This is a genomic window from Rhodopirellula bahusiensis (assembly GCF_002727185.1).
Classification (GTDB): domain Bacteria; phylum Planctomycetota; class Planctomycetia; order Pirellulales; family Pirellulaceae; genus Rhodopirellula; species Rhodopirellula bahusiensis.
The window spans coordinates 115,344-173,014 of record NZ_NIZW01000016.1 but is presented as its reverse complement, the minus strand read 5'-3'; the positions used below and the strand labels follow the sequence as shown (position 1 = coordinate 173,014).

Here is a 57,671-nt window from a genome sequence, read left to right as displayed (position 1 = left end):
TTCTGGTTGGTTTCCAGCAGCGGCCACGCCGCGTTGACGTTGCACATCAACTACTCTGGCGACGCTCAATTGGAATCGGCTTTTCAGACCGCAGCAACGACCTGGGAAGGGTGGTTGACTGGTTATCAAGATGGGCTGATCAGCGTTGCCAGCCCCGACAGTTCGGCGATGGCCGGGGCCGTGCTGTCCGATGTTTACGTCAACGCGGTAACGGCACCCAACGATGGGCTGGGGGGAATCCTGGGCAGTGCCGGCCCGACGCAAGTTGCCCGAGATACGTCGAATTTTTGGTTGGCGACGGACGGGCAGATGACGTTCGATGAGGACGATTTGCTGGTTTTGTCTAGCTCGGAATTGGATTCATTGATCTTGCACGAGATGGCACACGCACTCGGGTTCGGGACGTTGTGGGGCCTGAACAATGTGGTCTCTGGATCGGAATTGACGGGCTTGGAGGCAACCGCTGCGTGGCAGTCCGAGTTCGGACAGACTGGTACGCCTGATATTGAGATGGACGGTGGTCCCGGAACCGCAGGCGGACATTGGAATGAGAATCTCGATGGATCAGGCCTGACCGGGATCACGGATTCATTGGGGCGCGACATGCGGGACGAGCTGATGACGGGTTGGCTGAACCCGAACTCGTTCATCAGTGAATTGACCTTGGCCTCCTTCCGAGACATCGGGTTCACGACAGCGAACGCTACCGCGGTGCCCGAGCCGGGAACCGGTGGAGTGCTGTCCGCAGGGCTGGTTGCGGCAATGGGATGGCGGCGACGTCGATCTCAAGCGATGAAGTGATTGAACGTGGTCTTGCTAACGCGGCGGGTTGTGACGGGACGACTCGCTTCTTGCGAAGCATCGGTTGGGTGCCACGTGGGACGTGGCCTACGGGGCGTGCTGGCACTTCGGGGGTGACGGAAAGCTTGTAGCTGGATTCGCCAAGAATTCGGTTCAGTCTGGAATCGAGCTGCCGAGAGCACGGAGGTGTTCTTGGTTGATGGTGAATTTCTGATTGAGTTCGGTTGGTTCTTTGTGAACTCGGTGCTCTCTGTGGCAAGAAGTGATTGGGAACGGCCTTGCTGACGCGGCGGGTTATGACGCTCGCTTGCTGCGCAAGCTTGGGGCGTCACCTGTCACAACCCGATACGTGAGTGAGGCTGCGTGTGGAGTGGCCTTGCTGACGCGGCGGGGTGTGATGGGATGGCTCGCTTCTTGCGAAGCATCGGTTGGGTGCCACGTGGGACGTGGCCTACGCGCGGAGCTGACGCGGCGGGTGATGACTCTCGCTTGCTGGGCAAGCAGCGTTTGGGCGTGTGCAAGTCACCTGTCATAACCCGAAACGTCAGTGAGGCTACGCGCGGAGTGCTCCTTGTTGATTCGGCAAATTGGGGGTGAATAGGGCTGGAGTCTGAATTCAGATGAGTCCGGCTGCGTCGCGAGTTGGAGTGGCCTTGCTGACGCGGCGGGTTATGACACTTGCTTGCTGCGCAAGCGGAGGTCGGGAGTGGGTGAACGCAGCTGTCATCACCCGAGACGTGAGTGAGGCGATCGGAGTTGATTCCGATGACGGTGGATGGAGTGAGTGACGGCCTGGTAGGATCGTTGCTTGGTTCGATCTTGTTTAGGGGGTTTTACAGGGATGGTGGAATGAATCGTTGGTCAATGCCGTTGATTGGTTGGTTGGCGGTTTGTTTCGGCGCGAGCCAGATTTTCTGGAACGCGACGGAAGCATCCGCTGCGGTGGTGACGACTCAGGAGACTGGGGTGGATTTGATCTTCCGCCAAGATTCTTTTGGGAGCAGCCCGATCGATATTCGGTTTGGCGAGGTCGTGACGATCGCCGATTCTGGATTGCTGAACTTTGATTCGGAAGCGGACTACTTTTCACTGTTCGATTACGCTCGCGATACTGTGGGCGATCTCAATTCTCAGTTGAATGTCTTCTACACCGACCAGATCACTTGGTGTGGCGGTGACATCCCAGCGGCGGTGGGTTGTGGGGCGGTCAATGGTTCGGTCTTGATTGTCGAATCGGACTTTGCCGCGGGAGCGTTCGGAGCTGAGTTGATTGCACATGAGATCGGCCACAACCTCAATCTGGGGCATACGAGTGGCGAGGGTTTAATGGGACCGCGGCTGAACAACGACACTACTTTGACGGCGGGCGAAGTGGCAACAATTTTCGAAAGCCGGTTTGTCCAGGCGGAACTCAGTGGTGCAAGGTTCATTCAGGTGACGCCGTATCTGATTCAGGCGTCCGCGGTTCCCGAGCCCGGAGCGGCTGGAATGCTGGTGGCAGGGCTGGCCGCTGGTATGGCGTGGCGGCGACGTTAGCCGTACGCGGTGAATTGATTGGGAGCGGCCTTGCTGACGCGGCGGGTTGGGACCCTTGCTTGCGATGGCTGCAGAGATCGGGCGTGGTGAAGCGACCAGTCATAACCCGATACGTGAGTGAGGCTGTGAAGTTCGTAGCCGGATTCACTTCAGTCTGGAATCGAGCTGCCGAGAGCACGGAGATGTTCTTGGTTGATGGTGAATTTCTGATTGAGTTCGGTTGGTTCTCTGTGAACTCGGTGCTCTCTGTGGCTAAAACGGATGCGGGGTGGCCTTGCTTACGCGGCGGGTTGTGACACTTGCTTGCGATGCAAGCAGAGATCGGGCGTGGAGATGCAACCTGTCACAACCCGAAACGTGAGTGAGGCTGCGTGTGGAGTGGCCTTGCTTACGCGGCGGGTTGTGATGGGGACGGCTCGCTTCTTGCGAAGCATCGGTTGGGTGCCACGTGGGACGTGGCCTACGGGTCTTGCTGGCACTTCGGGGTGTCATGGAAAGCTTGTAGCTGGATTCGCTCGAATTCCGATGCGCAAGTTGGTGGGATCCGAATTCTTGGCGAATCCGGCTACGGTGCGAGGGACCTTGCTGACGCGGCGGGTTATGACGCTCGCTTGCTGCGCGAGCTTCGGGGCGTGGCTAACGGGTAACAGCAAGCCGCGTTCGCGGCTTGGTTGAGCTAGAATGCGGGGGCTTCTTGCCTCTTGATGGGATTGTCTTGCGATGCGTTTTGGCGGTTGGGTTCGGTTTGGCTTGGTGGGTTTGTTGTGCGTGATAGGTGCTGGAAATGCATGGGAAGCTTCTGCGCAAGATGCAGCTGTGGCGGTGAAGGTGACTCCGGAGGTTTCGCTGGATGATGCGGCTTTGCTGACGCGGGTTCGGGACGGGATCATTGCCAAGGCGGCTTCGGCGGAAGCCGGTTCCAAGGAGAACAGTCTGGGGGATGACGGGATCATTGCCGGGAAGATGCAGGACTATCGGGAGACGATTCCGAAGTCGGGGGTGGAGTTTGAGTTGGTCGCGATACCGGGTGGTGAGTTCTTGATGGGCAGCCCGGAAGATGAGGCCGATCGACTGGAGGATGAAGGGCCGCGGAGGAAGGTGAAGGTCTCGTCGTTTTGGATGGGCAAACACGAGGTGACTTGGGATGAGTACGAGCCGTTCATGATGACGGAGGTCCGCCGCGAAAAGCATGGTGGATGGACGGATTTTGACCCGGCAACCCACGATGCGGTCGATGGGGTCAGTCAGCCGACGCCGCCCTACACCGAGATGAGCTTTGGGATGGGGCAATCGGGCTACCCCGCCGTCTGCATGACGCAGCACTCAGCGAACAAATTCTGCCAGTGGCTGAGTGCTCAGACCGGTCACTTCTATCGACTGCCGACGGAAGCCGAATGGGAGTATGCCTGTCGGGCTGGTACGACGTCCGCGTACTCTTTCGGCGATGGCGATTTGGATGAGTACGGTTGGTACTACGACAACAGCAACGACAAGTACCAGAAGGTCGGCACGAAGAAGCCGAACCCGTGGGGGCTGCATGACATGCACGGCAATGTATCGGAGTGGACCGCAGACGCTTACGGGGAGTCTTATCCGGTGCCGGAAGATGGCGGTGTGTTGATCAACCCCTGGACGGTGCCGGAGCGGTTGTATCCGCGAGTGGTTCGTGGTGGCAGTTGGTTCGATGATCCGGATCGGCTGCGGTCAGCGGCGCGGCTTGGTAGCTCAGAAGATTGGAAGCAACAGGATCCGCAGTTGCCGAAGAGCTTGTGGTATCACACCGATGCGTCGTGGGTTGGGTTCCGTGTGGTGCGGCCGGCGGAGATTCCGACGCTGGCGGAGATGGATGCGTATTGGAACAGTGCGAGGGGGAAGCGGTAACATCGCGATGAAGTAGCCGGATTCGCCAAGAATTCGGAGGGACGAGTTGAGTGTTGGGTCCGGTTGGTTGATTGGAAAAGTGAAATTGTAAATTGACAATTTTAAAATGCGGATGAGCGTGGGGAGACGTTGGTTGATTGGCGTTGCCAATCGTTCCAAGTCGGTCGGCGGATTCCGGGTGGTCCTTTGCTGACGCGGCGGGTTGTGTAGGCCAGGTTGGACCTGGCGGGGTGATTGGATGGAGCGCGTTGAAACTTGCGGTGGTGTTTGGACGCCTCGCTTCTGCGAAGCATCGGTTGGGATGCCATGTGGAACATGGCCTACGGGCTACCGGAGTGGCCTTGCTTACGCGGCGGGTTGTGACTTTGCAATTGGTCCGAATTCTTGGCGAATCCGGCTACGGGAGGAGGGATGGTGAGAGAGACGTGTGTCAGACGTCTTCGTAGTCGTCGTCCTCGTATTCTTCTTCGTCGTATTCTTCTTCGTCGTAGACCTCTTCTTCCTCTTCCTCGTCTTCGTACTCCTCTTCGGCTTCGGTTTGCGAGGAGGCTTTGGGGGCAGCGGTGGCGGTGGTTCCGCCGGAGTCGTCGGTGATGCCCTGCATCGCGTTCCACTGTTCCATCGTCAGCAAGACTTCGCGTGACTTGGAACCGTTGTATTGGCCGACGATGCCGTCTTCGGCCATGTAGTCAACCAACCGCGCGGCGCGCCCATAGCCAATCCCGAGGCAACGTTGGATCAGCGACAACGATCCGCGGCCTTCGCGAATCACGACTTCGATTGCGGACTCGTACAACTCGTCTCGCTTGCGAAGTTTGTCGACGTCCATCTCCGATGCGTCGCCCTCTTCATCGTTGATCTTTAGGTTCATCAGCTCGCCGACGAATTGTTGTTCGCCGCCACTGCTGCAGTGGTCGCACACACGATCGATCTCAGCGTCGGACAAGTAAGTCCCCTGCCCTCGAATCAGCGTGCTGGTACCGGGCCACAGAAACAACATGTCACCGTTGCCGAGCAGTTTGTCGGCACCGTTCTCGTCGAGAACAACGCGGCTGTCCGTTTTGCTGGCGACCTGGAAACTCAGACGCGCGGGCAAGTTCGATTTGATCAGACCCGTGATGACGTCGACGGTTGGCTTTTGCGTTGCCAGGATCAAGTGGATTCCGACCGCACGACTCTTTTGAGCCAAACGGATGATGTGCGTTTCGACTTCCTTGCCGGCCGTCATCATCAAGTCAGCCATTTCGTCGGCGATGATGACGATGAAGGGAAGCTTGTCCGGCACGTCCGTGGTTTCGTCGTCCTCATCGACTTCCAAACGACGCAGGACTTCATCGCGGCCCAGGTCATTGAAGCTGTTGATGTGACGTACGCCGGCTTTGGCGAGAAGCGAGTAACGCTCTTCCATCTTTTCAACCGCCCAGCCGAGGATGGCTTCGGCCTTCTTCATGTCCGTGATGACGGGGTGCATCAAGTGAGGCAATCGGCCGTAACCTGACAACTCGACCATCTTGGGGTCGATCATCAGCATGCGGACTTCGTCAGGCCGGCAGCACATCAGGATGCTGCTGATGATCGCGTTCAAACAGACCGATTTACCGGTACCGGTTCGACCTGCGATCAACAGGTGAGGCATCTTGGCCAAGTCGACTGGCATCGGTTCGCCGGAGACATCTTTGCCCAAGAAGACTGGGATGTTCATCTTCGAAATCCGCGAATCGGATTCTTCGATCACATCCCGAAGCCGAACGACTTGTCGGATCTCGTTGGGGACTTCGATGCCGACGGTGTTCTTGCCGGGGATCGGGGCGACGACGCGAACGCTGGGGACTCGAAGTGCGATGGCGAGGTCATCGGCGAGCGCGGTGATTTTGTTCAGCCGCAGACCGCTCTCAAGTTCCAGTTCATACTGCGCGATGACCGGACCAATTTCGACGTTGGTGACGGTGACATTGAAGCCAAAGCTGCGAATGGTTTGTTGCAGCATCGCGCTCTTTTGCAGCGCCTCGGCGTGCTGTTCTTCGTAGTCAAACCCGTCGCTCCCTTCCAACAATTCCAGGCTAGGCAAATGGTACTCCGAGATGCCTTCGGGAGCACCTTCTTGGACGGAGTCATAGAGTTCTTGTTTGGCGTCTTTCTTTTTGGGCATCTTGATGGTCGGCGATGGGCTTTCGTCGTGCGCGGAATCGTTGCGCAGCGTCGTCGGTTCACCTTCGACTTCCAAGTCTCGCGTGGGAGCTTCTTCTTCCTCCTCTTCCCATTCCTCGTACTCGTATTCTTCTTCGAGTTCCTCGGGAGCTTCCTTCGACTTCTTGAGGCTGGTGCCGATTCCGGCCGCAGCAGCCAAACCGGCGGCGCCGAGCTTGGCGACTTTCGCGAGCCCGTTGGCGGGTGCGGCCTCTTCCGCGTCTTCGGTTTCGTCTTCCGCTGCCGCTTCGCGTTCTTTGGGTTTGCGCAGCTTGATCGTTGGTCCGCTCTCGGCTGGTTCCGGCGGATCGATGCGGCCACCGTTTGGATCCAGCGATGCATCGGATTCATCGCCGTCGATCAAGATGGGTCCGTCGAGGTCGCTGAATGGTTGTCGTCGGCGTCGAAGCGTGACGGGCATCGCCTTGGCTGCTTTCGCAAAACCTCGACGTGAAACTTTGGCACCACCGAACAGCACAGTTCGTCCGGCATAGACCAACATGTAGTCCGTCGTCAGCAACAGCCCGACGGACAGCACCGTCAGGGTGAGGATCCAAGAGCCGACGGGGTGAAAGTGTTGCAGCAGGAACGTCGAGGTCATCGCACCGAGGTAGCCGCCGTTTCCGACGACGGGCATGCCGTTCAGTTCGATGTCGGTCATGGCGGCGGCGGTGGTCACGGCGAGCAAGGTGATGCAGCCACCGAGCGAACGCAGGACGGGCGCATTCATGTGACCGCGAATCAACAAGGCGGTCGCGATGCCTCCGCCGGCCGAGATCACCAGGGACGATCCAATGCCAACGGCGCTGAGCAGCATTGAGGAGATCAGTGCGCCGAGCGAACCGCATGCGTTTTGGACGACGTCGTTGGCGGGGTAAACGGCCAGGTCAGGCGTGAAGAATTGGTTGAGCGGCCAGAACGGCGTGGGGACCGGATCGGCGGGGTCGTGCGTCAACACGGAAACCAGCGTCAACGCCGTCAACGCGACCAGCAGGAGTGCTGGGACATCGCGCCGAATGTCCACCGCGCGTGGCGGGGCGGATTCGTCGGCGTCAGCATTGGCTGTCGTCGTTGACATGGCGTTGGGGTGAAAAGGGCCGGAGTGTGAAATGAAGCGAGTTGTGGGGACGCGATTGGGTCTGAGGGCCTTGCTGACGCGGCGGGTTGTGATTGACTTCCGAATTCTTGGCGAATCCGGCTACGCGAGGGGGCAACTTGGGCGCATCTACCCTCTTTCATCGACAGTCTGGCAAGGTGCCCTACAACTCGACCGCGGCGAGCGTCATAATCGCTCGTTTTCCCCATCGCATCACATTTGGATGCCCACGACCTCGTGGGAACGAAAACGGCATGTTTGACGACAAAATCGGCGACCTCGGAGTGACCTTCGACGATGTCCTGTTGCAACCTCGATACAGCGAGGTCGTGCCCAGCGAGGTGGACGTCAGCAGCCAGATGACCCAGAGAATTCGGCTGCAGATCCCGCTGATTTCGTCTCCGATGGACACGGTGACCGAGTCCGAAATGGCGATCGCCCTGGCGAAAGAGGGCGGTTTGGGCATTGTGCACAAGAATCTGTCAGTTCGACGACAGACCGAAGAGGTCCTGAAGGTCAAACGCTCGGCCAACGGGATCATCGTCAACCCGGTGACCCTGAACCCCGCGCAAAAGGTCAGCGCGGCGGCGGAGTTGATGGACCGGGCAAACGTCTCCGGCATCCCGATTGTGCAGGACGATCGCACTTTGGCGGGAATTTTAACGCGGCGTGATCTGAGGTTCTTGGAAGACCCCGACATGCCCATTTCCCAGGTGATGACGCGTGAAAACTTGGTCACGGCGGTTGGGAATGTAACGCTTGCGCAAGCTGAGAAGATTTTAACGGAAAAAAGGGTCGAGAAACTTCTCCTGATTGACGAAGAAAGAAAACTGACGGGGTTAATCACGATTCGCGACATCGACATGATGAAGCGTTACCCGCGGGCCTGCAAAGATCCGCAGGGACGACTTCGGGTCGGAGCCGCGATTGGCGTGGGTGACTATGAACGAGCGGAAAGCTTGATCGGCAAAGGTGTCGACGTGCTGGTGGTCGACTCGGCTCATGGTCACAGCCGGAATGTGATTGAGACCGTTCGAGAGATTAAGAAGAACAAGTCATGGGACATTGATGTCGTAGCGGGGAACGTCGCAACGGCCGAGGGCGCAGCAGATTTGATTGCGGCCGGAGCTGACGCGGTGAAGGTTGGCATCGGTCCGGGATCGATTTGCACCACACGGGTGATCAGTGGCATTGGAGTGCCTCAGGTCACTGCGATTTTAAGTGCGGTGAAGGTCGCTCAAGAGAAGAACATTCCTGTTATCGGTGACGGAGGAATCCGTTTCAGCGGTGACATCACCAAAGCAATCGCCGCTGGGGCGAGCACCGTGATGATCGGCAGTTTGTTTGCCGGTTTAGCGGAGAGTCCTGGCAAGATGATTTTGTACCAAGGTCGTACTTTCAAGGCGTACCGTGGGATGGGATCGATGGGTGCGATGGTGAAGGGAAGCAGTGATCGGTATCGCCAAAAAGGCACCGAGGCGGGCAAGCTTGTCCCCGAAGGTGTCGAAGGACGCGTGCCGTTCAAAGGCCCGCTCAGTGATTACGCCTACCAGTTGGTCGGTGGTTTGCGTGCGGGCATGGGATATGTCGGTACACGGACGATCGAAGAACTCCGCCGGGACGCGAAATTCATTCGCGTGTCGGCCGCTACGGTGAGGGAGAACCACCCGCATGACATTGCGATCACACAAGAAGCGCCCAACTACAGTCCCGATGTTCATTCGGGCGACGCCGGTTGAGGCAAACGTTCCGACGACCATCCGCTTGAGCTCTTTGCCAGGCCGGTTGGTCCGCCGACGATGGTTGGCCGCTTGCATCGCGGCCGGTTTCAGCGTCGGTGCTCTTGCCGCCAGCTCGGCGGTGTTGGCCCAGGACAGCTTTGGGCCGACTCGCGTGAACCCAACCACGCACCCTCTTTCGGCGAACACTTCGCCGGCTCCGGCGCAACCGGCTGGTCAACCAATCCCGCGGATGCGAACCGCGGATCTGATGCAAACTCAACCGAACCAGCCCGCGACTTCGCAAGAGTCACCGATGCGTCGTCCGGGTTGGGATTTGCAATGGCGAAAGAGCCCGCAGATCGCATCGGAAGAAGCCGCTCGGATCAGCAACGCTGCGTTCCAAGAGACTTCGCCAGAGCAACACGAGACATCATTCCAGCAATCGGTCGCCCACGCACAACCGATGCAGCAAGGAGCGAACGCTCCAGCGAACCAAGCTGGCTCCGCAGTGATTGTTGTGTCAGGAACAAGCCGACGCAGCCAAGACGCCGCTGCCAACTCGATCCATCCTGCTGCGTTCCTGCAGCAGCCCGGATCGGGATTTGGTTTGCCTGAGTTCGATGCCGCACCGCCAGCCGACTCGCAACCGATTTCGCCTCCATCGTCGAGCGGATTCGGCATGCCCGATGGCAATGGTGCCGCCAGCGGAACCCGTCCGAACTGGAACGCCAACCCGTTTCGCGATCAGCCGGGAGCCAATCCGGGCAACGCTGGCAACGGACTCAACTCACCCGTTGAGATGGTGCCCCCGGGCTTGGAAGAGTTGCCTTCGCCGGGCTTGGACTCGCCCAATGTGACACCTGATACGTTTGGCCAGCCTGACGCACTGGGGCAGCCGGACTCGGGTTCGTCGATTCGTGATATGTTGCAAGATGAATCCAATTTGCCGCAGCAGCCACCGGAACCAGAAACGCAGCCTTCTCCTTCGGACCGGTTCGAATCCAATCCGTTTGATCGCCGTGATGAAGAAGAACGGGTGAAGGATGAGTTGGACCGGCTCGAGTTGGAAGCTCAAGAAGATGGCCGTTTGCGTCCGCAAGCAGATCGCGACGACGCTGCGATCATGGGCGACGATGATGGTCCGAGCCGCCGGGCCAGCGGGTTGTCATGCGATGACTTCCGGTCTCGCATCGCCGCTCAGACGATCGATCAAGTGTCGTTGGATATCAGCCCACCGTATCGTCCCGATGTGATCGACGAAGACGAATACGTGAAGCTGAAAGAACGCTTTGACGAGCGTCAAGAATCACGGACTTGGCGAAGCATCGATGGTCGTCCGATGGGCACCGGTCGCTTGGTAGATCTGGCTTATGAGAAGGCTGTGATCGTGACCGAGTTTGGTGCTCGCGAGGAGTTGTCGATCAACCGGCTGAGCGAAGCCGACTTGGGATTCATTTCCGAGAACTGGGGATTGCCGACCGAGTGCTTGTTGGAACAAGTCGCTTTCACTCCGCGTCGTTGGAAACCGACGACCGTGGTTTGGGCCGCGTCGAACTTGTGTCACAAACCGTTGTACTTCGAAGAAGTCAACTTGGAACGCTACGGTCACACCGCGGGTCCAGTGCTTCAACCGGTTTTGTCCTCAGCACACTTCTTCGCGAACATCGCTGTGCTGCCGTACAAGATGGGTGTGCACTCGCCGCATGAATGCCAGTATGCATTGGGCTACTACCGTCCTGGCAACTGTGCTCCGTGGATCATCCCACCAGTGCCATTGAGCCTGAAGGGTGCTTGGTACCAAGCCGCCGCGGTGACTGGCACGGCACTGCTGGTTCCTTGATGAAGATTGCGGAGTGGCCTTGCTAACGCGGCGGGTTATGAATGTTGCTTGCTAGGCGAGCACGTGATTCTGGCGACGGTGAGTTGCCCGTCATAACCCGACACATCAGTGAGGCCGAGGCGAGTTTTCTGTAGCCGGATTCGCCAAGAATTCGGTTGGGGCGGTCGGGTTAGCCACAGAGATCACGGAGTACACAGAGGTGGGCTCTGGGCTTCGTAGGTCGACAACGGACTCTTCCTGTACTCGGTGAGCTCGGTGAGCTCTGTGTCCTCGGTGGCAGAAATCTTTCGGTGGATTGATGGTGGGCTTGGACGGCTCGCTTCTTTCGAAGCATCGGTTGGGGTGCCATGTGAGACATGGCCTACGGGGCTTGCTAGCCAATGCGGCGGACGAATCAGCCGCACGGCCTTAGCCGCGGTTCTCTCTGCCACAAAATCGCGGCTAACGCCGGACGGCTGATTTTGGTTTTGGTGATCTCGACGAAATCTGCATCGCGTGAATGTTGCGGGGTGTGATTTGGGAGGGGCCGAATTCTTGCGAATGCGGCTGCTGTGGGATTGGTCTGCGATGCTGCGGGAATTGCAGCCCTTTCAATGAAAGAAAATTCGACTGCGTTTCGGTATAACGAATCGCATGAACACCACGTCGAAAAGCGATTCTGTGCCGGTTCCCGTGGAATCGGTGGCGGACCTGATGGATCGGTTGGGCGACCCTCCAACCGATATTTGGGATCGCTTGGTCGCCGTTGCGGAGTCTGAGCTATCCGCATCGGGATTCGAGGACGCAACCGGCGACTCCGTCCGCTCGCCAGAACACCGTTTCTGGCAATCGCATGGCATCGACCATCGCGGAAAACTCATTTGTCTGGTGGAGGATGATCCTGACATCGGATCGCCGTCGATTGAGATCGAAAGTCCTACGGACTCTGACAGCATCGGGTTGATCGAAGAGGTGCAAGTGAGCGACCAGGCTGAGCTCGCGAGCTCGGGATCAAAACCAAAGAAGACATCCTCCTCTAAGCCAATCATCGTCGCTGCTGTCGCGGCGATTGTCTTGCTGGGCGCTGGCGTCTACTTATGGCCCAGCTCTGATTCGGAGATGACGCAAGTTTCGAACGTTGGCCGTCAAGCAGCTTCTGGATCGAACGCAAACGCGGACGTGTTCGATGCGGGGTTCATCGAGACAACAGATGATTCGTCGCTGGAGTTGAGCACTTTGATGGACGCGGGTCCATTGGAGTCGACCGCAAAGACGGGTGTCGATGCGACTGGTATCGCCTTGAGCTCCGCGGAGATCTTAGGAGCCAACACGCCATCGAATCTTTCGACGGAACAACTTTCAACGTCCGAGACCGGCGGGATGTCGTCGTCTGCTTTTTCTTTGGACGCTTTGATACCCGCACCGGTCGCCATTGAGTCTTCAGGCGATGATGCGGTCGCTGGATCAAGCGTCGACGGTGCGGACGACAGCGATGGATCCAACTCTGCTGCGATGGCTTCATTGGCCGAACCAACTGCTGCGTCGTTTGGTGGTGGAAAAGAAGCGGATGTGATGAGTGAAGGCGACTTCGATGACATGGACTCAAGTGTCGTGCCCGCCGCCACGGAAGAATCCACCGCGACCGACTCAGAGACCTTGTTCGTTTCACTGCCGCCACTTCCGTCGGGCGATTTGTCAGAAGCCGAAAGCGAACCATGGCCGGTAGAGTCTTGGCTGAACGCGAGTTTGGCTTTCGCAAGCGACGATACTGAGTTTGCAATTGCGAATGTGCAATCCCGTGCAGCTTCCATTGTCAGGTCGTCGGACCAGGCCGTGATCGCCAATCTTTCGATCGATGCCGATGAGGATGCAACGCGTTTGGATTGGCTGGCCGTTTCCCAGGAGGCGGACCGGAGGTCGTTGCTGCATGGTCGCGTGGAGCTCGCGTCAGGTCGTCACGTTTACTTGCGACCGAGTCTTCGGGGGGAATCAATCGCCGTTGATTTGGCGGAGCGGGACGTGAAGATAAAGTGGGATCTGTCGGCACCGCCGGAGCCCAAACAGTCTCGGCTGACGATAAACTTGCGAGTGCCGGATGGTGTGGATGTCGGGTGGATCGAACGTATCGAAAACGAGTCGCCACGCAAGGTTCGCGGGATCGCGGTGTTGAGCCAAGAGGATTCCGAATCCGTGGCGGTGGTCGTTCGCCTCGATGTGCAAGCGACCCGAATGATGACGGTTCGAGTTCGGTTTGGTGCTAGGCTGGATCCATCAATGCCATGGCAATGGACCGACCACGCGGATGTCTCGCAAACCCTGGCCGTGGTGACGCGGCAGATGGAGATCGCTGATCTTCGCCACACGGAACTGGACGCAGCTGTCTCGCGAGCCGAGAGTTCACGAGCGCGGCGATTAGCGGCTCGCTTGGAACAGCAGCTGGATCAACTTGAGAGCCAGCAGAAGAATCTGCGAATGTTTGCTGAGCGTTTGGCCGAGCTGGATCAGCTCATTGCCACACTGGCGGGGCAAGCACATCTTGAGGCCGAGCTGTTTGTTTCTTGGCCCGATGACGAGCAGCCGATCTTGCGATTGACGTCAGCCGATGGCTGATTTCTTGGTAGCTGGATTCGCCAAGAATTCGGATGTTTGAGATGTAGGCCAGGTTGTACCTGGCGGGGTGATTGGACGGACATCGCTGAGTCTTGCGGGATCGGCTGGACGCCTCGCTTTGTTCCAAAGCATCGGTTGGGTGCCAGGTAATGACCTGGCCTACGTTGGTGGCTTCGTTGGACTCCGAGGCTCGCGATGGTGAGTGTCCGAATTCTTGGCGAATCCGGCTACGGGAGGTGCGAAACCGGGGACGGGGTGCTCACTCGGATTCGGGGTCTGGAATCCCGAGGGACCTGCCTTCTTCCGAGTCAGCTTCACCGGCGTCTGTCTCTTCTGATTCGGCCGCTTGGTCTTTGTCACGATCGCCTCGTTTGCCGCGTCGCGAACGACGCTCGGTGGGAGGAGGTGTTTCCCCATAGACGCGATCGGTCGTGATCTGAATCGACTCGGCTTTGACTTTCGTTTCGTCTGGCGGTTGATAGAAGCCTCGCACCTGAACTGTGTCGCCCGGCTGAGCCAGCGACAGATTGTTGACGCGAAGTTGCAGTTCCAAGTCCGGCGAAGTCATTGTCTGGACGGGAATATTGCCGGCTCGCAGCGCGACTCCGCCTTGCGGGTTGAGAGCCATCAAGTTGCCAACCACAGTGACCGGGCCGGTCGGAGGACCCGCGTTGCCACGTTGCGGTGGCTTGCTGGGGTGAACGCCGGGTTGATAGTTTTCGCGTTCGCGGCCTTTGAGAAGCTTCGCATTGACGGGTGCGAACAGCTCGAGTTTGCTGACCGGTTCCGTGGGAGTTCCAGCCGGACCAAGGTTGGCTTTGAAGCGAACCAGCATTCCGGGCCGCAAGTAAGCCGGCAAGGCTTTCGCGATGAACGTCAACTGCGAGACCGAGTCGGGGGTCTGCACCATGACCTCGGTGCCATCTTCCCGTTCGATGGTCAGGATCACACCGCGAGATGAAACGAGCTTCCCGCTGAACGAGGTGATCTCGTTGGCGCCACCTGCCGCGGTCTGATTCCCAAAACCTTGCGAGCTGGCAGTCTCGGGAGCAGCGAGAAACATTCCAAGAACGACGGCCAGGCCGCCAACGAATGGTTGAACGGCCGGTCGGGCATTGACGGAGGACTTCGATAGCGACATGGGTTGCCTCAGGCGGGAAGGAGGGAACCCAAATTATAACTATTCGTCGTCGGCACGCATGAAAGGCGTCAGGACCAACGAGTAGTCGCAGAATTCGTCGGCGTTAAAGTACAGGTCCAGTTCTCGGTTCGCCGATTCTTCGCTGTCGCTGGCGTGAACCAGGTTCATTTGGCGGCTGCTGCTGTAGTCGCCACGCAGGGTGCCGGGAGCAGCTTGCAGGCCGTTGGTGGCGCCGAGCATATCGCGGACCACGCGAATGACTTCCAGGCCTTCCAGTGCGATCGCCACGACGGGTGCCGAGGTGATGAACTCTTCCAGCGACGAATAGAACGGTTTTTCGACGTGTTCGGCGTAGTGTTGCTTGGACAATTCAGGTGTCACTTGCAGCAACTTCATCGCAACGATGTGCAATCCCTTGGATTCGAATCGGGACAGGACGTCACCGATCAGGCGGCGTTGGACACAATCAGGTTTGAGCAAGACGAGGGTGCGTTGCATGACAGAAGCACAAATTTCGAAGGGTTGGAAAACAGGATTTTCGCCGAACAACCTCGGCGGAGCAGAAAAATACTCAACGCACCGCTTCGTCGGAACCCGTCACGGCAGCATCGGCTTTTGCAGTTTGTTCCAGCCATCTCAAAAGCAGGCCGCCTGCCAGCGTCGAACCGCCCTCCCCGACCGTCCACCATCCTGGCAATCCGGACATCGAATCAACGATCAACTGAAGCAATCCGAATGCGATTGTTCCCACGGCTGCCCAGCCGATCAGGTCGCGATAACGCGGCAAGTCGGATGACAGGATGCACAGCAGACCACCGACAAACCCGTATAGAAGCGACAAGTTTCGGGCGAGGTAAAAAGTCAGCGGTGACTCGGGGAAGGGATCGATCCCGATTTCCTGGGCGATTTCGATCATCCATTTTTCGGGCATCACCGCGGCGGCAAAAGCCAGCAAAGCGGTCACTCCGATGATCCGCAGGAACCATTTCAGTCGATGGTCAGGAGTCATTGGAGTTGGCCCAAGGAAGCGGCGGAGGTGTTTCGCAGACTCGGATCGCGGCGACCGCGTCGGGTGGGATTTCAACGGCGCGGTGCCGATTCAGATCCACAAACACCCATCGGGTTTGGACTTTGGCCAAGATGGTTTGATCGGACGGACGAGTCACCGTGTAGTGACGCTGGCAGGAATATCGGTTCCAGCTTGGGATCCAAGTCCGGATGATCAACTCGTCGCCACCCAAAGCCGCGGCACGGTAGGTGATATCGTGCCCGCGAACGACCCAGCCAAAACCTGCTTTCAATGCTGCGGCAGCATCCCAGCCTTCGGCGGCGCTGTGGTCGCGAGCGGCCCAAAGCGTCCACTGCAAATAGCGGAGGTTATGGACGTGTTGCTGGGCATCAATTTCATCGGCGGCAACGGTGTGGTGCAGGTCGAAGAAGGCGTAAGGCATTCGTGAAAGTCGCTTGCGATCGGCATACGGATCTAGACGGAAGAATTCGGTCGGCTGAGTCATCCTAGCGTGCTGTCCCGTTTGCTCCATCCGTCCCCGGTTTGGCCAAGATTCGGACTGCTGGCGATGCAAACTGTTGGCTTTGCCGCGGAGGTTGTTTTGCCACAGGGGGCACAGAGTTCACCGAGGGACTGATCGCGATGCATCAGGAACCCCAAACACCTCTGTGTTCTCGGTGACCTCTGTGGCTGATTTCAATTGCACGCGTCCGAATAATGTCCACGATTCACAAAAAACTCAAATCGGAGTCGTCGGTCGCCGACCCACCCCGGTTTCCAGTGCGTAAGAATTAACTTGGTCCGCCGTCCCGACCGCCATTTCCCACCCTTCGACGGCCGAATTCCCGATCTCACGCAGGAGTTTCCAATGCCAGTGTCCTCCAATCTCGCCTCGCTCTCCCGCTTGTTCGCGTCCGTCGCGGCGGCCGGTCTGTTGATTGTCGCGACATCCTGCACCCAGGCTGCTCCGCCCGTGGGAGCGAACTCCGACGATCCCAACGCGAACCCCAACTACAACGGGTTGCCGTTGGATTCTGAAATTGTCGAGGTCAAAACTCGGCCGGGCGAGAAAGTGGCGACCTTGGCCGGGGGCTGTTTTTGGTGCACTGAAGCGGTGTTCGAGCGGATGGAAGGCGTCAACGATGTCGTGTCGGGATACATCGGAGGGAAGGTCAAACGTCCCAACTACGATCAGGTTTGCAGCAAAAAGACCGGCCACGCGGAAGCCGTTCAAGTCTACTACGACCCAACCAAAACGAATTTCGAAGAACTGTTGAAAGTGTTCTTCAAAACCCACGATCCAACAACCTTGAATCGCCAAGGCGCCGACGGCGGCCCGCAGTACCGCAGCAGCATCTTCGTTCACGACGATGAACAACGCGAAAGCGCGAAGAAGGTGATTGAAAAATTGGGTGAAGAATACCGGGATCCGATCGTCACGTTGATCGAGCCAGCCACCAAGTTTTATGTGGCCGAAGAGTTTCACCAGGATTACTACCGCCGGAATCCAAACGCTGGCTATTGCCAAGCGGTGGTCGCGAACAAGGTCCGCAAGTTCAACCGAAACTTTGGCGACAAGATCAAAGAGTCGGCGAAGTAGATCGTGTTGGGTGCGTCGCGCATCAGAATCCTTCCGCTGATGCGTTCCTTCGACGATGCGTTACATTAAGTGCATGCTTGATCCCAGCTCATCGTCGACAGTTGACCTTCTACTTCGCTCTTCTTTTGAAGCGGTGACGCAGTTATCTGAGATCGTTCTTCCGCGGATTCTCTCGCGGCACACCTCTCCCGAAACGAAGTTTAGGGGGAGGTCGAGCGACGCCGTTCAGGCGTACGCTCCTATGGAAATCTCGCTGAACGCTCGCTTTCCGACCCCTCCCGTTCGCAGAGGTCGTGCCGATTTGAAGTGGTGTGTTGCCAAGCGTTTATCATCACCCTCCCCCTGGGAGGGTCGTGCAGTTTTTAGATGCTGTATTGTCGGGCGTTTGTCATTACCCTCCCTCTGGGAGGGTCGAGCGAAGCGAGGGGAGGGTCGAGCATTGGAACCAGCGCATAACCCTCCCCGGCCCGAAGCGGGCCGACCCTCCCAAAGGGAGGGTGAAGTAAAACTACGCGACCCCCGCAACGGGCGGGGTTTGAAAAATGTCACGAGCACTGCACTCAAAAACTGTACGACCTCTTCGCGTGGGAGTGGTGGCAGTCCTTGCCGGCAGCGAGTCCTGCTCATGGCCTTCGCGGTGTTGATCGCAGGAGCGGAAACGTTGCCTGCACAAGTCGTGCAGCTTCCAAGCGTGCGACGGTTTTCCTCCACCAGCAGCATGTTGATTCCCGATCAAGGGACGGGATCGATCGGTGGCGTGTCGTCTTACCAAAGCGGTCGTTCTTCGCGTGGTGGGTTTGCGCCTGGCGGAGCCTTCGGTGGTGTCACTCGCGCCGGCAACGCATCGGTCTCGGTGACGATCATTGATCATGATGAGATCGACCGTCAGCTATTGGGGAACGCCGATCCGCGGCAGTTGGCAAAGCGAACCGCTGAGCAGGAAACAATCGCTGACGTGAAGGCTTTGGTGCAGAACGCGCGGCGACTGCTTCAGAATGGCGATCGTTTGCGAGCACAAGGCACCTACGAGCTAGCACTTCATCGATTGGTTCGTTTGTCAAAACAAAGACCCGTTTCAAGAACGAAGTCCAGTGATGTCGTTGCGACGGAACCGTCCGACCCAAGCTACATGTTGGCTTATGCCAGTCGCGAGTATGTGAAGCATTTCGGTGAGCTGCCAGCGTGGGTGCAGCGGGATGATCGCACTTCGACATCTCGCATCGAAGCGGCTGGGCGCGAGCCCTCCGGTCACGCACCGGGCGGCTTGCGCCGCTCCGCTTATAATCCGGGCAGCGTGCAACGGATTGCGGAGGTGTCGCCGTGATGTCGCGACAGATGGGCGTGCGTTCTTGCCGCGATTTCAGTCGGCGGTTTGGTATCGGACTGCGCGCCGGTGCGGACTTGTTGAAGTTGTTGGAGAGCGAGGCCAAGCACGGTCCGGCCCGGCAACGTGTCGCCATGACCAAAATTCGCGAGGGTGCCAAAGACGGTCATGCGATCAGTGAGATGATGCGGCATCAGAAGCCTTTCTTTCCGCCGTTGCTGGTGGTGATGACGCGGGTCGGTGAGACGACCGGTCGGCTCGAGCGGACCATGCTGGCGCTGTCCGAACATTACGCCCAGCAATACACGCTGCGTCAGAATTTCCTCCGCGCGATCGCTTGGCCGGGGCTCCAGTTTTTGATTGGCATCGGCGTGGTTTCGATTGTCATTTGGATCATGGGAGTTTTGACGGCTCCCACCGGCGGTCAAATGACGGACATGCTGGGGTTTGGGTTGCGCGGTCCGATAGGCGTGTTGATCTTCTGGTCTTACATCGCTGTTTTCGCTGCTGTGCTCGGTGGGATGTATCTGGCCGTTCGCAAGAACGTTGGCGGCATTCAAAACGTCGTGCCGTTGGTATACAAGGTTCCAAAGATTGGTGGTGCCATTCAAACAATTACACTGGCACGTTTTGCTTGGACGTTGTCCCTGTCGTTGGACGCTGGGATCAACCCGATCGATTCGATCAAGCTGTCGTTGGACTCCACCGACAGTTCGTATTATCGAAGCGGGGCCAAGTCGGCCGAAGAGGCGATTCGCGGCGGGGCGACGTTGAGCGAGGCGCTCAACAAAACGCATTTGTTCCCAGAGGAATTCATCACTCAAATCGAGATCGCGGAGCTGTCAGGAACCGACGCGGAGTCGATTGATCATTTGGCCAGGGACTACGACGAACGAGCCAAAGGGGCGATGAAAACGATCGCGGGCGTGGCGACGGGTGTGATCTGGGCGGTCGTTTCGATGTTCTTGATCTTCATGATTTTCCGCATCTTTGGCAAAATCATGGGCTTCTATCAGCAGGGTTTTGAACCGATTTAACGGGAGGCGTCTTCGCATCGCTAGCCACTCGTTTATAGTCGTGAGTTGTTTCGCGACTCAGCAAACACGATCGCTCCATCAAATCAGGATTCAGACAAACCCGTGGTCGACAAAGAACAACCTGCCGAACGAACTCCTTTTTTTGTCGATAAGAACGCACCTCACAATGAAGTCGACTTTGCTCGGATCGAATCCGCCGTGCGAGTGATCTTGGAAGCGGTGGGTGAGGATCCGGATCGCGATGGGTTGCTGGAAACACCGGCTCGCGTGGCGCGGATGTACGCGGAGATGTTCGCCGGCCTGAAATCTGATCCTGGTCGACACCTCGCGAAAGTTTTTGCTGAGGACTACGACGAGATCGTGTTGGTGCGGGACATCAGTTTCTGCAGCATGTGCGAGCACCATTTGTTGCCGTTCACCGGCAAGGCGCACATCGCTTATTTGCCGAGTGGCAAGGTCGTGGGGCTGAGCAAGTTGGCTCGCGTGGTCGAAGAAGTCGCACGGCGTCCGCAGGTCCAAGAACGCTTGACGCACACAGTTGCCAACTTGATCGAGGATCGATTGTCGGCACGCGGTGTTGCGGTGGTGGTGGAGTCGACGCACAGCTGCATGACGATGCGAGGCATTCGCAAACCGGGCAGCTTGTGCCTGACGAGTGCCATGCGTGGCGCTTTCAAGACCGATCCGAAATCACGCGCCGAAGTGCTGGGGCTGATCAACCGAGCCGCGTCGTAGCTGGACTCGTCGGGATCGAGTGTGGTCCCTCGCTGACGCTTCGGGTTGTGATTTGGTAGCCGGATTCGCCAAGAATTCGGATGCGCGAGTTGGTGCGGAGAGATGGCCAACGGCCAAATTCAATTGGTTGCGTTGCGTTTGAGATTGGCCGTTGGCCAATGACGTTGTAGGCCAGGTTGTACCTGGCGGGGTGAATGGACGGGCCGCGTTGAATCTTGCGGGGTGTGGTTGGACGCCTCGCTTTGTTCCAAAGCATCGGCTGGGTGCCAGGTGATAACCTGGCCTACGTTGATGGATTCGCCAGGATGATGGATTCGCCGGAATTCAGAGATCCGAATTCTTGGCGAATTCGGCTACGTTGCGGTTGCTTTTCCGTTCTTTGTTATCAGCGACACGATGATCAGCGTGAGCAGAGCCAATGGGATCGTCACGATTCCAGGTTGGCTGAAGGGCACAGGGCTGCTCAGGGGATCGATGCCATATACCTTTTCGAAGGTGTCGGCGGACAACAGGATCCATCCCAGCGAACTGAACATGCCAACGATGACGCTGGCGACGATGCCTTGCGCGGTCGTGCGTTTCCAGAACAGCAGCATGATCAGCGCGGGCAAGTTCGCACTGGCCGCGATGCTGAACGCCCACCCAACCAAGTAGCTGACGTTGAGGTTGCGGAAAAGAATTCCCAGAACAATCGCGATGGCACCGACGACCACGGCGGCCAATTTCGCGATTCGCACTTGGCTGTTTTCGCTGAACTCCATCCCCATCACACCGTTCAACAAGTCGTGGGCGACAGCTCCACTGCTGGCGAGAATCAAGCCGCTGACCGTTCCCAAAACCGTGGTGAACGCGATCGCGGAAATGATTGCGAACAGCAGACCGCTCATGCCACGAGCGAGCAGCGGCGCGGCCATGTTGCTGTTCGTCACGTCGAGCGTTCCGCTGGTCATCGCACCCAGGCCGAGGTACAGCGTCAGGACGTAGAAGAACCCGATGCTGGTGATGCCAACGATCGTGCTCTTGCGAGCCGCGGCGGCGTCTTTGACAGTGTAATAACGAATCAAAATGTGTGGCAGCGACGCGGTGCCGCAGAACAACGCCAGCATCAGCGACAGAAAGTTGAACTTACCCTTCCAGCTATCACTTCGGATGCCGGCAAACCGTGGGTGCTCACCAGGACGAAGGACCTGTGAGCCGCTGGTGGGTTTCTGGTAGAAGACTTTGGTGGTCGAGCCATCTTCGTTCTTCAGCGTTTCATTTCCCCACAGCACAACCGTGCTGCGATTGAGAACGTCGAAGAACTTCAGCGGTCCGAGCGGCCCGGTTTCGGCTTGGCCGATGTATTCGTTGGGAAGCTTTTTGATTCGCCCGACCGGACGCAAATGACCTTGGCCAGGTTGGTCGCCTTTGGGAAGTCCGCCGATCAATGTCTCGCCGTTCGCCATCGTCGTGATCGACTGGGCTTCCGAGACGATCATCGAACCGCCTTCCTGGATGTCGGCTCGAAACACGTCGTAGCCTTCACCCTCTTCGCGGGTGAATTGAAGGTATTGATCGTTGTCAGCCCAAGTTGACGGCTCGTAGAGTTCCCGGTTCATTGCCTCCGCGATGGCTTGGCGATCGAACTCGCTGACAGACAGGCTGTGTGATGGAAAGGTTGCGTTGTCGACTTTGAACCCTTGTTGCAGCACCATCACGACCAAGATCGCACTGAAAACAACCAGCAACGATCCCTTCAAGAATTGAACCCAAGTCGTCGAGACCATGCCGGCGGTCACAACGATCGTGATCACGACAGCCCCGACCAACAGGACTCCGACCCAGTGGGGGAATCCCAGCAAAGGTTGAATCAGAACCCCGGCGCCGACCATTTGCGGGATGAGATAGAACACGCTGACGATCAACGTGCTGATCCCGGCGGCGGCTTTGATTCCTTTGGAGTCAAACTTGGCATCGAGTGCATCGGCAAAGGTGAATTTGCCAAGTCGTTTCATGGGTTCGGCAATGACAAACAACGCCACGATCCAACCGGCCAAGTAGCCGATCGAATACAGGAAACCATCGTAGCCATAGGCGGCGATCATCCCGCAAATACCCAGGAACGATGCCGCGGACAGGTAGTCTCCCGCGAAAGCAATCCCGTTGATGAACCAAGGGATTTGACCGTGGGCGGCAAAGTAGCCCGCCGACGATTTGGCTTTGCCACCCAGGTAGAAACTCAGGCCGATTGTGAACCCAACGAATGCGAAGAAGACAACGACGGCGGTCATGGAAGGTTCGTAAATCATTCCGATGCCTCCGTCGCTTCGGGCTCGTCAACACTCTTCATGCCGTAGATCAACGCCATGCCGATCGCGACCAAGATCAACGCAAATCCGTACACGATCGCCAAGTTCAATCCGGCGAAAACGATCGTGTCCATCGTTTCGGCTTGGAAGGCGTTCAGCAGCACAAACCCGCCGTAGAGCAGCAGGTAGATCACGAACAGAACCAATCCCAAGCGGGAGGCTTTGTCCGAGGCGGCGGGAGTCGGAGTCGAAACATCGGCGGTGACCGATGGTTCCGATTCAGGGGCGGGGTCGGTGGCGGACAAAACGAAGGACTTTTCAGCGAGGGGCACGAAGCGGCGATCATCGAACGACGCAGTCTATACGAATCGATGAGGGCGTTGTGGTCTGTAGGCCAGGCTGTGCCCGGCGGGGTGATCGGACGGACAGCGTTGAGTCTTGCGGGGGTGTTTGGACGGCTCGCTTTGTTCCAAAGCATCGATTGGGTGCCAGGTGGTGACCTGGCCTACTTGGATGCGGGATAGCTGCTTGGTGCTGTTTGCCACAGAGGGCACAGAGTTCACGGAGATCGTTTGGAACTGATCGATCGAGCGTGACTGAGGCGCCGACTCACCTCTGTGCTCTCGGTGATCTCTGTGGCTAAACTGCGTCGAACGGAGACAGATTCGTGACGAGTTTGCAGTGTGGCCTTGCTGACACGGCGGGTTATGACGGGGCGGATCCGGCTAGGCGATGGATGGCATCGGTAGTCGCAGGCCGTCATAGGCCAAGTGGACATGATCGGGGAGCGATGCTTCCACCGGGCCGTGATCGATGTCGTGGCCCAGGTGAGTCAGGAAGGCTTGGCGAGGTGCAAGTTCCTCGATCATCTCGAGGGCCTCTTCGATGTTGAAGTGGGTCGGGTGCGGCGTGAATCGCAACGCATCCAGGACGAGCGTGTCGAGACCACGCAACCGATCTTTCGATGACTCAGAGATATGGTTGGTGTCCGTGCAATAAGCGAAGTCGCCTAGGCGGAAACCAAGCACCTCGAAGTGTGGCCCATGCTTCAAGGGAACGGGGGCGACGCGAGCGCCGAGAACCTCAAACGGATCGTCGTTGTTGATCGAGAGGATCTCCAGTTGCGGACGTGATCCCGCGTGGGTTTGTTCTCGCTGGGAAAAGGCGTAGTCGTAAGAGGTTCGGATTCGAGCTTCCACATCCGCACGGCAGTACAGCGGCACGGGACGGCCGAGTCGAAACGGAAACAGACGCACATCATCCAGGCCATAGATGTGATCGGCATGCTCGTGAGTGAACACCACCGCATGGACTAGCTTGATCTTTTCACGAAGCAATTGCGTTCGCAAATCAGGCGGCGTGTCGATCAGCAAATTGCCCTCAGGCAACCGAATCAGGATCGAGCAGCGAGTCCGGTTGTTGCGAGGATCAGTGCTTTGGCAGACGTCGCAATCGCATCCAATCGCCGGCACACCAACGCTGGTCCCGGTGCCTAAGAAGATGACTTCCGGGATGGAATTGGCGGTAGAAGCGGCGTTGGTTGAGTCGGCGGTTGCGGTCATGAAACGATGTTATCGCGGTCGGTCACGCTCGGGCAGGTGAGGTTGCTGGAACGCCGCTGGCGAACAAGAGATCAGACGTGTGATCATTGCCCTGTCAACAACAAACGGATCGCCGTGGAAATTCCACGACGATCCGTTGTTCGTTGTGCCCAGAGACTTGGTCGAACGTCTTCGATCAGCTGTTTGCCACTGCTTCGCCATCTTCGACTGCTTCTTCGCCCTCGCTCGCATCTGCTTCGAGCGGTGCGACGAAGCCGCCGGCGGCCAAGACCTTTTGCTTGATCTCGTCGGAGACGTCTGGGTTTTCGATCAAGAAGTTACGAGCCTTCTCCTTGCCTTGTCCCAGATAAGTGTCGCCGTACTTGAACCATGAACCGCTGCGGTTGACGACTTTGTTTTCGGTTCCGAGGTCCAGCAAGTCGCCTTCGAAGCTGATGCCGTTGGAGTGCATCATGTCGAATTCAGCGATCCGGAACGGAGGTGCGACCTTGTTCTTGACGATCTTGGCTTTGACGCGTTGACCGACTTGCTCTTCGCCGTCTTTCAAGCTGCCGATCCGACGGACATCGATTCGGCACGAGCAATAGAATTTGAGGGCGCGACCGCCGGGAGTGGTTTCGGGGCTGCCGAACATCACACCGACCTTCTCGCGAATTTGGTTGATAAAGACGACGGCCGATTTGCTTTTGGCAATCGCACCGGTCAGCTTCCGCATCGACTGGCTCATCAAACGAGCTTGCAAGCCGACGTGGCTGTCGCCGATCTCGCCTTCGAGTTCTGCCTTGGGCACCAGGGCCGCGACGGAGTCGATGATGATGACGTCGACGGCGTTGGATTTGACCAGCATCTCACAGATCTGCATGGCTTCTTCACCGCTGCCCGGTTGGCTGACCAACAGGCTGTCCAATTCCACACCGAGCTTCTTGGCCCAACTTGGGTCAAAGGCATGCTCGGCATCGATGATTGCCGCGATCCCGCCGGACTTTTGGGCTTCGGCACCGATGTGCAGAGCCAACGTCGTCTTACCGGAAGATTCCGGTCCGAAGACTTCGATGATTCGGCCTCGCGGGATGCCCTTTCCACCCAAAGCCATGTCGAGGCTGAGGCTGCCCGTCGAGATGCAATCGATGGTCAGCTTTTGGGAAGCTCCCAGCGGCATGATCGCACCGTCGCCAAACGACTTTTCGATCTGTTGAAGCGTGGTCTTCAGACCGGGTTCCTTTTCCAGAATGGTCTTCATGCCTGGATCCAGCTTGACGCCCTTGGATGCTGCCGGCGTTGCCATGCGTGGTTTCTTTGCCATGTCCTGATTCCTTTATTCCCTGAACAAACTTTTCTTGTTTCCAATTCAAACCCAGCCGATGTACGGACCAACGTTGGTCAGACATGGCGATCCCTGCGAAGCCGCAAGGTGGATCCTATCGAGGAGGCTGTCGGAGACAATGAAAGTCCGACAGGTTTTCCACCGAAACGCGTTCCACCGAATGGTGTGTTGACCGCATTCCACTGGCTCCTCTTCACACCCTTAGTATTCGTCAGAGCGGTGACACGTTTGGTCATGGACGAGCCTTGCCCTTTGCGACCAAAGAAGCCTGCGACCCGAGAGTCTTTGCGGAGCGGAAGAGAAATCCAGAAGCAACGAACCTGCGCGACCGGGTTTCGTTCCGATTTCGATTGGATCGCGGTTGGAACGTTAAGAAGCGAGCTGGCTTGGCGTTTCGCTGTCGGTGTTCCGAAGCGGCTTTTCACGCACCGCAATCCAGGTCGCAAACAGGACCAGGACACTGGCAATTTGAATCGAAGCGATGACCGCGGGATGAGTGTGTCGGAGCCGGTCCATGGAACGTCGCAAAACTGCGGGTTCCCGTTTCTCCTGCAAAAGGATCTGATCCGAGAGGGACACTTGGGCAGGGATCCCCCCTGTCTGGTTGTGTGCGTCGGGCCATTCCGCAACGTTTTCCCATCCGTTCGCGGTGCGGCGCCAGCCAACAGGCGGCACGGCGCGAGGGCCGCTGGAGATCAAAGGCTGGTTCGCTTCGATCGAGTGGTTGGACGATTCGTCCAGCACCGGCACTTTCACTTGTTTGCGATCAGGGGCCTGTTCCGAAGCAGTCGCGTTGGACCGCGACGTGTCGTTGGACGCCTTCATGGAACTGGGGACACCACTGAGGATGTTGACCATTCCCAACAAGATGGCGAGTGCGGCCGTCTTTCGCAGGCGTTTGCAATAGAACGACGCATCAACCTGTGGGGTATTCCCCAGGCGATGAGATTCGAGATGCGAGAAGGATCGGCGATTGCCGAGCGAGCGAAAACGTGCGAGTGCCATGGGAAGGAAGGGATGCACGTGTCGGACCAGACGCCTTGCTACCCGGTGGCTCGCGGTCTAACGCACCGACGGTAAAGGGGTTGCGTCTACGCGTGCGAGTTCAGCCAACAGTGAAGCATGATGCGTGATTGCAACAAAAGTAGCGTGAGGTCCACGCTTGATGGCGTGGCGAGACGTATCAAAACCGCGTCACTACAACCGGTGCGACTGGCAAAGGCTTCCACCGATTGGCACTCATCACGAATCCCGGCCTCTCACGCTCGGCTGCCGACATGCTGCGCCGAATTCTTGGCGTAGTGTTCTATCAGCCAACGGAATCAAGCCCGCGTGATGCACTTCGCGTGGCGAACAACGCACCAATGAACCACGAGACGATATCGATGACCAATGTCGCAGAAAGCACCAACTTGGAAGATGTTTTTCATGTCGACATCCTGCCTGCCTTGCCGCACAGTGCGATCAGCCTGCTGCAGCTGTCTCAAAAGGAATCCGCCGGACCGAATGACTTTGCCAAGCCGATCGAGGCCGATCCAGGGTTGATGGGTCAGGTTCTGCGGTTCGTGAATTCGTCCTACTTCGGATTCAGCCGCGAAATCATGAGCATTCCGCAGGCGATCACGTTGGTCGGCTCGCGAGCGATCGTGAACTTTGCATTGTGGAACGCTGTCTTCAGCGTGATCCCCAATCCGAAGTTTGGTCCCTTTGATTTGAAAGCTCTTTGGCAAGACTCACTGCGTCGCGCCATCTTTGCTCGAAAAGTCGGGCGAGTTTTGAAACTGGAAGCCGCCGAAGATCTATTCGCGGGCGCTTTGCTGCAGGACATGGCGATTCCTTTGTTGTTGAAAGAGTTGCCAACGGAATACGAAGAGCTGGTTGAGAAGCGAGCTTCGGAAGGCAAGCGTTTGAGCGGCTTGGAAAAAGAGATGTTTGGTTGGAACCACGCGGATGCCGCGGCGGTTTTGGCGACCCGTTGGAACCTTCCCGAAGAGTTCGTTGAATTGATCGCACAGCACACCGAGATCGAGCAGTTGCTCGAAATGGGCGACCCAGCCCGCGGTGCAGCGTGCGTGGCACTGGCATCGTTGCTGCCTTCGTGCAGTGAAAAAGATTGGCACGAAAAGGGCAAGTTCGCCCGTGCGAGCCAACGTCTCTCTGGCATGTCCAAAGAAAAATTGTTTGAATGTCTGACAGAAGTCGACGAGCAAACCGCGGAGTTCGCACCGTTGCTGAAGTTGCCGGTGCCAGAACAATCAATCATGTCTTTCTTGGCTGAGAAGTAATCACATTTGGATGTTCCACGAATCGCACGACTCTGGTTTCCAGACGCAGCGTCGTTCGAGATTGAATCGTGGAACCCGGGGCTGAGCGGCGGGCGGGTCTTTCGAATTCGCCCTGCCGCGAACCCGTTGGCTTATGCGTTGAAGGTTTCGGCCGAAGGAGAGCCGATCGCGCGCTGGCATGCTCATGCAAACGCACTGAACATGGCGATGAGGCAACCGGAAGAAGCTTCATTCGAGATCACGCCAGACAACCAAACCGAGTCGGCGATCCTTGCCACTCCGCTTCCGACCGTGGATGGTCGATGGATCGTTTCAGATCGCGGACGTCACTGGCAATGCACTCCTTGGGTCGATGGGACAGCTTGCGGTGACTCCGAAGCCACCGACGGTGAATCCGCCGCGCGAGTCTTGCAGCTGGGCGGAGAAGCAATTGCGAAAACGCATGCGAAGCTGGCCAACCTGCCTGCGCCCGACAATCTTACGGAGCAAGCACCTCGTTGTTTTCGCGATCGGATGCAACGTCTTCGCGAGTTGGGGCCGTGGTTGTCATCGGGAAGTTTGCTGCGGGAGCAATTGCCGGGCTCGGTATCGCAGTGGCGAGCCTTGCTGGTTGGCTGCGTGAGCGTTGATGGAACGACTCAACCAACGAGCATGCAAACCAGCGAAGATCGGCGTGCGTATGAAGAGCTAGCGAACCGATTGATGTCAGCGGCGGAGTTGCTGGTCAAACATGGTGTCGCGATCCACTCAAAGCTGATTGCGGAATTTGCGGAACGTTTTGAGAGTTCACCGAAGGGATGGCGACAGAGCTGGGTGCTTCGTGACGTGCATCGAGAGCACATCCTATTGGACGAGTCTCGTGAAACCGTGGTCGGGATCATCGATCACGACGCGATGGATTGGGATTGTCCGATCGTTGACCTGGCGAGATGGTCGGGCAGTTTCCCTGTGCAACTGGACGAGTGTCTTTCTGCCAGTCGGCTGGAACTTGCGTTGACGGGATACAACCGGATTGCGTCGGCAAAATACGGGGTGGAACTGGCGGATGGTGGCAGAGGTCGCTCATTCCATTTACAGAGCCCGACACCAGAAGAACTCGCTTTGGGCGAGACTCTTGTGCGTCTAAACGCGTGGGTGGGAATGGCAAATTGGGTGGATTGGATTGGATTGAGACGACGCGTCTTTGTCTCGTCGCCGGAACGTCTCTCGAGTCGAATTTCCGGCTTGATCGATTCAGTTTGCCACTTTTGCTAAGCTACGGGACTCATTTTGGTCGAACGATTGGGTTCGGCGTCTTCATGTCTAATTGAATTGTCTCGTCGGAGGTTGCTTTCGATGGATCGCTGTTATCAATCCGGGCTCGCTCGGAAATTGCCCGCTTTGGGTGTTGCACTGCTGGCAGTGGTATTCACCGTCGCGGCGGCAATCCCTGCTCACGCTGACAAGCCCGACGCAACCGGTCTGTTCACCGAGTTTCCGCTTGATGGATTCGGAGCGGTTGGCAACACAGCGTTGCAAACCGACGAGCCCGCCGAGGCCACTGCGACGTACTTGGCCATTGGCGATGGCGAAGTCAAACTGCAGGTGCAGGTGAAACTGCAACCGAAGTGGCACCTCTATTCCACGACCCAGCCCAAAGGCGGACCCAAGCCAACCAAGTTGAGTTTGGTTGATGCGGATTCGGTCAAAGTAACGGGCGTTTGGAAGAGCGACCGTGAACCTCTTCGGAGTGTCTCGGAAGACTTCGGTGGAATCACCGTCGAAGAATTCGAAGACGAAGTCACGTTCACCGCCACCGCCAAAGTCGCGGGTGGGAACGAAGCAATCTCGCAGCTTGGCGAGTTGAAGATTCGCTTGGATGCATTGGCGTGCCTAACCGGTGGCGCATGCATGCCCGTGAACGAAACCTTGACCGCAAAGCTTGTTGGCAAAGTGCCATCGGCAGTCACCAAGCCGACATCGCAAACGATGGCGTCGACAATCTCGAATGACCCGGCAAGTCTGAAGAAACTTCCGGTCGATCCCAAGCAAGCTTTTCGCGACCAAGATTACGTCGTGCGTTGGGAAGCGATCAACTTGACGCCTGAGTTGGAACCCGGCCAAACCGGACTGCTTCGCTTCACCGCGATCCCCGATGCGGGATACCATGTTTACACGTCTTCGGTGAACGACGAGCAATCCAAGACCAACTTCGTGGTCAGCGAAAAATCGGATTTGAAAGTCGGGGCTCCCCAAACGAAATCACGTGCGGTGGATTATGACTTGTTGCCCGGCGTGACCTATCACAAGGGCAACGTGACTTGGACGTTGCCGATTTCGATTCCAGCGGAAGCTTCGGCGGGCCAGCACAAGCTGGTTGGCGGGATCGCTTATCAAGCTTGCACAGACGACAGTTGCCAGCAGCCCAAGGCGATCGAATTTCAAACGGTTGTGAACGTGGCGGGCTCGGCTCCCGCAAGTTCGCAACCCAAACCGATGAACGTCGCTGCGAAGAAACGCATGCTGGTCTTGGATGATGCGGCGACACTCAAATGGGTCGACAGCGATGTATCGCCCGCTCTGAATGCCAGCACAGAGCCAGCTAGCACAGAGCCAGCTAGCACAGAGCCAGCCGCGGCCAAGCCAGAAACAGACGGCACGTCGCGAGTCGCGATGGCCGATGCGTCGACGAGTGGTGCTGCGGCTGCGGGTGCGGCTCATGGCGTCTCCAGCGAGACGGCCGGTGACGAAGCCGTTTCCGATGACAAGGAGAAAGCCGGCACGGCCTTCGGCACGACACTGTTGTTTGCTTTCATCGGCGGGGTGATTCTGAATTTCATGCCCTGTGTTTTGCCGGTTGTCGGTTTGAAGGTGATGAGCTTTGTCCAGCAGGCTGGCGAAGATCGCAAACGAGTCTTCTTCCTCAACTTTGTCTACGCGGTCGGAATTTTGTCCGTGTTCGCGGTCCTGACCGCGCTTGCGGTCGTGTTGTCGTTCAATTGGGGGCAGCAGTTCACGTATTTCCCAGTGCGGCTCGGCCTGACTTTGCTGATGTTCGCGATGGCGCTGAGCTACCTCGGTGTTTGGGAAATTCCCGTCCCCGGAATGGCGGCGGGCAAGACCTCACAAGCTTTGCAGCAACGCGAGGGCTACACCGGTGCATTCTTCAAGGGCGTCTTTGCAACCGTGTTGGCAACGCCCTGCAGTGGACCGTTACTTGGCGGCATCCTGGGACTCACATTTGCGTTGACCAGTCTGCAAACAACAGCGGTCATCATGACGGTGGGTGTCGGTATGGCACTGCCCTATCTGATGATTGGCATTTGGCCGTCCTTGGTGGCTTGGTTGCCAAAGCCTGGCACTTGGATGGAAACGCTAAAGGAGTTTCTCGCGTTTTTGTTCCTCGGAACGGTTGCGTTCTTCTTCAATCAATTCAGTGACGGCGACAAGCTACCCGTGTTCGTAGCCTTGATCGGAGTTTGGTTTGGTTGCTGGATCATCGGCAAGGTTCCCAGTTGGAGCAGCCTGCAATCGCGATTGTATGCGTGGTCGGGCGGCGTGGCCTCAGCCATGATCATCGGGTTCGCCGCGTTCCAATGGTTGGGGCCCGCACCTGAACCAGCCGAAGGTGTGAAGACGATCGCGTGGCAACCTTATGACGAAGCCAAGTTGAATCAGTATCAAGCGGAAGGACGCACGGTCATGATTGACTTCACCGCCAAGTGGTGCGTGAACTGCATCGTGAACTACAACGTCGCTCTTAACACCGAACCGACTCGTCAGTTGATCGAAGAATTGGACGCGGTGCCGATGTTGGCCGATTGGACGGACCAAGATGCTGAGATCGAGGCAAAGCTCAAGGAGCTGCAAAGTCGATCGATTCCGGTGTTGGCAATCTATCCTGGGAAGTCACCTGCCGAGCCAATCGTGCTGCGTGATTTGGTCTCGCAGCAGATGGTGTTGGATGCTTTGGAAGACGCCGGTCCGAGCGTGTCAGGTAGTGCAGCGAACGTCGCCATTCGTGATCGATCGAATGCAAACGCTGACGATCTGAGTATGGCACCCGCCGTGGCTGGAATGGCAACCCGGTGACATCCGAGGCGGATGACACCATCGCCGCGATTGCTTCGCCGATGACTCCCGCACCGCGCGGGATCGTTCGGTTGTCGGGCCACGACTGCGTCGATGTGCTGTGCCGCATGGACGTGTTGAACAAGGACGAAGCCACTGGTCGACGTCCGTTTCGAAGCTCGAAAAAGCTCGCTCTCGGTGATCCGCTTGGTGCGATCGAGGTCGATGTGATGGTTTGGCCCACGCAGCGCAGTTACACGGGCCAGCCATCGGCGGAGTTGCATCTGATCGGATCAGCACCGCTGCTGCAGTCCAGTTTGGACGCGGCAATTCGGGCGGGGGCGAGAGCTGCTCGTCCAGGCGAATTCACCATGCGATCGTTCCTGGCCGGGCGTCTGGATTTGACGCAAGCCGAAGCGGTGCTGGGCGTGATCGAAGCGGAGGATCGCGGCACGCTCGATCAAGCGCTCTCGCAATTGGCCGGCAATCTTTCGCGACCGTTGCAAGCGGCTCGCTCGACTTTGTTGGACCTGTTGGCCGATGTCGAGGCCGGGTTGGACTTTGTCGACGAAGACATCGAATTCATTTCCGACGAAGCACTGGTCCAACGGCTGGGCGAACTTCAGTCGCTGCTGTCACAGACCCGTTCGCAACTCAGCGATCGTGGTGGTGCGTCGCCTACGATTCGCGTTGTCTTGCGAGGGTTGCCTAACGCGGGCAAAAGCAGATTGCTGAACATGCTGTCTCGCACCGAGTCGGCCATCGTCACCGATCAAGCCGGGACGACTCGTGATTTGGTGACCGTTGAATCGAGCTGGGGCGGTCATTCGTTTCAGTTGATCGACACGGCGGGTTTGGAATCTCGCGAAGAGTCTGACCCGGAGGCACCGATCTCTCAGGAAGCTCAGCTGCAAGCGGCGGAAGCGGCACGCGGAGCCGACGTGCATATCTGGTGCATGGATGCGACTCTTGGCGACGGTTTTGAATGGTTGAAACATCCCGACGCGGTCCTGCCGGATTCGAAACGATCGGCGGAGTTGATTTGTGTTGCGACCAAGCGAGATTTAGTGCCGGCAGGCTGGGACGGTGATTCGATGCAGGCTGATTTGGCCGTGAGCAGTGAGTCGGGTGCCGGTGTTGAATCGCTGATCGAACGGTTGGTTGCATTCGCAGAGAGACGTGACGCGGGGGAAACGGGCAGCGTGATCGGCACCGCGGCACGTTGCCAAGACTCGTTGGCTGCCGCGATCGATCATTTGGGCCAAGCGGTTCAGTGGACCGAACAATCGGCGGGGCATGAACTGGTTGCCGCGGAGATGCGTCTTGCTGTTGAGGCGATCGGTGAAGTGACCGGCCAGGTTTACACGGACGATATCCTGGACCGCGTGTTCGGACGATTTTGCATTGGCAAGTAGTTCGCTTGTAGGGGCTGAATAGTATCAGCCGAAGTTCGCTCTCACCGGTTTTCGCGATGCAACCAGGCCTAACGGCCATCGGCTAACGGGTGCAGTTTGGAAAAGTGATTTGACCTGCCGGCCACTGCACGAAGGTCGCCGAATGCCTACGATGCCATGTGAGGTGAGCGAGTACATTCCCTTGAAGTTGAACGGAGAAGAACGATGACCGAGCGAGCTGTGTTAGCGGGTGGTTGTTTCTGGGGTATGCAGGATCTGATTCGCAAGTTGCCTGGCGTTGAGTCGACCCGGGTGGGATACACCGGGGGCGAGGTGCCCAACGCGACGTATCGCTATCATGGCAACCACGCCGAAGGGATTGAGATTGTCTTCGATCCTGAGAAAACGAGTTACCGTCGCTTGCTCGAGTTCTTCTTCCAAATCCACGATCCAACGACGCCGAACCGCCAGGGCAATGATCGCGGTCCGTCGTACCGTTCCGCGATTTACTACGTTGACGAGGCACAGAAGCAAACGGCCATCGACACGATTGCGGACGTGGATGCGTCTGGGCTATGGCCGGGGAAAGTGGTCACCGAGGTCGAGCCGGTGAGCGACTTTTGGGAAGCGGAACCGGAGCACCAGGACTATCTCGAGAAGGTGCCCAATGGATACACGTGTCACTTCGCTCGGCCTGATTGGGTGCTTCCCAAACGAGCGGCCGCGGAGTGACAAGCGATTGATCACTCTTCTTCGTCGGCAGGTGTGGCCGTTGGATCATCGACCGGAGCCAAGATGGCTTCGATTTCGATTTCTTCCCCCTTGCGAATCACCTTGAATGTCTGGGTGGAGCCAACAGGTTGCCGTTCAATCGCTTCGCGAAGATCGATCGGTTTGCTGAATTCTTGGCCCGCGAATTCCGTGATCACATCCAACTGTTTCAAACCTGCTCGATCGGCTGAGCTGTCGCGAATGATCTGATAGACCAGCACGCCCATGCCCTCGGTCAACTGAAACGTTTTTGCCATCTTCGCTGTCAGTTCCACCATCGTGATTCCGATCGTGGAACGACGAACGGTTCCGTGCTGAGCCAATTCGCGAGCGATCCATTTGGCTTGATCGATCGGCACGGCGAAACCGATGCCTTGGTAGCTTCCGTTGCGAGTCGCGATGGCGGTGTTGATCGCGATCACGTTTCCATCCAGGTCAACCAACGGGCCGCCTGAGTTACCCGGGTTGATCGCAGCGTCGGTTTGCAGCAATCGACTGCGGCGGATGCGTTCGAGAGATCGGTTCTTCGCGCTGATGATGCCGGCACTGACTGTTGCATCCAGTTTGAATGGACTGCCGATCGCGAGCACCCAATCGCCGATGTCCAGGGTTTTTGAATCTCCGTACTGGGCGATTTTCAATGGTTCGCTGGACGTGACTTGAAGGACTGCGATGTCGCTGGCGGGATCGCCGTGGACTTTCTCCGCCTTCAATTCGATTTCACCGGGCAGTTGAACAACGACCTTCTTCGCATTCGCGATCACATGATTGTTCGTCATCACCCAGTAGATCGATTGGTCGCTCTCTTCGTCGCGATCAGCTGAGTCAGCGAAAGGATTGATGATTACGCCGGAGCCCAGGCCGCTGAGTTCGAACTCACCGTCTTCGGATTGCTTCGGAGGTGTCGGGCCGACTGGATCGTCAGGTGATTCTTCATCGCTTTCTTCCTCCTCTTCATCCGGCGAATCGCCAGTGAAGGATTGGTTCTGCCCGTAGGAGAACACCGTCACGACGGACGGGTTGGCTTCCCGAGCCGCATCACGGAACGCTCGCGAAAGTGAGCGGGCGCTGTCTTGAGCGGTTTCGTCCGCGTGGACGGCGTGCAGACTGGTGAACAATGCCGCGATGGTTAGCAATGCGAGCAAGGGGAGTTTTGCCAGCGAGCGATTCGGTTGGGTGGTCACCGTTCTGGGGGCCGGGCGGGAAGCGTCAATATTCAAAAGCATTGCGGGAACACTTGGAACCAATGGAGGTGGTTGGGAGGATCTGACATGTTAACGCGCCCGATTCCGTTTCGGACTGGCGGAACGGCCGGTATTGGGAACGCGTTGTGTTAAAATGCGACGTTGACGCTGCGATTGCCGAGGGCGATGGCGTCCGAGGTGCTCTCGATGCGTGTTGTCGCATTGCTTCACGGAATTTTCTGGGTACTCTATTGGGACTTGATGGCGGAATCTGCACCTCTCTTCGGCGAGCCTACTTCCTTGTCTCTCTATCCTGCCATGACCGATGTTCATAGTCACGTGTCTGAAATCGATCCGCCTAGCGATGAAGATGTCCAGCGATTGATCCAGGCAGCCATTTCGGCTCGCGATCACGCTTATGCGCCTCAAAGTCACTTTTACGTCGGGGCCGCACTGCTGACCCATGACGGTCGCATCGTCGAAGGATGCAACGTCGAAAACGCGAGCTATTCGCTGACACAGTGTGCTGAACGCACCGCTGTGTGTACCGCCGTGGCGGGTGGTTACCGGATGTTCCACGCGGTTGCGATCGCCAGCATCGGTGGCGCGATGCCGTGCGGAGCCTGCCGACAAGTGCTGGCGGAATTTGGATCGGACTTGTTCGTCTACACGATCGATGTGATCGATGGTGACCAACAAATGCGCCGTCTGTCTGATTTGTTGCCTGACGCGTTTTCGACGTCAAACATTCCAAAGCGATAAACGCGGACGCTCCTGTAATTTCGCTGACGATGGTGTTTGGGCGACAAAGTGTCCAAGTGAACGCTCAGGTCAATTCAGTGACTTTGCCATCGCTGTCGGCAAATGATTCGGCGGGCACATCCAGTTGCTGAAGCATGGTGACGAACAGGTTCGACAGCGGGCGATCTTCGTGTGAGATTTCTTGCTGCCACGGTTCGCGGCCACCGTCCCATGCACCACCCTGCGGGCTGGCACCCGCATTGTTGAGATATTGCCCGTGCTTGAATCCCATGTTCTTGCCGCCGGCCAGAATCAACGGGTAGTTGCGAGACAGGTGGAAGGCACTTGATGCGGAGCCAAACAGCAACAGCGTGTTGTCCAGCATCGATCCGCGTCCGGCTGGCTCTTCGGTCGCTTTGAGCTTGCCGACAAAACGTCCGAATTCCTCATTGAGGAACTGGCAGTAGATCGCGAAGTTTTTCCAACCACCCGGGTTCTTGGTTTCGTGTGAGAGTTGGTGCGAGAGGTTCATACCAACCGCGCGTGCCAAATGGTCGCTGATGCCCACCCCATTTTCACGACCGATTTGATAGGTGGCGACGCGCGTCGAATCGGTTTTGAACGCCAAGTAAATCATCTCGAACATCGTCTGCAGATACTGACGCGGTTCGTCCGGAGTCAGGTTGAGGTTCAAGTGATCGGCGTTCACGGTCGGTAGAGGCGTGTTGAGCCAATGCTTTGCCTTTTCGACTTTGATCTCCGCTTCACGAACGGAGTCGAGGTATTCATCCAAACTGGATTGGTCGCTCGATGAAAGTGTCTTGCGAAGCGACTGAGCATCGGCCAGCAGGTCATCCAGTGCACTTTGGCTGATAGCAAGTCGGCGGGCGGCGTCCTCATCGCTCTTGACGAACAACATGTCAAAGATGCGTTTGGGCCGGTTCTCCGCTGGGATGGCTCGACCGTTTCGATTGAACGAAAGTGTGTGTGTGCCACGTGGTGTCCCGGTGCCGCCATCGGTCGACATGACCAATGAAGAATACCGGGTTCGGTTGCCCACGTGCTCTGCGTAGATCTGGTCGAGCGAAATGTTGTTCTTGTAGGGACCGTTGGATCCTGTGTCGGCGGCGGTCAAGAATTGGTCGGCGTTGGAGTGCCCGTGGACACTTCTTGATTTGGGGTGTGAGAATCCCGACAGGATGCTGATCTCATCTCTCAGCGGCTCCAGCGGTGACAACGCCTTGGTGAATGTGAAGTCGTTTCCGGCGCCGTGTGGGAACCACGACCAGTCTTGATAGGCCGGGTCTTTCGCCAGCGGCATGGGCACGCCATCGGGAAAGTAGAAGCACGCCAATCGTTTGGGATCCGCAGGCGTTTCCGATGCTCGCACGGCGGACATCGCAACGGATTCGAACAGAGGCAATGCCAAGGCCACCCCGGTTCCGCGAAGAAAGCGACGTCGGTCCAAGCCGTTTAGATTCAGTGTCATCAAAAGTTCCTTCAGGACGGTGATCTTGGCGAGAGCAGTTTGCGCGGGTGCAAAAGGGGACGGGGGTCATTTTGATTGGAACAGGTCGCTGGCGACCAGTTGTTGGATCATCGTTCCGAGGCCATCGCCACGTTGGCGGACTTCGGCGGTGATTTGATCGACGTGGACATGATCCGAAAACGTCAGCGGTCGTCCCAGTGCGTAGGTCGCCAGTTTGTGGACCATCGCGCGAACGAATTGGTCTTGGCGATGTTCGAGCAGGTAGCGTTTGAGGCCTTCCACACCGTCGAGTTCTTGTTGATTGAACAAGGTGGCAGATGCGACGACAGGTTTTCCGCTGATCGAATCTCGCCAACGGCCAACCGCGTCGTAGTTTTCAAACGCGATGCCCCAGGGGTCGATCTTCGAATGACAAGACATGCAAGCGGGATGGTTGCGGTGATCTGCCATCCGCTCGATCAACGTCATTTTCGCGATTTCAGGATCGGCCAAGTCAATCTCAGGGACCGCGGGCGGTGGCGGAGGCGGCGGATCGTTCAGGATGCTCTCCAGCAACCACACGCCGCGTTTGAGTGGGTGTGAGTCGGTGCCGTCCGAGTTCATCGCGAGCAGGCCGGCCTGTGTGAGCAAACCACCTCGTCGTGGATCTGAGTTCAGCGACACTCGGCGAAAGTGATTGCCATGGACGTTCGGGATTTGATAGTGCCGAGCCAATCGTTCGTTGACCATCGCGAAATCGGCGTGGATGAATTGCAGGACGCTTTCGTTTTCGTGTAGCAGTTCGTGAAAGAACGCGATCGGTTCCCGCTGCATGGCTTCTTTGAGCAGCGGGCTGAGTTTGGGCTTGGTTTCTTTGACGTTGAGGAAGTCCAGCAGTTGCAAGTCGAGCCACTGGTGGACGAAGTGTTCGCTGAAGCGTTCCGCCTTTGGATCCGCCAACATGCGATTGACTTGAGCGCTGAGTTGCTCGGCGGATGACAACTGGCCATCTCGCGCCAGTTCAAGCAGTTCCGTATCGGGAACGCTGCACCACAAGAACAACGCCAACCGCGTCGTCAGTTCATTGGACGACAAACGGTCGGCAGTCTCGGCAGAGTTGTTGGTTTCGGCGGAGCGGACGACATATAGGAAGTTGGGCGACGAGAGAATGGAGGCAAGCACTTCCGAGATCGCTTCTTCCATCGATTCGCATTGATCGCGAATTGCGTTGAACAGTTTGAGTTTGCGTTCGAGTTCGGCCTCGGTCGGCGGACGTCGCCAAGCTCGATGCATGAACGCGGCCAAAACTTCTTTCGCGTAAAGCGGTTCGTTGTCGTGATGTTTGCTGGCGATGAAGATTTGTTGGTGCGATTCAGGTGGCCAGTGATCATTGACCGGAGCGACCACTTCAACATGGTCGATTTGAATGGCGGATTTCGAGACCGAGCTGTTGATGAACCGGATGTACTCCGACGGACTGGGCATCGATCCCATTTTCGACACACCGCGGACGGAGTTGCGTGGGTAGATGTCGCCCAGCGGAATGTCCCACTCATAGATTTGCGGTTCATCCGGTGATGCTTCCACCAGTTGGTCGGCGCCGCTGATTCGCATGTCGGCACGGCCTTCGTTGCTGGCTCGCCATCCGAATTCCAGTTGCAAACTGGGTGGATGCGATTCGCCGGATGAGTCCTCTTCAGGCAGCCAAGAGGCACGGACACGAACTCGCATGACGCCTTGGTTGGGGAGTTGGTCACCCAGTTCGACAATCAGTTTTTGATTGCGTCCGCCGGGCAATACGGCGACGTGGTCGAACGTGGGCGGCATGACTCGCGGTGCATCTTCGGACGTCATGGCATAGCGTGCACCGTTGTAAGCCCAATTCGCCGAGACCTTTTGCCCGTTGGTCAGGTTTCGGTAGTGGGTGTTTCGCGGAGTCGTTTGAAAGGTTGCTCGGAGAGCGTCGACTTCTTGTTTTTGCTTGTCGGGATCGTCTTTGAATTTCTCGGCAACCTGATCGAGTTTGGACTGTTGTTGGTGCCTGTCGACTTGGCTGTTCTGCTTCATGCTGATGCTCCAGTGCACTGGAGCGGGGCGGTCGCCCAGCACGATGGCTCGGTCGAGAGCTTGCCGAGCGAGTTGGCGATAGGTGTCCAACTGCTTGACGGTCATGTGCAGCATTTCAGAACTGTTTTGAAAGCCGTCGTCTGAGTGAGCTTCGGGCGGCAAGTCTTTCGCGAATTCGTAGGGTAGGCCGAGGAGATCTTGCAACGCGTGGTTGGTTTCGTAACGCGTCAAACGACGGAACGAGGAATGGCCGCCGGTGGCTCGCCGAAACGTGGACGCGACTTGAATTTCGCCCGACAACCATTCCACGACGGTGCTGCGATCATCGTCGTCCATGTCGACTTCGTCCGGCGGTGGCATCTCGCCATTGCTGAGGACGGCCAGGACTTCCACCCACCAATCGACGTCGTCGCCTTTCAACAGATTGGGGTCGAGCGTGTCGACTCGAATGTTGCCCTCTTCATTCCCGGGACCATGGCAGTCGACGCAGGACTCTTCCAAGATCGGTGCAATGACATCGCGGAAAGTTTGCAGGTCAGCCTTGGGCGTTTTCGTTTTGGCCGGACGGGAAGTGGGCTCGAGGTATTTCGAGTGGCTGGCGCCGGTCCGCTTGATTTCTTCCAACGACCGAGAAGGTGCCGAAGCGGGGGATCGCTCTTCCGCGGCTAGGAAACTTCCCGACAGGCACACCACGCACAGCAATGTGAACTGTGCACGCGCATTCGCATGGAATGGTTGAGCGAACATGGGCGGGGTTTGGGAAGGCGGGAGGGAGGAGCGTCCAGGAAGGCGATCTGTCAACGATGAGACGGATGCCAACTCGGAGTAAAAGCAAAAGGCGGGGACTTTCTACGCTCGATCCGGTGGAGTTTCATTATGCGCGGTGGGGCAAAGCGTTTCAATCGAAACAGCCATGAAGTTGCCAATCAGACGGATGATTGAGGTCGCGAAAAATCCACCAACGTGTCCCGTTGTCCAGTTCCACTCGGAAGTAATCGCGGCGAACCATCGGGCCTTGCCACCATCGTGTTTCGATTCGTTCGGGACCCCAATGTTGATGCACGTGCCACACTCGGCCACGAAAACGAAACTTGGGTGGAAACTGGTTTTCACCGACGGGGTCTTTGCCATGGCCCAACGGTGTGAGCCGCTGAGGTGTTGAATGCAATTGAAGCGGCCGACGTCCGGCATCATGGGCGGTTGGCACTCCGTTGCGAATTCCGCCGCCGTGACGAGCGTTGGATTCGTCGTGCGACTCGGTAGCGGAAGTGCCTTTGGATTTTGGCCGACGCCGCGGTCGGGCGGTTGCGAGTTTGCGACCCTTTGTTTGTGTCAGCGGAAAATCGGTGACGGTGTCCTCAGGCAATGGATCACGATTGAGCCGGACCCCTCGCACGGATTCTTCGCCCAGTCGCCCGCTCAATGAATCGATCAAACGAGCGATGTCGGTTTGACGTGTCCAATCGGTTTGGGTGTCGTTTTCGAAGCCGGGCCCGAAGATGGACGGTTGGGTACTGGCCAGCATCGCGTCTTGCAGCACGTCCAGCCGGAGGTGCGAAACCTTGGATTGGCAGGCATGCGATTCAAACGCGCCGATCATCAGATTGCTGAGGTGATTCAGGTCCAGCGTCGGCGAGAACAGTCCAGATTCCAATGTCACCGACGGCGACTCGGTGAAGTCGAGTTGGCATCGCAAACGCAGCACGCCTCTTCCCAAGGGACGCAAGGACGCGGTGGCGGAATCGATCAAGCGAATGATGCGATCACGAATCAGGTCGACCGCGTCGGTTGGGTATTCCAGTTCAAGTGCGGCGGTGTGTTCGGTGGGAATGTCGATTGCGAGGATGGGTTCGTCGACTTCGCCGAGTGCTTGGGCGATGCGGTTGCACAACCCTTGGCCAATGCGAGTGGCCAATCCGTTGCGTGGCAGTTGCAATAGCGAGCCGATGGTTTCGATGCCCAATCGTTGCAAGGTTTCCACATCCGTTGGGTTCAAACGCAAAGCGGATGGCGGCAACGTTTGCAGTGCTTCGCGGGTGCGATCGGCGGGTGCCAAGAAGAAGTCAAAATGGCTTTTGGCGGGGGCTTTGTTTTGAGTTTGAGACGGCGCGTGGGTTGCCAAAGCCCAGGCTGCGCCGAGCGTGCTGGCGATGGCCAAGCGAGCTTTCAGGTGACGACGTTTGAGAATGGTGGCCGCGGCGGAGAGCAACCCTGGTTCATCGTCGAATAAATGAGTGACGCCTTCGATCTCTGCCACGAGCGCTTCGGGGTCATGGCGAAAGCGTCCAGCCCATTTGAATCGGTCGAGTGTTTCGAGTGCGATCTGCGGGCACAGATGGCTTTGCAGTTCCGTCGCCAGTGAGTGCAACGCACGGCGATCAGCGACGCGATCGTGTTCGTCAATGATCGCCGCTGGGATGGGCGAGACGTTCTGGTTCGCGACGTTTCGGCTGGAGTTGTGTTGATCGGCCAGCGTGCTTGTGATGTCGACGGCTTGTGCGATCGGCATGCCCAAACGCACACCCATGGACGCTGCGCGTGAGCAGTTTGCTGCCACGATTCGTCCGCGACGCGGGTCGGCGTGCCAGAGGATTAGCGGTGCGGTGGCGGTGGCTTGGGGGCTGGGAGGGTGAACGCTGAGTTCAGGCTCGGCCCTCCCCTCGCTTCGCTCGACCGTCCCAGAGGGAGGGTGAAGTGACGAGAGGCGGATGCTTCGCTCGACGCTCCCGGAAAGAGGGCGGAGTGAGGAAGGGGCGACGTTTTGATCGGACTTCTCGGAGGGAGCTTTATCCTGCGGCGCGGCGTTTGGGTTCTCGTGGAGGATTCTCTCGGCGCGTCGACGTTGGACGGGCCAGTTGGGCAGCCAAATGCACAGCAGCCTTTTCATGAGTGTTTGCCGTGGATGTGTCAGTGGTTGCGGTGTCACCAGCCGGGTTCGAGTGGGAAACAGGGTTCGAGCGAGCAGCGAGGAAGGGCCGCGAATCCAAATCGTGCAGCATCGCGTCGGGAGTGACGGCCAAGAAAGCTTGTCGGGCCACGCTGGTTTTGGCTCGGGGCATCGTCACGTGAGTCACCCGGAGATCACGATAGCGACGAAGGTTGATGGGTGGCAAAGCGGAACGTGATCGGGGAAGCGGAACGATTTGTTCGGGCTTCGCTGGAACCGATCGAACGTGCCAGCGAACCGATGCAAACGATGGTTGTCGGCCTGCCGACGCGGTCCGCACGAGCAGGCCTGGTGTTTGCCCGGTTTCAGCGGCGAGCTGCAATCGGCGAGCGTCTCGGTCGTTCAGGTTCCATGGCAACATCGACCACACCGCGGCGACGGAGCCACAACGCAGGGCTTGGTCGAGCGTCCACACCGCGTCACGCCGGTTGGTGACTCGGCACCAAACGATTCGCTCCGCGGGGATGCCACAAGCGACTGCGGCGGGCGCATGAAAATGGCCGCCGGGATCGACGACGATCATGGGCCCGTCGTGGTGAGCGTGGGTCGGCGGATGATCGTGGTTTGGTGAATGACGCTGGGGAGCCGTTCCCAACATCTGGGCCGCGGCGAGCAAGGAAAGCGTGCCTGCTCCGCCGCCTTCGGTTTCTGCGATCCATTCATTGATCGTGCCCCGCCGCATCCCGCCGCCGGGCAACCACGAATCCAACGCCGAGGAACCGGTCGAAAACCGCGGGGTGGAATTGGTGGTGACAAGCGGGTCAGAGATCGCTTCGGTTTGGCGACGCAGTTTTTGCAGCAAGCCTTCGCGGGTGCTGGGTTGCTGCTCGGCCCTCCCCTCGCTTCGCTCGACCCTCCCAGAGGGAGGGTGAAGTAAGGAAGAGGGAACGCTTCGCTTAACGCTCTCGGAGGGAGAGTGAAGGTTGGAAGCACTGGGATTCGCCAGGCCAGAAAACGGCTCGACTCTCTTGGAAGGAGAGGGAGTCTGGGGGGCTGCGTGACGACGCTTGGGGATTGAGGTTACAGTGGAAGGAGCCACTGGTTCTTCCCAAAAAGCAAAGGTTTGCTGTTCGGGAGCCTGCTCCAACACGCTGGTTGACGCGGTCAAAGGGCGTGGAGCGGAGATGTTTTCGGTGGAAGTGCTGTTCGGCATCGTCTTGTTGCCTGCCTCGTTTGGTCAGTCCATTGATCCTAGCAAACATTTGCTAGCAAATCCCTTTTTTCGCGAGAAATCACCCTCGCCGATTTCACATGCTCCAGAAAATCCGCTGGTTTTTGTCGTTGGCGGCCGTCTTGGTCGTCGTCATCGTGGCGTTTCAAAACCAGGACGCGGTGCCACTTACGATTCTGTTTTTCAGTGGTGAATACCCACTGACGTTGCTGCTGCTGGGCTTTTCCGGCGTCAGCTTTGTGTTGGGGTGTTTGATGACCGCTTGGAGAATCCGCAGTCGCCACAAGGCTCAAGCGACCCGGGAATCCGAAGCCAAGAAAGCTTTGGCGTCCGAATCCAAGAAACCAGAAGCTTCTGTGAAAGAGGCGTCGTCCACGAAGAAGAAAGGGATCGCGGGCAACGAATCAGCCGAAGCTTCCATCGGCTTGGATCAGGAAGCGACCTGAACGTTGTCGTCAGCGGCGTCAAAGTCACTGGCCTTTTGTTGCGAGGCGGCGCGGCGTCGAGCAACCAAGTCATGGCGACGCAAAACGGCTTGGGCCAGATCGCCGATTCGCTGGATGGGACGTTCGGTGGAAGCCCGTTGAGCTTCGATCTGTTCTCGACCTTCGCGAATCAGAGCGGCAAGGGCCAGCAGCGTGTTGTCGGACCCATTGGAGGTGTTGTTGGTTTTTGGTGCCGCGGCCGCTGGTGCCGGTGCGATCACGGGGGAGATCGGTGCGATGGCGTCGAAGAGAGAAAGCTGAGTCATTCGAAAAACCTTCGTCAGTGGGGCGGGAGGCCGGAGCGACGTGCGGGTCACGTCTCACTGAAAAGATTGTTCGCAAGGTCCGTGACACGTTTGGTCACGCGGGAACAGCGTCGGATTGTGACGGTTGTTTTGGATTCACTGGCAGGGGGTGATCGATCTCCCCGGTTGTGCGTAAAGTGTTTGCCTTGAGTGACTTGGGGAATTACTGTGGCCGCTGCTTTCTGCCCGTTGTGGCTGCCGGTGCATTGCAATTGCGTGGCGGACACGGCGGTTGATTTCTAATCTTCCCCACACCTTGCCACCCCAGTTTGTTGGCTTGCCGACGGTCTCCACTGCCGTTGATGAGCGATCTGGTGCGTGAGCGCTGCACCTTCGGGCGTTCCCTTGCTCTGGAAACCAACACCTTCGTCCGCCGTTAAGCAAACCACTCGCACCTGGGCCGTTTCATTGGCCGCCGTGGGTTCGATCGCTTTGGCAACGTCGCTGGTTTGCGTCGTGACCGAAACCACTCGCTTGATGTTGGTTTTGTCATCGATCGGCCGCGCCGAGATTGCTTGGATCAACTCAGGCGTCGCGGCAACGTTGTCGGTGGCAACGATCGCATATGCGTTCCCCATTTTCTCGCGAGCCTTTGGTGAGCGGGCGAAACACTGGTTTCCCACGCTGACTCGTCGCAAGTTGCGGTTGTCGGATTTGGCGACCGAGCGACGCGCGCTTCGTGGATGTCTGATCGTGCTCGCAGCATTTCCACTGCAAACGAGTTTGGCTCACTCGGTGATGGTGCGATCCACCCGGGGAGACACCTTTGAGCCGATCGTGTCGGCCTGGTGGTTCCTGTTGCTGGCGATTGTGATGATGGCCGTGGGGGCACTGGTTCACTTCCGATTGCCCCAGATTTACTTGAAATGTCGTTTTGAATCGTTGCTTAACGGGCTTCGACATTACCCACGCGGTGTTGCACTTCGAAGTTTCATCGCCCAGTGGGACAACCCAACCCGCGAGATTTACACGGCGTGTCGAGTCAGTCGCAGAGTCGCGTGGGCCTATCGCGTGGGCATCTTGATCTCCGCCGCGTGCTTCACCGCCGCCGGTTGCTTGCTCGCACGAGTCGAGTTGCCTTGGATGCTTGATGAATTGGGGACCGTGATCGCGATTGCCAGCGTTTTCAGTTTGTGGCCGACCGCGACGCGAATGGTGAACTGGAGCGGTCTGGTTTTGGACCCCATTTGCGGGGACCCAGACGAATTCGACGATTACGAGTGAGACCCACCCTCGTGTGAATTGATGCACACGGGTGAAAACCTGCTGAGTCGGCTACAATTGTCCACGTCATTGCCAAGAGGCGATCAACGAGACGTTTGACGGGACCAGGAGGCAGACGGTTGGAATTCCTCGAAATCGAATGGTGCACGCCGTTGTACCAGGAGGCATTGGATCTAAGGCATCGCGTGCTGCGCGAACCGCTGGGGCTCCGATTGACGGCCGAGGAATTGGACGGCGAATACGCTGATTTGCACTTTGGATTGCGGAATGGAACGGAGAATCTGGCGGCGGTCTTGTCAGCGAAACTTCTGACGTCCAGTGCGGTCAAACTGCGGCAAATGGCGGTTGATCCGGACCAACAAGGCGAAGGTCTCGGTGCAAAGTTGTTGGTCGAAGTCGAGACCGCGTTGGAACAACGGGGGTACACCCAATTTCAGTTGCACGCCCGAGAGACCGCGATTGGCTTCTACGAAAAAGCGGGCTACACCGCGGTGGGAGAAACCTTCACGGAAATTTCTCTGCCGCATCGAAAGATGGTGAAGCCTCATGACGACGCCTGAACCATCCACCGCCGACCTCGTTTCGGATTTGATGAATCGTTGCCGTGTCGCCTCCTTGGCCACGCAAATGTCGGGCGTGGATTCTTCCCCGCGGCCGTACGTGTCGCTCGTCACGGTGGCTCGAGTTGGCGAGACGTCGATCGCGATGTTGCTGAGCGGATTGGCAAAGCACACTCAGAACTTAGCGAAGTGCCCTGCCGTATCGCTCTTGTTGTGCGACCAGACATCACCCGATGCCGACCCAATGGCTGCGGAACGCGTCACCTTGATGGGCCAAGTCGTTCGCTTGCCTCATGAAGATGATATGAATGTTCGCGATGCCTTCTTGCAGAAACACCCCAATTCGCGAATGGTGGCGGGGTTTGGGGATTTCTTTTTTCACCTGATGCACATTGAAGAGTGTCACGTGATCGCGGGATTTGGGCGTATCGAAACGCTCCCGTCTTCTAGTCTTCGGGTTTGACGGACCCGACCTGTTCCTATTTCGCTTCTCCCCGTTTTGATCGATCGTTCATGAATTCACCGTCTTTTCCTTCCGACGATGCAGCGGAGAAGCAACCTGGATCTGAGAACTTGTCCAATTTTCGTGTGGCCAACCCACCTGATAGCGCGCAGCTGACTCAGTTTGTGACCACAATCAAGAACGCGGAACAGCAGGTCGGCGAGAACATCATCGAAGCGTTGAAGCATCCAGGTTGCGTCGCTGTGTTGACCACCGCGGTCTTGGGACCGGATGGTCAGCAACGTGTCTTGTCGATGGCTCTGGACTCTGATCGCATGAGCCAAGTGCAAGAGATCCTCGACTCCTCCGTGGAAGAACGTGAAGACGAAGAACGTTGCTATGGTTTTCATTGCTTGGTCAAAACAAAGGCCGAAAAGGGACAACCGGGCACCGACCAGGCAGGCATCGAACAGAAAAGCATGGACCAGGCAAGCACAGACAAGGCGGAACAAACTCGAACGAATTGATTGAATCCGGCGTCTTTTACGAAGCCCTGGTTCAACCGGAACTCCTTTGCATTTCACTTGTCCTCTCATCTTGAGTGATTCGTTTTGTATTCTCCTGCTCAACAAGTGACGCCTGAAACGGAAACGTTGACAGCGTCCCAAAGTCCCAAGTCCAATTTGCCGGACGAGCTGCAGCTCCCTTGGCGTCATCTTCAAGAGGTTTCCACGCGATTGCGTCAGGTCATCCGCGGGAAAGATGATGTGATCGAGGCCGTCTTGATCGCACTCTTGGCGGAAGGATCCGTGTTGCTCGAAGACGTCCCTGGCGTGGGCAAGACGACGCTCGCGAAATCTGTTTCGCGACTGATCGATCTGGAATATCAACGTATTCAGTGCACCCCTGACTTGTTGCCGGCGGACATCTTAGGTGGCCCGATCTACTTGCAGTCCAAAGGCGAGTTTGAGTTTCGACCCGGACCGGTGTTTTGCAATCTGTTGGTGGCGGATGAAGTCAACCGAGCTTCACCGCGAACGCAAAGTGCGTTGTTGGAAGCGATGGCGGAATCTCAGGTCACGATCGATGGTGACCGCTATGACTTGAAGCATCCATTCATGGTGATTGCGACGCAGAACCCAGCCGGATTCGAAGGCACTTTCCCGTTGCCGGAATCACAGCTTGACCGGTTTTTGTTTCGTTTGTCGATGGATTACCCCGACACGGATAGCGAAATCGATTTGTTGCTGGAGCAATCCGAAGCTGAACCAGTCGAAGGTCTGCAGCCAGTCATGCAGGCCGAAGAGCTGACGCACTTGCAAACCTGGGTGCGTCAAATTCAAACGGATCGAAAGGTCGCGGCCTATGTCGTCGCCTTGGCCACCGCGACGCGACAAGATTCTCGATTGCGTGTGGGATGCAGTCCACGGGGCAGCAAAATGTTGATGCGTGCATCCCAGGCTCGCGCTGTGTTGATGGGCCGTGACTTTGTCTTACCCGATGATGTGCAGCAATTGGCAACGGCGGTCTTGGCTCACCGAGTGAGCACGCGTCACGGAACCGCGACATCGAACGAGAGTCGTCAAATCGTTGCGTCCATCGTGGATCAAGTCCCCGTCCCGGTTTGAAAGGTGACCAATGAAACGGGAAGCCTCTGCATCGCGGAAAACGCATTGGTCGCGAAGACGCTTGTTGTTGAAAGCCCTTCGATGGTGCAATCCCATCGTTTGGTGGTTGGCGCTGCGCCGGAGCATGACCGGTGGATCGGTGACCTTGCTGCTAATGGGAATCGTGTCGCTGAACATTGTCTGGGGCTATCCATGGATGGGAACGTTCGCCGCCTGTTTCGCAATGTTCGTGGTTGGTTGGGTGATCAACCGAATCATGTCACCTCGTTTGAAGGTGACGTTGGATGTTCCATTGGCGGTTCGAGCGGGTGAGAGCTTTGTGGCTCGCGTCTCACTGATTCACCAAGGTCGCTTGCCCGCAATGAGCTTGTGTGTGGGATTGGATCCGAGCCGCCGAAAAAATGGTCGGCGAGACATTGAGATGCCCTTGGATGCGTCGGCGATGCAGTGGATTCCTGAGATCGCCTCGGGTGCGACGGCAACGTTGGAGCAATCGTTGACGTTTCTCAGGCGGGGTGTGCATGAGATGCCGCCTGCGCGAGTCGAATCGTTGTTTCCCTTTCATTTGTTTCGGTCGACGCAGTGGATCGACAGTGGCGAGTCGATGGTGATCACACCGAGGAGGCTCGATTGGGACAGCGAGACGGCATGGCAAGTCATACATACAAGTCTGAGAGGACTGGCGGTCGGTTTGTCTCAAGGTGATCACCAGCACTACGTCGGCAGTCGCGAATATCGAGCCGGGATGCCGGTTCGCCGTTGGGACTTTGCCTCGTGGGCTCGATTGGGCAAACCCATCCTGCGTGAGTTCAATTCAGCGGCCAAACAAACCGTGACTGTATTCATCGACACGACTCCCGTTGAGTCGGAGGCGAGTGTTGTGTCGGTTTCGCGTTGGCGTCGCTATACGGACGATGAAGACGCGTCGTTGGAACGTTTGTTGTCGATCGCTTCGGCGGGATTGGAAACTTTGGTGGGAGCCAACGTGCAAGTGCGTTTGATCGTTCCTTGGCGGGCGCCTTCGGTGATTCAAAGTCAGGAACGCAATGGGGACTTGCGGTCGGTGTTGTGCGAAGGAGCTTCCGACCCGATGCCCTTGTTGATGGCACTCGCCGAAGCCGAACCGGTGGATGCGTCCACTGCTCAGGATGTCCTGCACGCGATGCCGCAGGCCGGTGGCACTTTTCATGGGGTCGTTTTTTCTCGTCGCGATCGCGATGCAGCTGACCTCTCTCATCTGCCCGATTTGATGTGGCTGGATATCAACGAAGAACCGCGGGACGTATTTGGTGGAATGGCCGTTTCTAGCAATGAAAAGAAATCGGCGGAGGTGCTTTCATGACATCTTTGACGCACGAAGAGCCGAAGGAATGGCGAGATTGGTTTGCGGATGATCGAGTGGTGCTGGGTGCATTGACGCTTGCACTGGCGTGGTTCTTGGGCAGCACGTTCGTGACTTCGCCGGCCTGTCTTTTCGTCGCCACGATCACTCTCATAGTTGTGGTCTCGATTCGCCTTCGTTGGCCGGAGCCGGTCGTTTCGATCGCGAATTGGAAAATTCGCATGGCTCGCGGTGTCGTGCTCTTTGGTTCGCTCTTGGGCTCGGTTCTGATTGTCTTCGCATGGCGTTTTTATCCTGCCTTGCAAGGAACGCCCAACGTGCTGTTGGTGGCGGTGGATTCGATCGGTCACGCGGCCTTCATGTTGATGTGCGTGTTGTGGATGCACTGGCCTCGAAGAGGTCACGTCATGATGTTGGTGCTAGGGATGCTCGTGATGTTGATGTCCGTCGCGGGTGGCGGACTCAGCACAACCGTCACCGCACAAACGGCATTGGGTTTGATGGTGTGCATCGGGTTCGTGCTGGCCACACGGGCGATGAACCACGAAAAGCTGAAGAGTCAGTCTGTCGCGGGCCTTCCGTCGTACGAAGACACACCGAAGCGGATTGGTGGTGGGCTGTATCGGTTCATGGCGCTATTCGCCATGCTGATCGCGGCCTCCGCGACGACCCACGCCACGATTTGGTTTTTGCCGGATGTTCAAGCCGGGGTGATGGCTCAACTCAATGATCGATTGGAGGCGACCACCAGCCGAGGTTGGGGCGGAACCGACCGTTACGTCAGCGGGTCGCGACTGGGCAACGTTCGTGAGTCCATTCTCAGCGATCCTGCGGCGGTTGCGTTGAGAGGTTTTGCAAAGACCGAGCCCGGGTACCTTCGCGGGAATGTCTACGATTCCTATAGCAACGGACGTTGGAGAACGTCTCGCAAGTGGATCTTCCAGTCGCCTCCCGGCAGCGGTGTCCGGCGGATCGCGGAAGCTCGCTTTTTGCGACCCAGTGGTGTTGCAACCATGCCGCTTCAGAATCCGGACGATCACGTTCGCCAACGCTATTCGATGCGATTCGGGTCGTTGGACGACGAGGTTGATACCTCCATTGAATTGATGAACTGGAACGGTGTCGAAGGCAACGACCTGGGTGGCGGGCGGTTTGTTGGAACGGTTGAAATTCATGGCGAGCCAACCAAAGGCCAGAAAGTGTTCTTGCCCGCGTCAGCTCGCTGGGTTGAATTGGCGGGCGATGGTGTTGGTATCACGCCGCACGGCTTGCTCGGCTACGGCGTCGAAGTTCGCTGGCCCTGGGTGGTCGGAGTCCAAGAAAACCCGCCGGCGGAAAACTTGAGCGAAGAAGATCGGGAAGCCTTGGTTCGTGTGGAATCTGAGATCCATTCTGAGATCGAAGCTCTGACGGAAAGTTTGATGAATGGTGCGAAAACGGATGCCGAACGCGCCGAGCGAGTCGCTCTTTATTTTCAAAATAACTACGAATACTCGCTCGATCCGGTGACCGTTTCGAGAAAAATCGATCCGCTGACCTACTTCATTCAAAATCGACATCCGGCTCACTGCGAGTTGTTTGCCAGTGCGACGGCATTGATGTTGCGAACCGTTGATATCCCGACACGCTATGTGACGGGATACATCATGGATGAGCTCAATGATGCGGGCGACACGTTCTTGGCTCGCAACCGGGACGCTCACGCTTGGGTGGAGTACTACGACAAAGAGGTTTCTCGATGGTTGCCGGTGGAGTCGACTCCGGGGCGGTCTTATCTCTCCATGCAACACGAAGAGGTTTTGCTGGCGAGTGCTGGAGGTGGCGGAAGCAGCGAGCAAGCCGAGGATATCACGACGAGTTGGTTTGCGCCGATTCTAAGTTGGTGGGCTTCGGTGAGAACGACTGACACGTTGGTGACGTTGTTCCGGTGGTTGCAAGTTCCGTTGTTGATTTTTTTGGTGACGGTGCTGTGGCGACGCAACCGAAAGAAAACCGATGATCAACGCAGCGTTCTGTTGGCAGCGGAACGGCGGCGGATGGATCGACGCATTCGACGACTCGGTTGGGTGCGACGTCCCAGCGAAACGCTTCATGCGTTTGCCGGCCGGCTCGAGTCAGAAGCGATCGCCAGCCAATTTCACGAGGAGTTGTTGAGAGCTGCGAATTGGTACCGTGATCATGCGGTTCAGTGCTACCGCGGGGACCCCGTGACGGCGTCACTCACTCGGAAGAACGTCGCAGTCGTTCAAACGTGAACAGGCCGGATGAGTGTCCATCGCTGAAGCCGATGTTGTAGGCATAGGTTCCCACGGGCCGCATCGATTCAATCGTGAGCGGACGAGCTTCTGCAGCACTCAAGACTGGCAACCCGAGTGGCTGAGGCGATTTCTTGCCGCTCGCGGATTCGGCATTTTTGTCCGTGAGCGTCACCGCTTCATGCCCGCCGGTCTCGCCGCGTTTTTCACGGCAAGTCGCACAAGGACAAGCGTCTCGCAATTCGCGAGCGGTCCAGGAGGTCGACTCGCCGTCACTCCAGACGATCCGGATGCCGCGTTCGCCTTCCCGTTCAATCGCGGAGGGAGAATACGCGATTGGGTCTTGTATGTTGCGTTCAGGAGCACTCATTTCGCGTTGACCTCTTCCTGAGACTTCTCGGAGCTCTTCGCCGCGAGTGCGGCTTGGCCTGCATTCAACGTTTCAATGATCTTGTCCACGTCATAAGTGCATCCGCCCCAAGACCCACCGCCAACCTGCTGTAGAGCCGCCCACAATCGAGTGTCATCGGGGATGTTTTCATCGCGATCCAATCCTTCTGCAATCGAGCGTGTTCGCAAAGCTTCGACAGGATCGATTCCGTCGACCGTGGCGACCAGGTCAACTTGTCCATCCAGCGTGTTGCGGTCGATGATGAGCTCGACCGTGTCGCCATCACGCACTCGTCCGATCGGACCACCGGCGAGAGCCTCGGGGCCAACGTGTCCGACGCAGGCGCCCGTGCTGACGCCCGAGAAGCGTGCATCGGTGACAAGAGCGACATGCTTGCCAAAGGACAGATACTTCAGTGCCGATGTGATTTGGTAAGTCTCCTCCATGCCGCATCCGATTGGACCGCGACCGATCAAGACAATCACGTCGCCGGCTTCGATCGGTTTTTCGGATTGCCCCTTCACCGCGGCGATGGCGTCGCTTTCTTTTGAAAAAACTCGAGCCCGTCCGCGTTTGCGATAGACTCCGTCATCATCGATCACCGTTGGATCGATCGAAGTGGCTTTGATAACCGAGCCTTCGGGACAAAGGTTTCCGGATGGGAAACAAACCGTGCTTGTCAGCCCACGCTCTTTCGCAATCGCGGGTGGCAAGATGACTTCATCGGGATCGACTCCGTCCGCCGCTCGCAAACGCTCACGACACACTTCGCGGCGTTCTGAATTTTGCCACTGATCGAGTAGCTCATTCCAAGTCAAACCGGTCACGGTTTTTTCGTCCGCGTTCCACAGCCCTGCTTCGCGTAGGTGCCAAGCGACCTCCGGAACACCGCCGGCCAAGAACAATCGAACGGTTGGATGCCCAACCGGGCCGTTGGGCAAACAGTCGACAAATCGCGGGACTGATTGATTGATCCGGCGGAAGTCCTCTGCGGTCGGGCGACGTCTTCCCGCCGCTGCGGCCACGGCTGGAATGTGCAGCAAAAGGTTTGTGCTGCCACCCACTGCCGCGTGCATCAGCATCGCGTTTTCAAATGCTTTGTCGGTCAGGACATCATGCAGCGACAATCCCGAAGTATGCATCGCCGCGGCGGTTGCGGCCGCATCGCGAGCCAGCCGAGTCCAGATTGGTTGTCCGCTGGGAGCCAGAGCCGCGTGTGGAACCGTCATGCCGAGGGCTTCCGCGATCACTTGACTGGTCGCCGCCGTGCCCAGGAACTGGCATCCTCCGCCGGGTGTTCCGCAAGCCTTGCAGCCGGCCACGGAAGCTTCTTCCAGACTCATCTCACCACGGCTGTAGCGTGCTCCGATGGTTTGAACTTTGCCGGCGTCCTCACCAACGGTCGGCGGCAAAGTCACGCCTCCGGGAACCAGCACATTGGCCAGGTGCCCGGTTCCAGCGAGGGCCATCATCATGGCGGGCAAGCCTTTGTCGCACGTCGCGATTCCGATCACGCCTTTGCGACGCGGAAGCGATCGAATCAACCGGCGCATCACGATTGCGGCGTCGTTGCGATACGGCAGCGAGTCAAACATGCCGTGCGTGCCTTGCGTACGACCATCGCACGGGTCGCTGACAAACGCGGCGAAGGGAACTCCGCCGTCACGTTCGATTTGTTCCGCGGCGGCTTGGCCAAGCAGGCCGACTTCCCAGTGCCCGGTGTGATAACCGAGAGCCTGTGGCGTGCCGTCCGGGTTGCGCACCCCGCCTTGGGTGCTGAGGATCAAGTACTGATCGCCGAGGACTCGACGTGGGTCGAATCCCATTCCGACACTTTGGGTCAGTCCGAACAGGTCACCGCTGGTCCAAGATCGAAGGATCTCATCGGAAAGCGGAAGTTTGCCATCGGGACCATCCGCTTTGGTTGCCAGCGTCTCGGGGGCATCCAAAGCGGCAAAGTAATCAGAAGGGTCAATCACTACGTCGGCCACCGGTGAGAATCAAAAGGTAATACGCCAGCGTCATGATCGATTGCAATGTCGCGGCAACATAAGTCAATGCGGCAGCATTCAGAACCTTTGCAACATATTGTTCTTCCTGCGCCGTGATCAAACCATACTCGACCAAGTGCTCTCGAGCACGACTGGACGCGTTGAATTCCACCGGCAAATTGACGACTTGGAAAAACACGACGGCCGAAAACAGGATCACGCCGATCCACATCAACGGTGGAAGCGACAACAACACACCGACCATCAGCAACGTCGCACCGATTCCGCTGCCGAAATTCGCGGCGGGAACTGCCAGGTTGCGAACCACCAACGGAGCGTAATGCTTGGCATCTTGAAAGGCATGGCCAGCCTCGTGGCATGCCACACCAAGTGCTGCCATCGAACGCCCTGAGTAGACGTCTTCACTGAGACGCAGCACTTTGGATCGAGGGTCATAATGGTCCGACAGTTGACCAGCGATTCGTTCGATGCCAACCGACTGCAAACCGCCGTGGTCGAGCATACGTCGGGCGGCTTCGGCGCCTGACATGCGTGCGGGCACCTGCGCCATCGCTGCGAACGACGATTTCACCTTCCACTGAGCATACAAGCCCAACAGAAACGGAGGCAAAACGAAAAGGAAGTAGATACCCATCGAAGGATTGTTCCCTGAAACATCGATAGCAAACGCGTTCGGCCGCTTGGTCTGTTTTTGATGAACAGACCGCGAAACGCCGAGAATCAGCCGTTTTGACAGCCGGAAACGTTTGTTCGCGACATCAAAAAGCCAATTGGGCAGACACTCGCTGCACCATGACCTTTAGTACGCAATTGCCGCACCAACGTTCGCGGCAATCCATTGTTTCAGATTGTCACGCGTACAACTGATAAAGCATCAGATAGACCAGGACGCCCGTGACAGACACGTACATCCAGATCGGGTAGGCGATCCGAACCAGCTTTTTGTGGGCCACGATACGACCGTTTTTGGCCAAGTAGATTGCTCGCAGAGCCAAAAACGGCACCGCGATGGCCAACAGGATGTGAGGGATCAAAATCGACAAATAGGTGTAGCGGGCCGCATCGGGAGCGTCCTTGGGAAATCGTCGATTGAACTCACCCGTCGATTGATACAACGCGAATTTGTGGAGCAAGTAGCACAGCAGGAACAGCATGCTGACGCCAAAGGCACGCAGCATCATCTGCTTGTGAATCTTGGCTCGGCCATTTTTGATGTAGTACAGGCCGAGACCGAGAAAGATTGTGGCGATCAAATTCAAGGCGGCGTTGAGGTGCGGCAAGTTGGCCGCCAGGGTATCCCACATGAATCAAGACTTCTTCGAGGAGGCTTCTTCTTGGAGCATCGATTCGATGCTCTCTTTCAATTTCTCCAGTTGACGTTTTTCAGGCCAGTTGTAGAAGCCCTCAATTTTCCCGTCCGGATCCACCAGCACAAACCGCTCGGTGTGAAATTGCTTGTTGACCGGTTGTTGAAAGATTTCTGCACCGATGCGACGGATGTAATTCAACTCACCGGTCAGGAACAACCACTGGTCCTGATCGGCTCCAAACCGTGCGGCGTACTCGCGAAGGACTTCGGGCGTGTCCGTTTCTGGGTCGACCGAGATTGCTACAAAGCGAACGCCACGACCTTCAAATTCGTCCTGCAATTCTTTTAGCTTTTGGTTCTGAGAGACACAGATGCTGGGGCACGTGCTGAAGAAAAAACTGACGACGTAGGGGGCACCCTTCAAGTCGTCGGTGGAAACCATTTCGCCACTGCGTTCGAGCAGTTCGAACTCACTGAGCCATTCGACATCTTCAGGTGGTTTGGAGGGCGTGTCGTTGGCAACGTCTTCCGGTCGAAGCGTTGCATTGTCGACCACGGCGTTGTCGTTTCCGTAAACCACTTCGTCCGCGCCTGGACCGTCGGTTCGAACCGCTGAATTGCGGAACTGGCGAACGACCAGTCCCAAGACGACTCCAGCGACGAGAATCAGTGCGATGTGAGTGAATGTCTTCATGGCGAATAGCCCTGACGGAGTTGTTATTTCGTTGAGCTCCGATTCACGCTTTGAAGCGGTTGAATCAGAATTTCATATTGTAGTGCCGACCGGAGTTTTGCTTAACCGTCGATTTTCGATTGCTAGAACGGATGGACAGTTAGTCGCATCAAAGTTCCACGCCTGCAATTGGCTAATCGAAATCGCCAAATTGGGGGCATGTAGCAAACTGGTGGGCTACCCTTCCAAGGATGGATGACGCAAGTCATTTTGTCGCAGTTCGAGACAAAATCCCAGACAGGTGAAATTGCCTGGGTTCCACCGAAGTACGCCTGCCCCGAAGACTCATGAATTCCACACCCCGACTGTCCCATTGTTTGCCCGTTCGCTTCTTGGTCTGCATCCTAATCGTTTGCTGCTGCGCCAACATCAGTTTGGCTCAGCGACCCGATTCGGGATCACCCAACGCGGAGTCTTCCGAGGAGGGCCGTCGTGATCGGGGGCAACGCGGCGGCGACCGCAGGGGGCGAGGCGGCGGTGAAGGTGAGTCCGCACGCGGTCAACGCGGCGGTGGTGGAGAACGTTCCGGCGGTCGCTCACGCACTGAGACCCCACCGGTGTTGGACTCCGAATTCATCAAAACAAAACTGCCGAGCGGCACCGAGTACATCAGCGACGTTGTCTTCAAAGAAGTCGACGGTCTGGATTTGAAGCTGGATTTGTTGCTGCCCAAGAACGAAGCCAAGTCACCTCTGCCGACAGCGATCTGGATTCACGGAGGCGCTTGGATGCGTGGCAACAAAGCCCGTGACCTTCACCGATTTGATCAGCTGACGTCGCGAATTCTGTCGGAAGGAATGGCGTTCGTTTCGATCGAGTATCGCTTGTCCGGCCAAGCTGCTTTCCCAGGTCCCGTTGTGGATTGCAGCGATGCAATCGCGTTTCTGAACCGCAACCGTGAAAAGTATGGGTTGGACACGGACCGAATGATCATTTTAGGAACCTCCGCGGGTGGTCACTTGGCATCGTTGATTGGAACGAGCCTGACCAGCGACGCGTCGGATTTCGTCACTGATGAATCCCAGCCAATGGGCAAGATACTCGGTGTCGTCGATTTCTATGGTCCAATCGATTTGGTGATGTTGCAAACCAAACGAGGAGAGATCGACTTTGAGAATGACATGTCACCTGAGGCACGCTTTCTCGGGCATTCGCCATTGATGCGTCCGGATCTCGCACAGGCTGCGTCGCCGATCACCTACGTTACCAAGAACTCACCGCCCTTTCTGATCTTTC

General features: G+C 57.4%; 50 protein-coding genes and 3 pseudogenes (2 of these 53 cut by a window edge). 25 read left to right on the top strand and 28 right to left on the bottom strand.

Annotated features, from left to right (window positions below; translation table 11 throughout):
* The 3 genes from CEE69_RS20365 to CEE69_RS20345 all read left to right on the top strand — a co-directional run.
* Positions 1-801, top strand: the 3' portion of a protein-coding gene (locus CEE69_RS20365) for a leishmanolysin-related zinc metalloendopeptidase (protein ID WP_099262439.1). Its footprint begins 45 nt before the window's first position; the window shows 801 of its 846 coding nt (coding positions 46-846); the start codon falls outside the window, past its left edge; it ends in the stop codon at positions 799-801.
* 849 nt (positions 802-1,650) lie between these two features.
* Positions 1,651-2,337, top strand: coding sequence for a PEP-CTERM sorting domain-containing protein (locus CEE69_RS20360; RefSeq protein ID WP_099262438.1), 687 nt, complete (start codon positions 1,651-1,653; stop codon positions 2,335-2,337).
* Positions 2,338-3,057: 720 nt separating this feature from the next.
* The gene (locus CEE69_RS20345) at positions 3,058-4,218 is read left to right on the top strand and encodes a formylglycine-generating enzyme family protein (protein WP_099262435.1); all 1,161 of its coding nucleotides are present in this window, start codon (positions 3,058-3,060) and stop codon (positions 4,216-4,218) included.
* Positions 4,219-4,319: 101 nt separating this feature from the next.
* Here CEE69_RS20345 and CEE69_RS33705 read toward each other — a convergent pair whose 3' ends face one another.
* Together CEE69_RS33705 and CEE69_RS20340 are read right to left on the bottom strand one after the other, a co-directional pair.
* Positions 4,320-4,511 carry a DUF1589 domain-containing protein gene (locus CEE69_RS33705; protein ID WP_158231051.1) on the bottom strand — a complete coding sequence of 64 codons (192 nt, stop codon included), beginning with the start codon at positions 4,509-4,511 and terminating at the stop codon, positions 4,320-4,322.
* A gap of 137 nt (positions 4,512-4,648) precedes the next feature.
* Positions 4,649-7,483, bottom strand: a complete 2,835-nt coding sequence (locus CEE69_RS20340) for an FtsK/SpoIIIE family DNA translocase (RefSeq protein WP_099262434.1) — start codon at positions 7,481-7,483, stop codon at positions 4,649-4,651.
* Between the two features lie 272 nt (positions 7,484-7,755).
* Here CEE69_RS20340 and guaB point away from each other — a divergent pair, with 272 nt between their 5' ends.
* The 3 genes from guaB to CEE69_RS20325 all read left to right on the top strand — a co-directional run bounded on the left by guaB (position 7,756) and on the right by CEE69_RS20325 (position 13,651).
* Positions 7,756-9,240 (top strand): IMP dehydrogenase, encoded by a 1,485-nt coding sequence (gene guaB / locus CEE69_RS20335; protein ID WP_008657610.1) that lies wholly within the window; start codon positions 7,756-7,758, stop codon positions 9,238-9,240.
* A complete protein-coding gene (locus CEE69_RS20330; RefSeq protein WP_099262433.1) occupies positions 9,215-11,062 on the top strand; it encodes a hypothetical protein in 1,848 nt (615 codons plus the stop codon). The genes guaB and CEE69_RS20330 overlap by 26 nt, the downstream gene beginning before the upstream one ends.
* A gap of 633 nt (positions 11,063-11,695) precedes the next feature.
* Positions 11,696-13,651 carry a hypothetical protein gene (locus tag CEE69_RS20325; protein ID WP_099262432.1) on the top strand — a complete coding sequence of 652 codons (1,956 nt, stop codon included), beginning with the start codon at positions 11,696-11,698 and terminating at the stop codon, positions 13,649-13,651.
* Here the strand turns inward: CEE69_RS20325 and CEE69_RS33700 are convergent.
* From CEE69_RS33700 to CEE69_RS20300, 6 genes and pseudogenes are all read right to left on the bottom strand, one after another.
* Positions 13,637-13,783 (bottom strand): DUF1589 domain-containing protein, encoded by a 147-nt coding sequence (locus CEE69_RS33700; RefSeq protein ID WP_390179987.1) that lies wholly within the window; start codon positions 13,781-13,783, stop codon positions 13,637-13,639. The genes CEE69_RS20325 and CEE69_RS33700 overlap by 15 nt on opposite strands.
* A pseudogene (locus CEE69_RS33555) lies at positions 13,720-13,863 on the bottom strand (DUF1589 domain-containing protein); the annotation flags it as partial. The gene CEE69_RS33700 and the pseudogene CEE69_RS33555, both read right to left, overlap by 64 nt.
* Before the next feature lie 47 nt (positions 13,864-13,910).
* Positions 13,911-14,792, bottom strand: a complete 882-nt coding sequence (locus tag CEE69_RS20315; RefSeq protein ID WP_099262431.1) for a hypothetical protein — start codon at positions 14,790-14,792, stop codon at positions 13,911-13,913.
* 39 nt (positions 14,793-14,831) lie between these two features.
* Positions 14,832-15,290 (bottom strand): nucleoside-diphosphate kinase, encoded by a 459-nt coding sequence (gene ndk, locus CEE69_RS20310; RefSeq protein WP_099262430.1) that lies wholly within the window; start codon positions 15,288-15,290, stop codon positions 14,832-14,834.
* 73 nt (positions 15,291-15,363) lie between these two features.
* Complete coding sequence (locus CEE69_RS20305; protein ID WP_099262429.1) at positions 15,364-15,801, bottom strand: hypothetical protein; 438 nt, start codon at positions 15,799-15,801, stop codon at positions 15,364-15,366.
* Positions 15,791-16,243 carry an acyl-CoA thioesterase gene (locus CEE69_RS20300; protein ID WP_099262468.1) on the bottom strand — a complete coding sequence of 151 codons (453 nt, stop codon included), beginning with the start codon at positions 16,241-16,243 and terminating at the stop codon, positions 15,791-15,793. Before CEE69_RS20300 ends, CEE69_RS20305 begins: the two co-directional genes overlap by 11 nt.
* Before the next feature lie 426 nt (positions 16,244-16,669).
* Between CEE69_RS20300 and msrA (CEE69_RS20295) the strand changes: the two genes are divergently transcribed.
* From msrA (CEE69_RS20295) to folE, 4 genes are all read left to right on the top strand, one after another.
* Positions 16,670-17,401 carry a peptide-methionine (S)-S-oxide reductase MsrA gene (gene msrA, locus CEE69_RS20295; RefSeq protein WP_099262467.1) on the top strand — a complete coding sequence of 244 codons (732 nt, stop codon included), beginning with the start codon at positions 16,670-16,672 and terminating at the stop codon, positions 17,399-17,401.
* A gap of 625 nt (positions 17,402-18,026) precedes the next feature.
* Complete coding sequence (locus CEE69_RS20290; RefSeq protein ID WP_099262466.1) at positions 18,027-18,725, top strand: hypothetical protein; 699 nt, start codon at positions 18,027-18,029, stop codon at positions 18,723-18,725.
* Positions 18,725-19,762 carry a type II secretion system F family protein gene (locus CEE69_RS20285; protein WP_099262428.1) on the top strand — a complete coding sequence of 346 codons (1,038 nt, stop codon included), beginning with the start codon at positions 18,725-18,727 and terminating at the stop codon, positions 19,760-19,762. Before CEE69_RS20290 ends, CEE69_RS20285 begins: the two co-directional genes overlap by 1 nt.
* 45 nt (positions 19,763-19,807) lie before the next feature.
* Positions 19,808-20,497 carry a GTP cyclohydrolase I FolE gene (folE, locus tag CEE69_RS20280; protein WP_099262427.1) on the top strand — a complete coding sequence of 230 codons (690 nt, stop codon included), beginning with the start codon at positions 19,808-19,810 and terminating at the stop codon, positions 20,495-20,497.
* Here the strand turns inward: folE and CEE69_RS20275 are convergent.
* The 9 genes and pseudogenes from CEE69_RS20275 to CEE69_RS20240 all read right to left on the bottom strand — a co-directional run.
* Positions 20,478-20,681: pseudogene (locus CEE69_RS20275) on the bottom strand (hypothetical protein); the annotation flags it as partial. The gene folE and the pseudogene CEE69_RS20275 sit on opposite strands and share 20 nt — an antisense overlap.
* Positions 20,617-20,772 (bottom strand): hypothetical protein, encoded by a 156-nt coding sequence (locus CEE69_RS33550; protein WP_390179988.1) that lies wholly within the window; start codon positions 20,770-20,772, stop codon positions 20,617-20,619. The gene CEE69_RS33550 and the pseudogene CEE69_RS20275, both read right to left, overlap by 65 nt.
* 78 nt (positions 20,773-20,850) lie before the next feature.
* Positions 20,851-22,785, bottom strand: a complete 1,935-nt coding sequence (locus CEE69_RS20270) for a sodium/solute symporter (RefSeq protein ID WP_099262426.1) — start codon at positions 22,783-22,785, stop codon at positions 20,851-20,853.
* Positions 22,782-23,117, bottom strand: coding sequence for a DUF485 domain-containing protein (locus CEE69_RS20265; RefSeq protein ID WP_233215457.1), 336 nt, complete (start codon positions 23,115-23,117; stop codon positions 22,782-22,784). The genes CEE69_RS20270 and CEE69_RS20265 overlap by 4 nt, the downstream gene beginning before the upstream one ends.
* Positions 23,118-23,127: 10 nt before the next feature.
* Positions 23,128-23,277, bottom strand: coding sequence for a DUF1589 domain-containing protein (locus tag CEE69_RS33280; RefSeq protein WP_233215467.1), 150 nt, complete (start codon positions 23,275-23,277; stop codon positions 23,128-23,130).
* Positions 23,232-23,330, bottom strand: a pseudogene (locus tag CEE69_RS33275) (DUF1589 domain-containing protein); the annotation flags it as partial. The pseudogene CEE69_RS33275 and the gene CEE69_RS33280, both read right to left, overlap by 46 nt.
* Before the next feature lie 180 nt (positions 23,331-23,510).
* Complete coding sequence (locus CEE69_RS20255; protein WP_099262424.1) at positions 23,511-24,347, bottom strand: MBL fold metallo-hydrolase; 837 nt, start codon at positions 24,345-24,347, stop codon at positions 23,511-23,513.
* A 175-nt stretch (positions 24,348-24,522) separates the two neighbouring features.
* Positions 24,523-25,650: a recombinase RecA gene (gene recA / locus CEE69_RS20245; RefSeq protein ID WP_099262422.1), complete on the bottom strand. Its 1,128-nt coding sequence runs from the start codon at positions 25,648-25,650 to the stop codon at positions 24,523-24,525.
* Between the two features lie 390 nt (positions 25,651-26,040).
* The gene (locus CEE69_RS20240) at positions 26,041-26,676 is read right to left on the bottom strand and encodes a hypothetical protein (protein WP_099262421.1); all 636 of its coding nucleotides are present in this window, start codon (positions 26,674-26,676) and stop codon (positions 26,041-26,043) included.
* Between the two features lie 380 nt (positions 26,677-27,056).
* On the opposite strand from CEE69_RS20240, the gene CEE69_RS20235 reads away from it, so the two are divergent.
* The 5 genes from CEE69_RS20235 to msrA (CEE69_RS20215) all read left to right on the top strand — a co-directional run bounded on the left by CEE69_RS20235 (position 27,057) and on the right by msrA (CEE69_RS20215) (position 34,132).
* On the top strand, positions 27,057-27,956 hold the full coding sequence (locus CEE69_RS20235; RefSeq protein ID WP_233215456.1) for an HDOD domain-containing protein: 900 nt from the start codon (positions 27,057-27,059) through the stop codon (positions 27,954-27,956).
* Between the two features lie 207 nt (positions 27,957-28,163).
* On the top strand, positions 28,164-29,210 hold the full coding sequence (locus CEE69_RS20230) for a phosphotransferase (RefSeq protein ID WP_233215455.1): 1,047 nt from the start codon (positions 28,164-28,166) through the stop codon (positions 29,208-29,210).
* A 72-nt stretch (positions 29,211-29,282) separates the two neighbouring features.
* A complete protein-coding gene (locus tag CEE69_RS20225) occupies positions 29,283-32,027 on the top strand; it encodes a protein-disulfide reductase DsbD family protein (RefSeq protein WP_099262419.1) in 2,745 nt (914 codons plus the stop codon).
* The gene (locus CEE69_RS20220; protein ID WP_099262418.1) at positions 32,024-33,421 is read left to right on the top strand and encodes a tRNA modification GTPase; all 1,398 of its coding nucleotides are present in this window, start codon (positions 32,024-32,026) and stop codon (positions 33,419-33,421) included. Before CEE69_RS20225 ends, CEE69_RS20220 begins: the two co-directional genes overlap by 4 nt.
* A gap of 204 nt (positions 33,422-33,625) precedes the next feature.
* Entirely contained in the window at positions 33,626-34,132 is a 507-nt protein-coding gene (msrA, locus tag CEE69_RS20215) for a peptide-methionine (S)-S-oxide reductase MsrA (protein WP_099262417.1), read from the top strand.
* A gap of 11 nt (positions 34,133-34,143) precedes the next feature.
* Here msrA (CEE69_RS20215) and CEE69_RS20210 read toward each other — a convergent pair whose 3' ends face one another.
* Positions 34,144-35,355 carry a S1C family serine protease gene (locus CEE69_RS20210; RefSeq protein ID WP_233215453.1) on the bottom strand — a complete coding sequence of 404 codons (1,212 nt, stop codon included), beginning with the start codon at positions 35,353-35,355 and terminating at the stop codon, positions 34,144-34,146.
* A 318-nt stretch (positions 35,356-35,673) separates the two neighbouring features.
* Between CEE69_RS20210 and CEE69_RS20205 the strand changes: the two genes are divergently transcribed.
* Positions 35,674-36,117 carry a cytidine deaminase gene (locus CEE69_RS20205; protein ID WP_099262463.1) on the top strand — a complete coding sequence of 148 codons (444 nt, stop codon included), beginning with the start codon at positions 35,674-35,676 and terminating at the stop codon, positions 36,115-36,117.
* A gap of 64 nt (positions 36,118-36,181) precedes the next feature.
* On the opposite strand, the gene CEE69_RS20200 is transcribed toward CEE69_RS20205, so the two are convergent.
* The 4 genes from CEE69_RS20200 to CEE69_RS20185 form a co-directional block, all read right to left on the bottom strand.
* On the bottom strand, positions 36,182-37,585 hold the full coding sequence (locus tag CEE69_RS20200) for a DUF1552 domain-containing protein (protein ID WP_099262415.1): 1,404 nt from the start codon (positions 37,583-37,585) through the stop codon (positions 36,182-36,184).
* A 66-nt stretch (positions 37,586-37,651) separates the two neighbouring features.
* A complete protein-coding gene (locus tag CEE69_RS20195; RefSeq protein WP_099262414.1) occupies positions 37,652-40,378 on the bottom strand; it encodes a DUF1592 domain-containing protein in 2,727 nt (908 codons plus the stop codon).
* 151 nt (positions 40,379-40,529) lie between these two features.
* Entirely contained in the window at positions 40,530-42,158 is a 1,629-nt protein-coding gene (locus CEE69_RS20190) for a Y-family DNA polymerase (protein ID WP_099262413.1), read from the bottom strand.
* 259 nt (positions 42,159-42,417) lie between these two features.
* The gene (locus tag CEE69_RS20185; RefSeq protein ID WP_099262412.1) at positions 42,418-43,380 is read right to left on the bottom strand and encodes an ImuA family protein; all 963 of its coding nucleotides are present in this window, start codon (positions 43,378-43,380) and stop codon (positions 42,418-42,420) included.
* Positions 43,381-43,829: 449 nt separating this feature from the next.
* Between CEE69_RS20185 and CEE69_RS20180 the strand changes: the two genes are divergently transcribed.
* Entirely contained in the window at positions 43,830-44,195 is a 366-nt protein-coding gene (locus CEE69_RS20180) for a LapA family protein (protein WP_099262411.1), read from the top strand.
* Here CEE69_RS20180 and CEE69_RS20175 read toward each other — a convergent pair.
* Entirely contained in the window at positions 44,180-44,500 is a 321-nt protein-coding gene (locus tag CEE69_RS20175) for a hypothetical protein (protein WP_099262462.1), read from the bottom strand. The genes CEE69_RS20180 and CEE69_RS20175 overlap by 16 nt on opposite strands.
* Before the next feature lie 357 nt (positions 44,501-44,857).
* Between CEE69_RS20175 and CEE69_RS20165 the strand changes: the two genes are divergently transcribed.
* The 7 genes from CEE69_RS20165 to CEE69_RS20135 all read left to right on the top strand — a co-directional run bounded on the left by CEE69_RS20165 (position 44,858) and on the right by CEE69_RS20135 (position 51,990).
* Complete coding sequence (locus CEE69_RS20165) at positions 44,858-45,763, top strand: hypothetical protein (protein WP_233215450.1); 906 nt, start codon at positions 44,858-44,860, stop codon at positions 45,761-45,763.
* Positions 45,764-45,882: 119 nt separating this feature from the next.
* Positions 45,883-46,323, top strand: coding sequence for a GNAT family N-acetyltransferase (locus CEE69_RS20160; protein ID WP_099262409.1), 441 nt, complete (start codon positions 45,883-45,885; stop codon positions 46,321-46,323).
* The gene (locus CEE69_RS20155) at positions 46,310-46,786 is read left to right on the top strand and encodes a PNPOx family protein (RefSeq protein WP_099262408.1); all 477 of its coding nucleotides are present in this window, start codon (positions 46,310-46,312) and stop codon (positions 46,784-46,786) included. Before CEE69_RS20160 ends, CEE69_RS20155 begins: the two co-directional genes overlap by 14 nt.
* A gap of 50 nt (positions 46,787-46,836) precedes the next feature.
* Positions 46,837-47,292 carry a hypothetical protein gene (locus CEE69_RS20150; protein WP_233215449.1) on the top strand — a complete coding sequence of 152 codons (456 nt, stop codon included), beginning with the start codon at positions 46,837-46,839 and terminating at the stop codon, positions 47,290-47,292.
* A 105-nt stretch (positions 47,293-47,397) separates the two neighbouring features.
* Positions 47,398-48,393 carry an AAA family ATPase gene (locus CEE69_RS20145; protein ID WP_099262461.1) on the top strand — a complete coding sequence of 332 codons (996 nt, stop codon included), beginning with the start codon at positions 47,398-47,400 and terminating at the stop codon, positions 48,391-48,393.
* A gap of 10 nt (positions 48,394-48,403) precedes the next feature.
* Complete coding sequence (locus CEE69_RS20140; RefSeq protein WP_099262407.1) at positions 48,404-49,735, top strand: DUF58 domain-containing protein; 1,332 nt, start codon at positions 48,404-48,406, stop codon at positions 49,733-49,735.
* Entirely contained in the window at positions 49,732-51,990 is a 2,259-nt protein-coding gene (locus CEE69_RS20135; protein ID WP_099262406.1) for a transglutaminase family protein, read from the top strand. Before CEE69_RS20140 ends, CEE69_RS20135 begins: the two co-directional genes overlap by 4 nt.
* On the opposite strand, the gene CEE69_RS20130 is transcribed toward CEE69_RS20135, so the two are convergent.
* The 5 genes from CEE69_RS20130 to CEE69_RS20105 all read right to left on the bottom strand — a co-directional run bounded on the left by CEE69_RS20130 (position 51,956) and on the right by CEE69_RS20105 (position 56,396).
* Positions 51,956-52,360 (bottom strand): DUF971 domain-containing protein, encoded by a 405-nt coding sequence (locus CEE69_RS20130; protein WP_099262405.1) that lies wholly within the window; start codon positions 52,358-52,360, stop codon positions 51,956-51,958. The genes CEE69_RS20135 and CEE69_RS20130 overlap by 35 nt on opposite strands.
* Complete coding sequence (locus CEE69_RS20125; protein WP_099262404.1) at positions 52,357-54,372, bottom strand: YjhG/YagF family D-xylonate dehydratase; 2,016 nt, start codon at positions 54,370-54,372, stop codon at positions 52,357-52,359. The genes CEE69_RS20130 and CEE69_RS20125 overlap by 4 nt, the downstream gene beginning before the upstream one ends.
* On the bottom strand, positions 54,353-55,027 hold the full coding sequence (locus CEE69_RS20120) for a zinc metallopeptidase (RefSeq protein WP_099262460.1): 675 nt from the start codon (positions 55,025-55,027) through the stop codon (positions 54,353-54,355). The genes CEE69_RS20125 and CEE69_RS20120 overlap by 20 nt, the downstream gene beginning before the upstream one ends.
* A 217-nt stretch (positions 55,028-55,244) precedes the next feature.
* The gene (locus CEE69_RS20110) at positions 55,245-55,697 is read right to left on the bottom strand and encodes a DUF420 domain-containing protein (protein ID WP_099262403.1); all 453 of its coding nucleotides are present in this window, start codon (positions 55,695-55,697) and stop codon (positions 55,245-55,247) included.
* A gap of 3 nt (positions 55,698-55,700) precedes the next feature.
* Positions 55,701-56,396: an SCO family protein gene (locus CEE69_RS20105; RefSeq protein WP_099262402.1), complete on the bottom strand. Its 696-nt coding sequence runs from the start codon at positions 56,394-56,396 to the stop codon at positions 55,701-55,703.
* Between the two features lie 326 nt (positions 56,397-56,722).
* Between CEE69_RS20105 and CEE69_RS20100 the strand changes: the two genes are divergently transcribed.
* Positions 56,723-57,671, top strand: the 5' portion of a protein-coding gene (locus tag CEE69_RS20100; RefSeq protein WP_233215448.1) for an alpha/beta hydrolase. Its footprint extends 182 nt past the window's final position; only the first 949 of its 1,131 coding nucleotides appear in the window; its start codon is at positions 56,723-56,725; its stop codon lies beyond the right edge, outside the window.

Bases quoted from the DNA above. Each gene is read 5' to 3' on its own strand.
- CEE69_RS20205 (WP_099262463.1), top strand. From the start codon at position 35,674: ATGACCGATGTTCATAGTCACGTGTCTGAAATCGATCCGCCTAGCGAT.
- CEE69_RS20300 (WP_099262468.1), bottom strand. From the start codon at position 16,243: ATGCCTTACGCCTTCTTCGACCTGCACCACACCGTTGCCGCCGATGAA.
- msrA (WP_099262417.1), top strand. From the start codon at position 33,626: ATGACCGAGCGAGCTGTGTTAGCGGGTGGTTGTTTCTGGGGTATGCAG.
- CEE69_RS20360 (WP_099262438.1), top strand. From the start codon at position 1,651: ATGAATCGTTGGTCAATGCCGTTGATTGGTTGGTTGGCGGTTTGTTTC.
- CEE69_RS20230 (WP_233215455.1), top strand. From the start codon at position 28,164: ATGAGGCAACCGGAAGAAGCTTCATTCGAGATCACGCCAGACAACCAA.
- CEE69_RS20200 (WP_099262415.1), bottom strand. From the start codon at position 37,585: ATGACACTGAATCTAAACGGCTTGGACCGACGTCGCTTTCTTCGCGGA.
- CEE69_RS20270 (WP_099262426.1), bottom strand. From the start codon at position 22,785: ATGATTTACGAACCTTCCATGACCGCCGTCGTTGTCTTCTTCGCATTC.
- CEE69_RS20195 (WP_099262414.1), bottom strand. From the start codon at position 40,378: ATGTTCGCTCAACCATTCCATGCGAATGCGCGTGCACAGTTCACATTG.
- CEE69_RS20330 (WP_099262433.1), top strand. From the start codon at position 9,215: ATGTTCATTCGGGCGACGCCGGTTGAGGCAAACGTTCCGACGACCATC.
- CEE69_RS20175 (WP_099262462.1), bottom strand. From the start codon at position 44,500: ATGACTCAGCTTTCTCTCTTCGACGCCATCGCACCGATCTCCCCCGTG.
- CEE69_RS20240 (WP_099262421.1), bottom strand. From the start codon at position 26,676: ATGGCACTCGCACGTTTTCGCTCGCTCGGCAATCGCCGATCCTTCTCG.
- guaB (WP_008657610.1), top strand. From the start codon at position 7,756: ATGTTTGACGACAAAATCGGCGACCTCGGAGTGACCTTCGACGATGTC.
- ndk (WP_099262430.1), bottom strand. From the start codon at position 15,290: ATGCAACGCACCCTCGTCTTGCTCAAACCTGATTGTGTCCAACGCCGC.
- CEE69_RS33700 (WP_390179987.1), bottom strand. From the start codon at position 13,783: ATGCTTTGGAACAAAGCGAGGCGTCCAGCCGATCCCGCAAGACTCAGC.
- CEE69_RS20130 (WP_099262405.1), bottom strand. From the start codon at position 52,360: ATGAGTGCTCCTGAACGCAACATACAAGACCCAATCGCGTATTCTCCC.
- CEE69_RS20105 (WP_099262402.1), bottom strand. From the start codon at position 56,396: ATGAAGACATTCACTCACATCGCACTGATTCTCGTCGCTGGAGTCGTC.
- CEE69_RS20110 (WP_099262403.1), bottom strand. From the start codon at position 55,697: ATGTGGGATACCCTGGCGGCCAACTTGCCGCACCTCAACGCCGCCTTG.
- CEE69_RS20325 (WP_099262432.1), top strand. From the start codon at position 11,696: ATGAACACCACGTCGAAAAGCGATTCTGTGCCGGTTCCCGTGGAATCG.
- CEE69_RS20140 (WP_099262407.1), top strand. From the start codon at position 48,404: ATGAAACGGGAAGCCTCTGCATCGCGGAAAACGCATTGGTCGCGAAGA.
- CEE69_RS20120 (WP_099262460.1), bottom strand. From the start codon at position 55,027: ATGGGTATCTACTTCCTTTTCGTTTTGCCTCCGTTTCTGTTGGGCTTG.
- CEE69_RS20305 (WP_099262429.1), bottom strand. From the start codon at position 15,801: ATGACTCCTGACCATCGACTGAAATGGTTCCTGCGGATCATCGGAGTG.
- CEE69_RS20235 (WP_233215456.1), top strand. From the start codon at position 27,057: ATGACCAATGTCGCAGAAAGCACCAACTTGGAAGATGTTTTTCATGTC.
- CEE69_RS20180 (WP_099262411.1), top strand. From the start codon at position 43,830: ATGCTCCAGAAAATCCGCTGGTTTTTGTCGTTGGCGGCCGTCTTGGTC.
- CEE69_RS20155 (WP_099262408.1), top strand. From the start codon at position 46,310: ATGACGACGCCTGAACCATCCACCGCCGACCTCGTTTCGGATTTGATG.
- CEE69_RS20190 (WP_099262413.1), bottom strand. From the start codon at position 42,158: ATGGGTGTGCGTTTGGGCATGCCGATCGCACAAGCCGTCGACATCACA.
- CEE69_RS20315 (WP_099262431.1), bottom strand. From the start codon at position 14,792: ATGTCGCTATCGAAGTCCTCCGTCAATGCCCGACCGGCCGTTCAACCA.
- CEE69_RS20285 (WP_099262428.1), top strand. From the start codon at position 18,725: ATGTCGCGACAGATGGGCGTGCGTTCTTGCCGCGATTTCAGTCGGCGG.
- msrA (WP_099262467.1), top strand. From the start codon at position 16,670: ATGCCAGTGTCCTCCAATCTCGCCTCGCTCTCCCGCTTGTTCGCGTCC.
- CEE69_RS20345 (WP_099262435.1), top strand. From the start codon at position 3,058: ATGCGTTTTGGCGGTTGGGTTCGGTTTGGCTTGGTGGGTTTGTTGTGC.
- CEE69_RS20150 (WP_233215449.1), top strand. From the start codon at position 46,837: ATGAATTCACCGTCTTTTCCTTCCGACGATGCAGCGGAGAAGCAACCT.
- CEE69_RS20290 (WP_099262466.1), top strand. From the start codon at position 18,027: ATGGCCTTCGCGGTGTTGATCGCAGGAGCGGAAACGTTGCCTGCACAA.
- CEE69_RS20255 (WP_099262424.1), bottom strand. From the start codon at position 24,347: ATGACCGCAACCGCCGACTCAACCAACGCCGCTTCTACCGCCAATTCC.
- CEE69_RS33705 (WP_158231051.1), bottom strand. From the start codon at position 4,511: ATGCTTCGCAGAAGCGAGGCGTCCAAACACCACCGCAAGTTTCAACGC.
- CEE69_RS20135 (WP_099262406.1), top strand. From the start codon at position 49,732: ATGACATCTTTGACGCACGAAGAGCCGAAGGAATGGCGAGATTGGTTT.
- CEE69_RS20340 (WP_099262434.1), bottom strand. From the start codon at position 7,483: ATGTCAACGACGACAGCCAATGCTGACGCCGACGAATCCGCCCCGCCA.
- recA (WP_099262422.1), bottom strand. From the start codon at position 25,650: ATGGCAAAGAAACCACGCATGGCAACGCCGGCAGCATCCAAGGGCGTC.